The sequence below is a fragment of the Aeoliella straminimaris genome (assembly GCF_024054565.1).
Lineage (GTDB): Bacteria > Planctomycetota > Planctomycetia > Pirellulales > Lacipirellulaceae > Aeoliella > Aeoliella straminimaris.
The window spans coordinates 57,672-115,342 of the sequence record NZ_JAMXLR010000091.1 but is presented as its reverse complement, the minus strand read 5'-3'; the positions used below and the strand labels follow the sequence as shown (position 1 = coordinate 115,342).

General features: G+C 60.9%; 43 protein-coding genes (2 of these 43 cut by a window edge). 16 read left to right on the top strand and 27 right to left on the bottom strand.

Going from position 1 to position 57,671, the window contains the following annotated elements; genetic code table 11:
* The 5 genes from NG895_RS25745 to NG895_RS25725 form a co-directional block, all read left to right on the top strand.
* On the top strand, positions 1 to 184 hold the final stretch of the coding sequence (locus NG895_RS25745; RefSeq protein WP_252855431.1) for a Maf family protein. Its footprint begins 446 nt before the window's first position; the window shows 184 of its 630 coding nt (coding positions 447–630); the start codon falls outside the window, past its left edge; it ends in the stop codon at positions 182 to 184.
* Positions 185 to 278: 94 nt separating this feature from the next.
* Positions 279 to 1,565 (top strand): formylglycine-generating enzyme family protein, encoded by a 1,287-nt coding sequence (locus NG895_RS25740; RefSeq protein WP_252855430.1) that lies wholly within the window; start codon positions 279 to 281, stop codon positions 1,563 to 1,565.
* A gap of 140 nt (positions 1,566 to 1,705) precedes the next feature.
* On the top strand, positions 1,706 to 2,722 hold the full coding sequence (locus NG895_RS25735; protein WP_252855429.1) for a Gfo/Idh/MocA family protein: 1,017 nt from the start codon (positions 1,706 to 1,708) through the stop codon (positions 2,720 to 2,722).
* A gap of 312 nt (positions 2,723 to 3,034) precedes the next feature.
* Positions 3,035 to 5,086 carry a transketolase gene (tkt, locus tag NG895_RS25730; RefSeq protein ID WP_252855428.1) on the top strand — a complete coding sequence of 684 codons (2,052 nt, stop codon included), beginning with the start codon at positions 3,035 to 3,037 and terminating at the stop codon, positions 5,084 to 5,086.
* Between the two features lie 107 nt (positions 5,087 to 5,193).
* On the top strand, positions 5,194 to 6,864 hold the full coding sequence (locus NG895_RS25725; protein WP_252855427.1) for a hypothetical protein: 1,671 nt from the start codon (positions 5,194 to 5,196) through the stop codon (positions 6,862 to 6,864).
* 76 nt (positions 6,865 to 6,940) lie between these two features.
* Here NG895_RS25725 and NG895_RS25720 read toward each other — a convergent pair whose 3' ends face one another.
* The 5 genes from NG895_RS25720 to NG895_RS25700 form a co-directional block, all read right to left on the bottom strand.
* Positions 6,941 to 8,218, bottom strand: a complete 1,278-nt coding sequence (locus NG895_RS25720; RefSeq protein WP_252855426.1) for an amidohydrolase family protein — start codon at positions 8,216 to 8,218, stop codon at positions 6,941 to 6,943.
* 28 nt (positions 8,219 to 8,246) lie between these two features.
* Entirely contained in the window at positions 8,247 to 10,496 is a 2,250-nt protein-coding gene (locus NG895_RS25715) for an ABC transporter permease subunit/CPBP intramembrane protease (RefSeq protein WP_252855425.1), read from the bottom strand.
* On the bottom strand, positions 10,493 to 11,278 hold the full coding sequence (locus tag NG895_RS25710) for an ABC transporter ATP-binding protein (RefSeq protein WP_252855449.1): 786 nt from the start codon (positions 11,276 to 11,278) through the stop codon (positions 10,493 to 10,495). The genes NG895_RS25715 and NG895_RS25710 overlap by 4 nt, the downstream gene beginning before the upstream one ends.
* Positions 11,279 to 11,432: 154 nt before the next feature.
* Positions 11,433 to 12,593, bottom strand: a complete 1,161-nt coding sequence (gene mqnC / locus NG895_RS25705; RefSeq protein ID WP_252855424.1) for a cyclic dehypoxanthinyl futalosine synthase — start codon at positions 12,591 to 12,593, stop codon at positions 11,433 to 11,435.
* Positions 12,574 to 13,419, bottom strand: coding sequence for a menaquinone biosynthetic enzyme MqnA/MqnD family protein (locus tag NG895_RS25700; protein ID WP_252855423.1), 846 nt, complete (start codon positions 13,417 to 13,419; stop codon positions 12,574 to 12,576). Before NG895_RS25700 ends, mqnC begins: the two co-directional genes overlap by 20 nt.
* Positions 13,420 to 13,573: 154 nt before the next feature.
* Between NG895_RS25700 and NG895_RS25695 the strand changes: the two genes are divergently transcribed.
* A complete protein-coding gene (locus NG895_RS25695; RefSeq protein WP_252855422.1) occupies positions 13,574 to 14,377 on the top strand; it encodes a hypothetical protein in 804 nt (267 codons plus the stop codon).
* Positions 14,378 to 14,389: 12 nt separating this feature from the next.
* On the opposite strand, the gene NG895_RS25690 is transcribed toward NG895_RS25695, so the two are convergent.
* From NG895_RS25690 to NG895_RS25665, 6 genes are all read right to left on the bottom strand, one after another.
* Entirely contained in the window at positions 14,390 to 16,207 is a 1,818-nt protein-coding gene (locus NG895_RS25690) for a putative ABC transporter permease subunit (protein ID WP_252855421.1), read from the bottom strand.
* Positions 16,204 to 17,007 carry an ABC transporter ATP-binding protein gene (locus NG895_RS25685; RefSeq protein WP_252855420.1) on the bottom strand — a complete coding sequence of 268 codons (804 nt, stop codon included), beginning with the start codon at positions 17,005 to 17,007 and terminating at the stop codon, positions 16,204 to 16,206. Before NG895_RS25685 ends, NG895_RS25690 begins: the two co-directional genes overlap by 4 nt.
* Before the next feature lie 50 nt (positions 17,008 to 17,057).
* A complete protein-coding gene (locus NG895_RS25680) occupies positions 17,058 to 17,930 on the bottom strand; it encodes a hypothetical protein (protein WP_252855419.1) in 873 nt (290 codons plus the stop codon).
* A 750-nt stretch (positions 17,931 to 18,680) separates the two neighbouring features.
* Positions 18,681 to 19,967 carry a 3-phosphoshikimate 1-carboxyvinyltransferase gene (aroA, locus tag NG895_RS25675; RefSeq protein ID WP_252855418.1) on the bottom strand — a complete coding sequence of 429 codons (1,287 nt, stop codon included), beginning with the start codon at positions 19,965 to 19,967 and terminating at the stop codon, positions 18,681 to 18,683.
* 23 nt (positions 19,968 to 19,990) lie between these two features.
* Positions 19,991 to 21,232 carry an outer membrane protein assembly factor BamB family protein gene (locus NG895_RS25670; RefSeq protein WP_252855417.1) on the bottom strand — a complete coding sequence of 414 codons (1,242 nt, stop codon included), beginning with the start codon at positions 21,230 to 21,232 and terminating at the stop codon, positions 19,991 to 19,993.
* Positions 21,233 to 21,283: 51 nt separating this feature from the next.
* Positions 21,284 to 22,405: a hypothetical protein gene (locus NG895_RS25665; RefSeq protein WP_252855416.1), complete on the bottom strand. Its 1,122-nt coding sequence runs from the start codon at positions 22,403 to 22,405 to the stop codon at positions 21,284 to 21,286.
* A 154-nt stretch (positions 22,406 to 22,559) separates the two neighbouring features.
* Here NG895_RS25665 and NG895_RS25660 point away from each other — a divergent pair, with 154 nt between their 5' ends.
* A complete protein-coding gene (locus NG895_RS25660) occupies positions 22,560 to 24,794 on the top strand; it encodes an FdhF/YdeP family oxidoreductase (RefSeq protein WP_252855415.1) in 2,235 nt (744 codons plus the stop codon).
* A gap of 25 nt (positions 24,795 to 24,819) precedes the next feature.
* Here NG895_RS25660 and NG895_RS25655 read toward each other — a convergent pair whose 3' ends face one another.
* The 3 genes from NG895_RS25655 to NG895_RS25645 form a co-directional block, all read right to left on the bottom strand.
* Positions 24,820 to 26,865 carry a preprotein translocase subunit SecA gene (locus NG895_RS25655; RefSeq protein WP_252855414.1) on the bottom strand — a complete coding sequence of 682 codons (2,046 nt, stop codon included), beginning with the start codon at positions 26,863 to 26,865 and terminating at the stop codon, positions 24,820 to 24,822.
* Positions 26,866 to 27,046: 181 nt separating this feature from the next.
* A complete protein-coding gene (locus NG895_RS25650; RefSeq protein ID WP_252855413.1) occupies positions 27,047 to 28,033 on the bottom strand; it encodes a hypothetical protein in 987 nt (328 codons plus the stop codon).
* Between the two features lie 196 nt (positions 28,034 to 28,229).
* Positions 28,230 to 28,745 (bottom strand): hypothetical protein, encoded by a 516-nt coding sequence (locus NG895_RS25645; RefSeq protein WP_252855412.1) that lies wholly within the window; start codon positions 28,743 to 28,745, stop codon positions 28,230 to 28,232.
* 161 nt (positions 28,746 to 28,906) lie between these two features.
* Between NG895_RS25645 and queG the strand changes: the two genes are divergently transcribed.
* Positions 28,907 to 30,049, top strand: a complete 1,143-nt coding sequence (gene queG / locus NG895_RS25640; protein ID WP_252855411.1) for a tRNA epoxyqueuosine(34) reductase QueG — start codon at positions 28,907 to 28,909, stop codon at positions 30,047 to 30,049.
* Between the two features lie 32 nt (positions 30,050 to 30,081).
* Positions 30,082 to 31,152, top strand: coding sequence for a tRNA dihydrouridine synthase (locus NG895_RS25635; RefSeq protein ID WP_252855410.1), 1,071 nt, complete (start codon positions 30,082 to 30,084; stop codon positions 31,150 to 31,152).
* Positions 31,153 to 31,177: 25 nt separating this feature from the next.
* On the opposite strand, the gene NG895_RS25630 is transcribed toward NG895_RS25635, so the two are convergent.
* The 6 genes from NG895_RS25630 to NG895_RS25605 form a co-directional block, all read right to left on the bottom strand.
* Positions 31,178 to 35,026, bottom strand: coding sequence for a hypothetical protein (locus NG895_RS25630; RefSeq protein WP_252855409.1), 3,849 nt, complete (start codon positions 35,024 to 35,026; stop codon positions 31,178 to 31,180).
* Between the two features lie 207 nt (positions 35,027 to 35,233).
* Positions 35,234 to 36,610, bottom strand: coding sequence for a GntP family permease (locus tag NG895_RS25625; protein ID WP_252855408.1), 1,377 nt, complete (start codon positions 36,608 to 36,610; stop codon positions 35,234 to 35,236).
* Between the two features lie 51 nt (positions 36,611 to 36,661).
* Positions 36,662 to 37,852: a sulfatase-like hydrolase/transferase gene (locus NG895_RS25620; protein WP_252855407.1), complete on the bottom strand. Its 1,191-nt coding sequence runs from the start codon at positions 37,850 to 37,852 to the stop codon at positions 36,662 to 36,664.
* 39 nt (positions 37,853 to 37,891) lie between these two features.
* The gene (locus NG895_RS25615) at positions 37,892 to 38,704 is read right to left on the bottom strand and encodes a WecB/TagA/CpsF family glycosyltransferase (protein ID WP_252855406.1); all 813 of its coding nucleotides are present in this window, start codon (positions 38,702 to 38,704) and stop codon (positions 37,892 to 37,894) included.
* Entirely contained in the window at positions 38,701 to 40,113 is a 1,413-nt protein-coding gene (locus NG895_RS25610) for an O-antigen ligase family protein (RefSeq protein ID WP_252855405.1), read from the bottom strand. The genes NG895_RS25615 and NG895_RS25610 overlap by 4 nt, the downstream gene beginning before the upstream one ends.
* A gap of 112 nt (positions 40,114 to 40,225) precedes the next feature.
* Entirely contained in the window at positions 40,226 to 41,725 is a 1,500-nt protein-coding gene (locus NG895_RS25605; RefSeq protein ID WP_252855404.1) for a GumC family protein, read from the bottom strand.
* 313 nt (positions 41,726 to 42,038) lie between these two features.
* On the opposite strand from NG895_RS25605, the gene NG895_RS25600 reads away from it, so the two are divergent.
* The 6 genes from NG895_RS25600 (at position 42,039) to NG895_RS25575 (ending at position 48,503) form a co-directional block, all read left to right on the top strand.
* Positions 42,039 to 43,178, top strand: a complete 1,140-nt coding sequence (locus tag NG895_RS25600) for a GNAT family N-acetyltransferase (protein WP_252855403.1) — start codon at positions 42,039 to 42,041, stop codon at positions 43,176 to 43,178.
* A 19-nt stretch (positions 43,179 to 43,197) separates the two neighbouring features.
* Positions 43,198 to 44,079 (top strand): polysaccharide deacetylase family protein, encoded by an 882-nt coding sequence (locus NG895_RS25595; protein ID WP_252855402.1) that lies wholly within the window; start codon positions 43,198 to 43,200, stop codon positions 44,077 to 44,079.
* A complete protein-coding gene (locus NG895_RS25590; protein WP_252855401.1) occupies positions 44,079 to 45,626 on the top strand; it encodes a lipopolysaccharide biosynthesis protein in 1,548 nt (515 codons plus the stop codon). The genes NG895_RS25595 and NG895_RS25590 overlap by 1 nt, the downstream gene beginning before the upstream one ends.
* Positions 45,627 to 45,648: 22 nt before the next feature.
* Positions 45,649 to 46,815: a glycosyltransferase gene (locus NG895_RS25585; protein ID WP_252855400.1), complete on the top strand. Its 1,167-nt coding sequence runs from the start codon at positions 45,649 to 45,651 to the stop codon at positions 46,813 to 46,815.
* A 110-nt stretch (positions 46,816 to 46,925) separates the two neighbouring features.
* Positions 46,926 to 47,534 carry a lysophospholipid acyltransferase family protein gene (locus NG895_RS25580; RefSeq protein ID WP_252855399.1) on the top strand — a complete coding sequence of 203 codons (609 nt, stop codon included), beginning with the start codon at positions 46,926 to 46,928 and terminating at the stop codon, positions 47,532 to 47,534.
* Between the two features lie 24 nt (positions 47,535 to 47,558).
* Positions 47,559 to 48,503 carry a phosphatidate cytidylyltransferase gene (locus tag NG895_RS25575; protein ID WP_252855398.1) on the top strand — a complete coding sequence of 315 codons (945 nt, stop codon included), beginning with the start codon at positions 47,559 to 47,561 and terminating at the stop codon, positions 48,501 to 48,503.
* A gap of 194 nt (positions 48,504 to 48,697) precedes the next feature.
* Here NG895_RS25575 and NG895_RS25570 read toward each other — a convergent pair whose 3' ends face one another.
* The 4 genes from NG895_RS25570 to NG895_RS25555 form a co-directional block, all read right to left on the bottom strand.
* Positions 48,698 to 49,693, bottom strand: coding sequence for a hypothetical protein (locus NG895_RS25570; RefSeq protein WP_252855397.1), 996 nt, complete (start codon positions 49,691 to 49,693; stop codon positions 48,698 to 48,700).
* 349 nt (positions 49,694 to 50,042) lie between these two features.
* Complete coding sequence (locus NG895_RS25565) at positions 50,043 to 50,666, bottom strand: hypothetical protein (RefSeq protein WP_252855396.1); 624 nt, start codon at positions 50,664 to 50,666, stop codon at positions 50,043 to 50,045.
* A 31-nt stretch (positions 50,667 to 50,697) separates the two neighbouring features.
* Positions 50,698 to 52,182: a TMEM43 family protein gene (locus tag NG895_RS25560; RefSeq protein ID WP_252855395.1), complete on the bottom strand. Its 1,485-nt coding sequence runs from the start codon at positions 52,180 to 52,182 to the stop codon at positions 50,698 to 50,700.
* 101 nt (positions 52,183 to 52,283) lie between these two features.
* Positions 52,284 to 53,780: a mechanosensitive ion channel family protein gene (locus NG895_RS25555; protein WP_252855394.1), complete on the bottom strand. Its 1,497-nt coding sequence runs from the start codon at positions 53,778 to 53,780 to the stop codon at positions 52,284 to 52,286.
* Positions 53,781 to 54,089: 309 nt separating this feature from the next.
* Here NG895_RS25555 and NG895_RS25550 point away from each other — a divergent pair, with 309 nt between their 5' ends.
* The gene (locus NG895_RS25550; RefSeq protein ID WP_252855393.1) at positions 54,090 to 55,586 is read left to right on the top strand and encodes an alpha-L-fucosidase; all 1,497 of its coding nucleotides are present in this window, start codon (positions 54,090 to 54,092) and stop codon (positions 55,584 to 55,586) included.
* A gap of 47 nt (positions 55,587 to 55,633) precedes the next feature.
* Here NG895_RS25550 and NG895_RS25545 read toward each other — a convergent pair whose 3' ends face one another.
* The 3 genes from NG895_RS25545 to NG895_RS25535 all read right to left on the bottom strand — a co-directional run.
* A complete protein-coding gene (locus tag NG895_RS25545) occupies positions 55,634 to 56,431 on the bottom strand; it encodes a transglutaminase-like domain-containing protein (RefSeq protein ID WP_252855392.1) in 798 nt (265 codons plus the stop codon).
* A 99-nt stretch (positions 56,432 to 56,530) separates the two neighbouring features.
* Positions 56,531 to 57,445 carry a hypothetical protein gene (locus NG895_RS25540; protein WP_252855391.1) on the bottom strand — a complete coding sequence of 305 codons (915 nt, stop codon included), beginning with the start codon at positions 57,443 to 57,445 and terminating at the stop codon, positions 56,531 to 56,533.
* 74 nt (positions 57,446 to 57,519) lie between these two features.
* On the bottom strand, positions 57,520 to 57,671 hold the 3' portion of the coding sequence (locus tag NG895_RS25535) for a hypothetical protein (RefSeq protein WP_252855390.1). It continues 439 nt past the right edge of the window; only the last 152 of its 591 coding nucleotides appear in the window; its start codon lies beyond the right edge, outside the window — the gene reads right to left on this strand; the stop codon is at positions 57,520 to 57,522.

The window sequence follows — 57,671 nt, the reverse complement described above, 5'->3', positions numbered from 1 at the left end:
AGGCATCGAAGACTATCTGGAAACGGGAGGCTGGGAGGGCAAAGCCGGAGCTTTTGGTTATCAGGATCGATTAGGATGGATTCATATCGAAGAAGGCAGCGAATCGAACGTCGTGGGCCTGCCGATGGAGCGGGTGCAGCAATTGCTGACCGCTGCGCAGGTGTTTACGTCGCCGCGTGGCTGAACGATAATAAACGGCCCCCGGTAAAGCGCGAATCACGCGTCTGCCTTCCTTACTTTTAGCCTCGCCTATACCCCCTCCCAATCTGAGGTTCGTAATGCGTCTGTTAATGTGCCTACTCGCATCGTTCGTACTCATCGCCGCGCCAGTGCACGCCGTGGATTCGACACTTCCGCGTGGCGTGGTGAGCGAGATGCCTGCGGAAGGGCCCGCGGTCGAATGCGAGCAGGGCTACATGGTTCCCTATACCGAAACGCTGCCCGGCACGGACGTGCAGATCGAAATGGTGCCGGTGCCCGGTGGCGTGTTCACGTTTGGCAGTTCGACCGAAGACGATGAGCGTGGCGAGCTCGAGCTGGACGCCGTGCAGGTGGAACTGCCACCGTTCTGGATCGCCAAGCATGAGCTGACCTGGGAAGCGTATTGGCCGTACATGAAGCTGAACGACGATTTCGTGAAGTTGCAGTCGATCAAGAACCGTTTGAGCAGCACCAACGCCGCCGAAGCTGCGGCTGTGAAGAAGGCGGTCGAGAACTCGCCAGCCATCGCCGAGGCCATCGAGCAGGAGGTGACCTACGTCGACGGAGTCACGGCGCCTACGCCGCTGTACGATCCGGGGACCACCTACGAGTTTGGCGAAGATCCCAAGTTGCCAGCCGCCACGATGACCCCCTACGCCGCCAAGCAATTCACCAAGTGGCTGGGCAAGACCACCGGAATGCAATATCGCCTGCCGACCGAAGCCGAGTGGGAGTACGCCGCCCGGGCCGGTTCGACCGGTGCCTACCCTGAAGGGGTGACGGCCGACAACCTCGACGAGTACGCCTGGTACGACGACAGTTCCGACTGGACCACACACGAAGTCGGCCAGTTGAAGGCGAACGCCTGGGGACTGCACGACATGCTGGGCAACGTCGCCGAGTTGGTGATCGATGAGTACGACGAGGACCTCGAGCGCCCCGAGGCGGATGTCCTGTCATGGCAGCAGGCCGTGAATTGGGCCACCTCCAACGAAGCACGCGTGTGTCGCGGCGGCTTCTACGACTCGACGGCCGAAGATTGTCGCGTGACCTCCCGCTTTTATTCCGACGATTCGATGTGGAAAGCGGGCGATCCCAACTCGCCGCTCAGTCCATGGTGGTACACCGACTACCCCACGACCGGGGTGGGAATGCGGATCGTTCGCTCGCTGAAGCCCCTGCCGCCGGAGATTCTCGCCCGGTTTTGGGAATTCGAGTCGGACGAAATCAGGCAGGATGTCGAAAGCCGCATTGCGGGCGGTAAAGGACGTGGAAAGCTGGGGCCAGCCAACCCGAACCTCACCAAGGCTCAGCAGGAGCTGGAGAGCGACGAGGTGAAATCGCTGCTAGATGGTGGGCAATAGCCGCTGGCAGTTCTCCCATGCCGAGATTCGGTTATCCGATTCTAAACGGTTGGCTGGTGGAGTATACTTTCAGGACTACCGAAGGGAACGTGTACTCGGTAGCTGATGGTTTTTCTTATCACACAACGTGAGGATAGGCGTTGAAACTTCGGCTTGGTGTCATCGGACTTGGCAACCACTGGGCTAGCCGGCATATGCCTGCGCTGCGGGCGCTGAGCGACCGCTTCGAAGTACGTGCCGTTTGCGATCCGGTGTCGCACCGTGCCCAGCAGTTGGCCATGCAGCTCAAAGCCCGCTCGGTCGATAGTTTCCGCGAGGTTGCCTTTGCCGAGGACGTCGACGCCGTTTTGCTGCTCTCGGCTCGCTGGTTTGGCTCGCTGCCGATCGTGGCCGCCTGCGAAGCAGGCAAGGCCGTGTACTGTGGGGCCTCGCTTGAACTGAACGCCCAGGAGGCAGCTACCCTTCGCGAACAGGTTCGCGAAGCGGGTATCGCCTTCATGGCCGAGTTCCCTTGCCGGCTGGCCCCGGCCACGCTCCGTCTGCAGGAACTGATGGCCACGAAACTGGGGCCGCCGCGGATGCTGTTCTGCAACCATCGCCACACTGCCGATCGGGGGAATGGTGCCCATGGACTGAACGGCACGCTGAGCGACGTGAACATGTCGCAGACGGTCGAAATGGTCGACTGGTGCCGCTACCTGGTAGGGACCGAGCCCCAATCGGTGATGGGGCTGACACACCCCAGCGGCAACGGCGAATCGGCCCAGGATTATCTGCTGATGGTGCTCGACTTCGAAAAGCCCCACAATGCCCGAAGCCGGCCGCAGGCACAAATTGCTTGTGGCAGCTATGTACACAATGCCTGGTCCGAGGCTACCGCCTTCCGTCGACCGGCTGATCTGCAGGTGGTTTGCGAACGCGGCATCGCTTTCGTCGATCTGCCTTCGTCGCTGGTATGGTTCGACTCTGCCGGCCAACACATGGAGTCACTCGATTCGGAACGCCCTGTAGGCGAGCAGCTGCTACTGCACTTTCATCGCCAGGTGGCCAGTTTGCTGCTTAAGACAGCCAGCCTGGAAGACGCTTATCGCGCCATGTCCATCGTGATCGCCGCGCAGCAAAGCCACGGGGAAGGTCGGCGCATCGCTTGCGGCTAGCGCACAATCGTCATTCGTCAATGGCCAAGTGGTCTGGTTTTCCGCACGCCATATTCCAACTTTGCCGAGAAGATGCCGCAGCTTCCCTCGACGCGTCCAACGCAGTTGGCCGTTTAACTGGCGCCGCCCTCGATGGTTGTTGGCAAGCGAGGTGGTCCGCCGCGGCTTGCCGGCTGACTCAGGTACTCGACATTGCAAACGAGCAACCCAACATCGCACCTGGTGGGCCCTTCGTTGACACTCTGCAGGCGGTAGCGATAGACTACTCGCAAAGCTTTTCCAGGCCATCACTTAGCCCCCGTTCTTGTGACAATGTCCACTGCTACGCAAAGCATCGAACAACTCGCCATCAACACCATCCGCACCCTGAGCATGGACGCCGTACAGGCGGCCAATAGCGGTCACCCGGGGACGCCCATGGCCCTGGCGCCGATTGCCTACGAGGTGTGGGCGAATCACATGCGGTACGACCCCGCCGCACCGCAGTGGCCCAACCGCGACCGCTACGTGCTGTCGTGTGGCCATGCCTCGATGCTGCTGTATTCGATGATCCACCTGTCAGGCATCCGTCACATCGACCACGCTGGCAAGGTCGTCGACGAGCCCTCGCTGCCGCTGGATCAGTTGAAGCAGTTTCGCCAGTTCGGCAGCCGCACGCCCGGCCATCCCGAGGTGAAACACACCGCTGGCGTCGAAACTACTACCGGTCCACTGGGGCAGGGTTGTGCCAACAGCGTGGGCATGGCGATGGCCCAGAAGTGGCTTGCCTCGAAGTACAACCAGCCGGGCTTCGATCTATTCGACTACAACATTTATGTGCAGTGCAGCGACGGCGACCTGATGGAAGGCGTGTGTTGCGAAGCGGCATCGCTGGCCGGGCACCTGAAGCTCGACAATCTGTGCTGGATTTACGACGACAACAACATCACGATCGAAGGCGACACCAGCCTGGCTTTCAGTGAGGACGTTGCCACCCGGTTCGAGGGCCTCGGCTGGACCGTACGTCGGGTGGATGACGCCAACGACCTGAAGGCGCTCGCCTCGGCGATCGAGGGCTTCAAGAAAACGACCGATGGTCCCACGATGATCATCGTCAAAAGCGTAATCGGCTATGGCGCACCCACCAAAGCCGGCACGCACGGCGCCCACGGTGCACCACTGGGCGACGAAGAAATCGCCGCCACCAAGAAGGTTTACGGTTGGCCCGAAGACGAGAAGTTTCTGGTGCCCGATGGCGTCAAGGAACATTTCGATGCCACCATGGGACAGCGGGGAAGCGACGCCCACGAAAAGTGGGAAACGCTGTTCGCGCAGTATGCCGAAAAACACGGCGAACTGGCCACCGAGCTCAAGCAGATTTGGAGCGGCGAGCTGCCCGAGGGTTGGGACAAGGACCTGCCAGTTTTCGAAGCCGACGCGAAGGGCCTGGCCACGCGCAAATCGTCCGGCGAAGCACTAAATGCACTCGCCAAGAACATTCCCTGGATGCTGGGGGGCTCTGCCGACTTGGCTCCTTCGACATTAACGCTGATCAAAGGCGAAGAGGATTTCGAGGCGGGCAACCGCGGCGGTCGCAACCTGCACTTCGGCATTCGCGAACACGCCATGGCCGCCGCCGGAAACGGCATGGCGCTGGCCGGCTTGAAGGCCTACGTGGCCACGTTTTTCGTATTCAGCGACTACCTGCGGCCGTCGATGCGGCTCAGTTCGATCATGCATCTGCCGCTGGTGTACGTGTTCACCCACGATTCGATTGGAGTGGGCGAAGATGGTCCGACGCACCAGCCCGTTGAGCAATTGGCCGCCGCCCGGGCGATCCCGCATCTGATTGTCCTGCGGCCGGGCGATGCCAACGAGTGCGTCCAGTCGTGGAAAACGGCCATCGAGCAAACCGAGCATCCGGTGGCCCTGGTGCTCACCCGCCAGAACTTGCCCACGCTGTGTCGAGATAAGTACGCCTCGGCCGAGGGCGTGGCGAAGGGAGCCTACGTGCTGGCCGACGCCAAGGGCGGCAAGCCGGACGTGATTCTGCTGGCTTCCGGCAGCGAGTTGTCCCTGGCCGTCGAGGCCTACGAGAAGCTCACCGCCGACAGCGTGGCCGTGCGGGTGGTCAGTATGCCATCGATGGAACTGTTCGAGGCCCAGGACGAGTCGTACCGCGAAAGTGTCCTGCCGGCGGCCGTCACCAAGCGGGTGGCCATCGAAGCGGGCATCCGACAGGGCTGGGACCGGTATTTAGGCATTTCAGGCAAGTTCATTGGCATGGACGATTTCGGCGCCTCGGCCCCATACCAGGCCGTGTACGAAGATCGCGGCATCACGACCGATGCTTTAGTAGATGCCGTAAAAGTCGCGCTGGCCTGATCGACAAAGATCGCGCAAGATGGAAGGGGGCTCGGACCGCGGCACCACCAGTGGCGCCGTTGACTGAGCCGGTTATCCCGTCACCTTCAGCCCGAAGGATTCCACCTATGCTCGCGCGTCGGAAATTTGCTGCCCTCCGGCCGTTGGTCGTCTGCTTGTTGCTGTGCCTCTGCGGTTCGGTCCTGGCGGAGACGGTATACGATGCCCTGCCACGCAACACGTTAGTGGCGGTGCGGATCTCTCAACTCGAGCAACTCGACCAACTGGTTCAGCCGTTGGCCGCCACGTTCGGTGTCGATATGCCGGCCGTGGGCGACATTGCTGCCAGCATCGATGGCGTGGATGTCGGGGGCGACGTCGCCGTCGGGTTATTGCAACTCGGCTCTAGGTCTTACACTCCGTTCGTGTTGCTGCCGGTGAGCGACTACAAGTCGTTCGTGCTGGCCGGCGATGGCGATGCTGGCCTGGAGTACACGCCTCTTACGCTGGCCGGGGAGGAACTAGTCGCCTCGCAACGGGGACGCTGGGCTCTGGTCGCGAATCCCCAGAAAGACAAGAATCAATTCGGGCGGATCGACGTCGCTACCGCAACCAGAATTGCCAACCAGGCCAGCAGCGATAGCCTGGTGACGCTAGCCATTACTCCGCAGGGCGTGTCCGAACTGCGTTCGATCGCTGGTTCTCGCTCCGAAGCGCCGTATCGCACCGCCAGCAGGCGGAGGTCGCTGGCGAACCGAAAAATGAACTGGACCAGTTTGAGCGACTGGGAACAGCGCCTCACGCTGTACAAGGCACCGCTCGTGCAGTTGTGCGACAAGTGTGACCTGATCGTCATGTCAGCAGACGTCGACCAACAACAAAGTGTGCAGCTGGCTATCCACCTGATACCGAAAGAGCCGCAATCCATCGCGGAAACGCGTCTCACACTGCCGGCTGCGGAAGTTGCAGGACAGCGGCACTTCGCGATTGCGGAAGGACCGTGGAATTCGCCCTGGGTGCAAATGGGCGTGCAGATGTATGTCGAACACTTTGCGACCCGCTCGGATGACGTGGGCATCTCGTACCTTTCACCGAGCGAATTCAACAATCTGCGCAAATCGCTGCTGCGGACCAGCGATATGATTCACAGTGCACGGGCGCTGGCCATCACGCCGCAGCAGGGCCAGCCATCGATGTGCAACACCGCCTTGCTGGTAGAAGTAACCAACGCGGAAGAGTTTCTGGCCGCCGTGGATGATACCATGACCGAGTGGAACGAATTGGTCAACAATTCGCGACACACCAACGACTTTGTATTCGAAAGCAAAGCCATCACCGTGGCCGATCGCCAGGGCAAACGTTATTCGGTCGACCTGCCCAGCGCGTTTCGCGAAGAGGACGTACCCGAAGTACGCGAGGCCATGCACAAGATGTACGGACGCAACGGTGTGCTAGTGGCCGACGTGCTACCGGTGGACGAGACGCACGTGCTGGTAAGCGATCTGACCGACGATCTGCGAGATCGCCTGCTGAGCGACATCCGTCAGACCGAGTTTCAGCCTGTTGAGAACCCGGCAGGCTGGACGTTCGTACTCGATCCGGCCGCACTGCAGGACTGGCAAAATCAAGTCTACGAACAGGTTATCGGCGAGAACGCGATTGGCTGGAAGCCCAAGAGACTGGAATGCCAGAACAAGGTGGTGGTCGAGGTCTCGACGCAAAGCCCCAAGCTCACCATTCGCAGCACGATCCCCACCGACGTGGTGCAAGCGGTCGGCAAGCTGTTCCGCGACAAATAAACCGCCCGCGCAGGCACGCCGGGTGGTGCACGAGATTCGAGGGGGTACTCCTCGACCGGGACTTCGAGCCCTACGCCTAGCAGTCGGTGTCGACTATTTCACCCCCCAACCAAGTTTGGCAGGGAGGAGTCGTGTCGCTGAACACTGCGTTCAGGATGTCTGCATGTGAGTCGGGCACGCCGTCGGGGATGGGTACGGCCGTCATGTCGGCGTAGCGACCGGACGAAATTGCACCCACCAAGTGGCCAAGCCCCATGGCGTGAGCCGCGGCCAAGGTGCCCATTTCCAGGATCACTTCAGCCGGCACCCGCGGATGGCGAGCGGCCGCGATCCGCATCTCGTTCAACACGCTGAGGTCGGGGTTCGAGGCCAGGCTATCCGTGCCCAGAGCCACCCGCACGCCGAGCGACAGGGCAATTTCCAGCGGATAGGGATCGTGCTGGAAGTAGTTATGAGTGCGTGGACAATATACCAGCGACATCGAATCGCGGTGACGAGCCAGGAAGGCCAGTTCTTTGCGTTCCAGATAGTTTCCGTGGATCACCAGGGCCTTGCTGGCGCGGGTGAGGATGCGGAGATAATCCAGCGGCACCGAACCACGGGGCACCGCCCAGGGGTCCCACATGCTTCGCTCTTCCAGAATCTCCTGGAAACCGCCGGCACCGGTCGTCAGAAAGTCGAGTTCTTCTTTCGACTCGGCCAGGTGGAAAGCAACCGGCATTTCCCATTCGGCGGCGGTGTTCACCAAGTTCCGCAACAAGGGAGGCGAAACCGTGTACGGAGCGTGAGGGGCGACGCCTTCCATCGGCATGCCATCGAGTAGCGGCGCGCCGTCGGCCTTCGACCGCTTGAGCTTCTTCACCAAGCCTGAGTGGGCCGAAGGAGCCCGGGCTTGCGAGAAACCAATCACTTCGTGAAATCTGAGCGAACGTGGACCACACTCGTTGCTGGGCAGTTCCAGCGGATCGTAGGTGGCGATGTCGCCCAGCGTGGTGACGCCATGGCGAATGGAGTGCATGGCACCGTTGGCCACGGCGCTGAGCTTCTTCTTGGGTGTGGTGCGTTCGTTGACGACCATTCGGACCCAGTCTGACATCGGCGTGCCAGGCTTACCGATTCGCTTTTTGCGGTCGGACAGGTCCAGATGCGTGTGGGCGTTCACCATGCCAGGGAACAGCGCCACGTCGCCCAGATCGGTGAGCGGCACGCCGGTAGGCGGCTTGGTACCGACTTGCTTGACTTTTCCCGCTTCGATGTGCACCACGCCATCGAACAGGGGAGGCGCCGCCACAGGGAACACGACACGAGCGCGAACTGCGGTAGAAGTCTGCTCGATTACAGAATGACGGATCATTTACGCTACTTGCCTTTGGAATCGGACTTTACAGGCGCGTCTGCTCGGCAGCCGCAGCCTTGGGCAGGGGCGAACTGGCATCATCCTTCGAGCCGTACGTTTCCGCCGAGGTGTACATCGAGGGTCCGACTTGCCAAAGGAGAGCAATCGCCGCCAGCCCACACAGGATCACCACCGGGGTGGTGAACCCGAGACGCACCGCTTCAGCGGATGAGGGTCGAAACACCCACTCCGCCCGGGGCAAGTCTGCCAGGGAGTCGGCGAAACTCGTTCGCAACAACTGCAATCCGTTGTAACTCATATGAAAAGCGACACAAGGCGTAATTTGCCGGGATTTTACCGCAATATAGCCCAGCAGTAATCCGAGAAATGCGGCGCAAACTGTTTGCTGCAAAGCAGTTGGGTGTGCCAGCCCGAAGAAAACCGCAGATCCAACTATTGCCCAGCCCGGACTGAGCCGCTCGCGGAGACCCGAAAGCACAAACCCCCGAAACGCTAGTTCTTCACAAATGGCCGGCAATACCGCCATGAGCAGCAGCACCATCCCCAAGGGCAGCGTGGCGTCGGAGCCGAGCTTTTCCGCTAGTTCTGCCAGGCCGGGGGGAAGCGGCAGGATGGGATCGAGCAGTTCGATCAGCGCGGTACCAATCGGCTGCATGACTACCGCCAGGGCAATGCCGGTGAGCACACTGAGCCAGGGAATCCGCTCGGCCAGCAAGAACGTTCGCCGCATCGAGCTGACAGCCAGCAGCCCCATCAACAGAGTCGGCAATAGGATGCACGACTGGCTGACGAGAATCATCTTCACGAACCCACTTGGCTGCGTGATGTCGAACGAGATCGATTGAGCAATGAACTGCGACAGGAAGATCAGCGCTATCAGCAAAGCCGCCGCTCCCAGGGTAGGCGTCGGCGGACGGTGAGCGTAGGCCCAGCGTGCCCAGGTCAGCAGGTCGAAGTTCTCGGTATCGCGGAACAATACCGACTCTTGATTGAATTGGCTCACGGCCCAACGCACGGCCACCGCGCAGCAACCCAGCGTTACCAGCGCCACCGGCAGCACGTACGTGGCGGCCAGCGCCAGTTTGCTTTCCATGGCGGCCTGCATCAACAGCACCATGCCGCTGATCGGCACCAGGCTGGTGGGCAGGTTGAGTTCGATGCCCGGCAGCAGCGGCAACATCATCAACGGCATGCATACCAGGAACAACGGCATCAGGTAGTACTGCCCCTCTTTCGTGCTACGGGCAAGCGACGCGAGCGCCAGGCTCGTGGCGCTGAACATCACGGCCATCGGCAGCAGGGCAATCAGCAGCCAGGCGATGGAGGTCAGCGAAGGGGCCGTGAGAGGATCCTGCCCTGGTCCGGTAATGGCGTTGAGTTGCTTGATAATCAGCTGCCCTGTAATGGCCATGCTGGCCAGGTTGCACAAGGCGCTGCCGATGCTGAAGGTGATGACCGTCAGCAGCTTGCCGCCGACGATCTCGCCACGCTGGGCCGGGCTGGTCAGCAGCGTTTCGAGCGTGCCTCGTTCCTTCTCGCCCGCACACAGGTCGACGGCCGGATAGAAGGCGCCGGTCAGGGCACACACGAACACAATGAAGGGGAGCAACTTCGACCAGAACGCCGCTTGCCGCCCGCCGGCTGGCGCGATGTTCTGCGATTCGACATGGAAGGGGCGGGTGATCTCAATCGGAATGCGGCCGGCAATCAGGTTGTTCCGTACGATCCGCGACTGCCAGCGGTCGAGCAACACTTGCACCCGCGAGTTGGCCAACTGCGATTCGTCGCGGGTATCGTAATAGACAATGGGGTTGGGCGGATTGGGCAGGGCCTGGCGTCCTTCGGCCTCCGACTCCTCGCGCATCGCCTGGCGAATGGTCGCCAGCCGCTCGGCGAAGCCGGGTGGAAAATAGACGACCAGATCGGTCATCCCCTGCTTCATCCCTTGCTTCTGTTTTTCGAGATTTTCGGCTGAGCCGACAACGCTGATTACATTGATTCGCTCGGACAGGCCAGGTTGCTGGAACAGGTCCTCGGCAAAGCGGCCATCGTCCAATAATGCTGGCACGTCTTCCAAGTCGGCCAGTTGTTCGTACCCGACCACCGACACCGTGGCCGTGTTCTGGCGGACGAACTGGCTGAGGCGGCTGAAGGCGATACCCATCATCGGGTAGATCAACAGCGGCAGAATGCCAATGACAAACAGTGTACGGCGATCGCGCAACTGATCGCGCATTTCCCGCCGCCAGACCAGTTTGATGTTGTCCCAATTCAACTCGCTACCTCCACTTCGGCGGCCTGAGCTGCCTCGGCCAACCGCTTCTCCTCTCGGCCGATCAGATCGAGGAACACGTCTTCAAAGTCCTCGCTCTGATACTCGGCCCGTAGTTGTTCGAGTGACCCTTCGGCCAGGATTCGACCGCGGTGCATAATGGCGATGCGTGTGCAGAGCCGCTCGACTTCGCGCATGATGTGCGACGAGAAAATGATGCATTTGCCCTGGTCTCGCAATTCGCGAACCGTATCGAGCAGCGACCTGGCCACCAGCACGTCCAGGCCATTGGTGGCTTCGTCGAAGATCAGCACCGGCGGATCATGCACCATGGCACGGGCGATGGCGACTTTTTGCTTCATGCCGGTCGACATCTTGCCCCCCAAGACGTCGCGAATTTCGTTCATGGCCAGGCGATCGAATAGTCGCTCCATTCGCTCGCGGAGCAATTGTGGTTCGATGTGATGCAACTGGCCGAAGTATTCCACCATCTCCCAGGCGGTCATACGGTCGTACATCGCGGCGCTGGCCGAGATGTAGCCAATCTGATGTCGTACCAACTCGGGCTGGGTTTCGCAGTCGAAACCGTTGATGCGGGCGTAGCCCGAGGTCGGCTTGAGCAGCGTGGCCAGGATCCGCAGCGCGGTGGTCTTACCGGCGCCGTTGGGGCCCAGCAGCCCGAACACCTCGCCTTCCTCGGCTCGAAAGGTGAGGTCGGCTACCGCTACTCGGGGACCGAGCTTCAGGTCGTCGTATACCTTGGCGAGGCCATTGGCTTCGATCATGAGAGCAGCAGCTGGGGGTTGAAAGTCGAAGCAGTAAACAGCCGGTAGGGCGTGCATCCCTGGAGTGATGGCGATGGCCATTCACCGACTCCGGCCTAGGGCAGCCAATGGTCCTATCACAAGCTAGTGAATAGGAATACTGCCCCACGTCAACTTACCTTACAATCGGCAAGTCGGTCGAGCCGATTGTGCCGGTTGGGGTGATCGACTCGATTTCGTCGTCGATCAGCTCGTAGAACACGTTTCTTTGACGGGGCTCGTAGCCCAATTCGTGGATCGCGCTGCGGATATCGTCAAGCGTTAAAAAGTGCACGGTACCCGCTTCGGCCACCACGTTCTCCTCGATCATCAGGCTGCCCATGTCGTTGGCGCCATAGAGTAGGGCCAGCTGACCGATTTCGAGTCCCTGGGTCACCCAACTCGACTGGATGTTGGCGAAGTTGTCGAGGTACAGCCGGCTGACTGCGTTGGTACGCAGGTAGTCGAACGAGCCGACGGTCGGCGTGTCGGCCATGTCGGTGTTTTCGGGCTGGAAAGTCCAGCAAATGTAGGCCGTGAATCCGCCGGTCTCGTCTTGCAACTGGCGCAGTCGCTCCAGGTGCTCGATCCGCTCGGCCAGGGTCTCGATGTGGCCAAACATCATGGTCGCCGTGCTGCGGCCGCCCATGCGATGCCACACGCGATTGACGTCCAGCCAGTCGTCGGTCAGCACCTTGCCACGGGTGATCTCTTTGCGGACGCGATCAACCAGGATCTCGGCGCCGCCGCCGGGCAAGCTGCCGAGGCCCGCATCGCGGAGCCGCGAAAGCACCGTCTCGGTATCCAGCTTCGACATTTTGGTGAAGTGGTAGATCTCCGGCGGACTGAAACCGTGCACATTGACCTGCGGAAACTTCTCCTTGATGGCCCGCAGCATGTCCTCGTACCATTCGAGCTTCAGCTCGTGATGCAGACCGCCTTGCAGCAGGATTTGATCGCCACCAATGGCAACGGTTTCTTCCACCTTTTCGAGAATCTGGTCGTACGACAGCACGTAACCTTCGGAGGATTTTGGGCCGCGATAAAAGGCACAGAAGTCGCAAATGGCCGTGCAGACGTTGCTGTAGTTAATGTTGCGATCGATGTTGTACGTGCGGTACGGCTCGGGATGCAGTCGCCGGGTCACGGCATCGGCCGCGCGGCCCAGCGCCGCCAGGTCGCTGCACTCCAGCAACTGCAGACCTTCTTCGAACGAAAGCCGGTCGCCGGCAATCGCCTTCTCCATGATTTCGTAGTCGGACTTGCTGGCCGACGCGTCAGTGGGTTGAGCAATCATCGTAAGTGGGCGGTAGGTTCAAGGAAGGAAGGGAAGCATCAATCAAGCCTAGCTCTCGGCAGTGCTTGGCATAGAGCTCGACGCCCGATCGTTCGCGGCTGCTCAGGGTGAAATGCAGGTAGCGAGTCAGGTAGTCGCGTACCAGCGTGGGTTCGAGTGACAGTGTGGCGGATTCGCTGTCCACGATCGACTCGACAGCCGCCACGCCTGCATCGCGAACCGCGTCCAGCACTCTGCCCAACTGCTCAGCATCGACCGGCAGGTCGGGCCTCGCCACCCAGGCGGCAAACACAAAGGGCAACTCGGTCCACCGGCACCATCGATCGCCCAAGTCCCACACCTCGGCAAACTGGTCGTCGGGCGTTTGCATAGCCCGGTCGCCGATCAGCAACACCGCATCGGCCTGGGCGTCGTCAATCGAGTCGCCAATTGGCAGTTGTACCAACTGGGGACGCACATGGTGCAACTTGGCGAGCAGCACCTGGGATAGGGCAGCACTCGTACGGGAGCCTTCATCGAGTGCCAGGCAGCAGACCTCTGCCGGTGGCCGGCGGAAATACAGCTTGACGCTCAGCACAGGCCCCCGGCAGGCCACGCAGGCCGATGAAACCAATTGGTACTGGGGGTTACGCAGGTACTCGACGATGGGCACCAGGGCCACGTCGAGCCGTCCAGCAGCCAGATCGTCCGCCAGTCGGCTCGGCAGATCGTAGCGGACCTCTGCCCCCGGCACGGCCGTGGGCAGACCATGCACCAGCGGCTTGGAGTTCAGGTACGAAACGGCCCCAATCCGCAGGGCTTCGCCGGTGGTCGATGCAAGGTCCATAGGGGAAGTATAGCCGGCAACCAGCCAATCGTCAGCGGCGGTCCAGCACGGGATGGGATGAAGCTCGGAAATCTCCCATTTCGGCAAACACGACTTGCGGATTCTGTGTAACAATGCCGGCGCCGTCCTGGTTTGCCCACGTGAGGAGCCACATATGCTTCGCCTGATAGTCATGTTTTGCACCACCACTGTGCTCGCCTCCATCGCCGTGGCGGAGGAACCGCCACGCAGGCTGCTGTTGATGTTCGATGCCCCCGAGGCAGTGCAGGCCGTGGCGGTGGACGATAAGGCCTTTTACGCCATTGCCAACAGTGCCATCGGCAAATACGACAAGCAGTCGGGCGAAAAGCTTGAAAGCTGGCAAGCAAGCGACGAAGCGCCGGTAAAGCACCTGAACTCCGGCGTCGTGGTCGACGGCAAGCTGTACTGCGCCCATTCGAACTTTCCCAAGCATCCAAACACCAGTTCGGTGGAGATCTTCGACGCCGAGACCCTCGAGCACGTCGGCAATCACAGCTTCGGCATCTACGAGGGATCGCTAACCGTGGTCGACTGGCATGACAATGCCTGGTGGTGCGTGTTCGCCCACTATTCGAAGAAGGTGAACAACGACCCCCGCTCGCTGCCGCACATCTACACGTCGCTGGTCAAGTTCGATCGCCAGTGGCGACGTCTCGCCGGCTGGGTATTCCCGCAGCAGGTGCTCGACCGATTCGCCCCGCATAGTTGCTCGGGTGGTGGCTGGGGCGACGACGGCATGCTGTACTGCACGGGCCACGACCGCGGCGAAATCTATCAACTGCAGCTGCCCGCCGCTGGCAGCGAGCTGCGCCTGCTCAAGACGTTCAAGCTGCCCATCACCGGCCAGGGAATCTCGCTGGACCACCAGGAGTCGGGCGTGGTCTACGGCATCGATCGCCCGAATCGGCAAGTTATGAAGTGCCGCCTGGGGGGCTGAGGGGCTTATCCTTCAGCTAAGCTCCAACCGCCGAAAGGCCTTCAGCCCCATGCTCAGCGGGACCACCGTCGCCACCGTGGCGATCAGGATCGCGGCGACCGTGCCGTACAGCAGCCAATGCCGCCATTGATCGGGATGCATGAAGGTCTCGCTCAATTTGCCCCGTCCGGCAATCAGATAGAAGTGGCAGGGCAGGGCAGTGCAGACCACGATCAGGATGATGTACAAGGCGCTCAGCACTAGGTTGAGCGTGCCCCCAAAGCCGGCGGCGATCTTCGAAGGAGACGACTCCCGAAAATCGGGCATCATGGCCCCCAGTCCGACCGCAATCGAGGCCAAGCCAACACACAACAACAGGCACGTAAACTGGTGTACCGCCACGACCAGCAGATCGATGCGGAGCATCAGATCGCTGGCCAGGATGAGCGCCGCGCATGGCAGCCAGGAACCGAGCGCCGCGAAGATGAACTTGCTCCACAAAATCGTTTCTCGCGGCAACGGCAACAAGCCAAGCACCCAGAACCGTTGCCCTTCGAGGCTGATCATCGGAAAAATGAACCGGGTGGTGAATGTCGAAAGGATCAGGCCCACCACGGCCAGGTTCAGGAAGCTCACCATGTTGACCCAGGTGATGTTTCCCAGGTCGTTGCCCTGGGAACGAAATCGATCGAGGTTCAAGAAGTAGAGCCCCAGCAGCCCAAAGAAAATCAAAAACTGCGACCACTGTATCGGATCGCGACGCAAGAGACGCCAGTCTTTGACCAGCAGCAGCTTGACCGGCTTGGGGAAACTGAAGAGCATTCGCTCCAGTAGCAGATCGAACCAGGCGACCTTGATTTTGCGCCGCTGCCGGGGCGCGCACTCGACGGTGCTGTACGCTTCGCGAAGCCACGCCTTGCCCGCGTTGACGACCATCAAATGGCAGATCAACGCATTCATGATCAACACCGCCAGGTACATGCAACTCTGCACGATAGGCAGGTCGAATCCGGTGGTCTCGGCCGATGGCGGCAACGTTCTGCCTGCTTCGAGCAAGCCGTTGCTGAGCCAAGAGCTGGGCAGCCATTCCTGCTGTGTAAATTGGAAACGGTGCAGTGTCTGCTGAAACCACTCGTTGCCAAACAATTCAATCTGGGGGCCGTTCACCGTGGCCCAGATTGCTCGACCAGCCACCACTACCGACGCCATCGCCACGGATGCGACAATCGCCAGCTTCAGCTTGGGAAATTTTGCCACCAGCAACAGGCAGAACACGGCCCCTAGGCTGCACGGTATGTAGACAAAAGAGACAATCATCGGCGCCATCAGCGCGTAGTAGTACCACGGCGCCCCCACCACGATGCCATAGGCCAGCATCATGGGACTTGCCAACAGAAAGAATCCCCAGCAACTGTAGGCCAGCGCTTCCTGGAACTTGTGCAGCACGATTCGCGCGTCGCGGGCTGGCATGGTCATTAGCAGCCGGCTCTCGGGTGAGCGAAACAGGGTGCCGTACAGAATGATGCCCGACGAGAATACAAGCATCAGATTGAGTGATGCGAAGAACAGATGAAACACCAACTTGAACGTCTGGGCGTGATACGGATCGCCCGCGCCGCCGACATGGTGCTTTACGAAGTAAAACCCCGTTTGGAACAGCACGAACAGCCCGCTCCAGAATAGTAGGCTCAGGGCGACGATCAGGGTGGATCGCAGGCGCGCAGTGCGATAAAGCTGCCCCATGAACGCGCGGGCAAAACGCAGCCGCATGCGCCAAAACAGTTGCGCCTCGGCCTCCTCCGAAACAGAGTGCCGGTGTAAGGTCAGTCCGGTGGAACTGTCGGAACTCATGGCGACTTCGCGTCTTCTCCCAGGGCGGCGTGGGAATCGCCGGCGGGGGGGACTTCGCTGGAACTGTCCTCGGTGTTCATCAAATGCAGGTAGAGAGACTCGAGCGATGGTTGGCGGTCGGGGTGGGCCTGCCGCAGTTCGTCCACGGTACCCGTGAACAGCAACTTGCTTTGCCGCATCACCCCAATTCGATCGGCAATCTCTTCAGCAGCAGCCAGCGTGTGTGTCGACATAAAGACGCAGAGCCCTTTGCTGACCTCTTCCCGCAACAGGTCCTTCACCAGGCGAATACTCTGCGGATCGAGTCCCACCATCGGCTCGTCCACCACCAGCACCTGGGGATTGTGCAACATCGCAGCGGCGAACACGGTGCGCTGCTTCATGCCATGCGAGTAGCTCTCGCACAGGTCATCGACGAAGCTGGCCAGGCCAAACCTTCCGACCTCGCGATCGATCAGCACCTTGGCTTGCCGCGCATCGTAGCCATACATGCCGGCGATGAATTCGAGAAACTCGCGCCCGGAGAGCTTGTCGTACAGGTAAGGCTGATCAGGCACGTAGCCCAGGACGCTGACGGCTTCGCGGGTAGCTTCTACAATGTCGTAGCCGCCGACCAGCACGGCCCCGTCTTGCGGCCGTAGGAGCCCCACCAACATTTTGATGGTGGTGGTCTTGCCCGCCCCGTTGTGGCCCAACAAGGCAAACAACTCGCCGGTCCTCAATTCGAGGTTCAGGTCATCGACTGCCCGCTTCGCACCATAGTTGCGCCCGACAGCTTTAAACTCGACAATAGCGGCCATCAAGCGGATATAAGGGATCAGACGGGGTTGCAGTACGACTAGCGGAAGTCTCAGTGGGAGGTGGCAGCCGCTTCGGCACGTTCTTTAGGGCTTAACGTAGCGTATTCGTCGAGTTGCAACAATTCGGGGGCAATTTCCGCCGTAGCGGATTCCGATTCGCGATCGAAGCGAAGCAGTACGTCCATAAGGTTGATTTCCTGCCGCACGACGTACCCTTCTTCGTCCACCCACACAACGGACCGGCGACGATCTTCGGACGAAACCCCGGTGGTGTCGGTCGAACGGAACTCGATTTTGCGTGTATTGCAGAGTTCGCCATTCATCAGCAGAGCTTCCTCGCCGACTACCTCGGCTTCGATCACTTCGATCGCGCCCTGAGGACCGCCAAACGGATTGTAGACCTCTTTCTGCCACTTGCGGCCAGTGTAAACCTGCAGCAATTTGGCGTCTGGCGTTAGTTTGCCCCCCAACTGGGCGTGCTCGGGCCAGGGGTAATCGAGGCGGTGAACCACTTCACCATACTGCAATCGCAGTCGAATCTTGCCTTCGTCCACGGTGCCCTTCATCAAAATGGCGGAGGGCAGGTCGTTAACCGTCACGTTAGTCTCGAACACCGAGAGATTTCCCAGCGAATCGAGCGTCGTGCGGGATCGCATGTCCAGTTCTAGCGGACCGATGTTATCGATAACCGTCGACATCCAGCGGGGAGCCATGCGGGCGAGCGGCACATTGTCGAGCTTTACGCGGCTGTGCAGTTCGGTGCTGCCTTCGGCGCCCGGCACGGCCTGGCTCACTGCCCAGCCGATATGTTCATCGCCCACGAGTACACGCCAGCAGACTGGCTGGTTGCAGTTCATCCCCGTACGGGGTGGCTCGCCGCGGAAGAATGGAGGGAGAATCTTGGAGCTGACCAACCAGCTCATGGTGGCACCCCATAACAACACCACCACGCAGGTATAAACCTTATTTCCCAAAGCACGGCCTCCAGAATTTTCACACCTAGCTCAAGCACTTGGTGTTCGCAGTCTAATCGATTTTCTCTTTGCTTACGAGCAACTAGCATCAAAAACCCGCCCCTTCATTCCAAGGGAGGCCTCCGCAAGATTTCGTGCTTCCGAAGTTTAGCTTGCCGTCGGCAATGCAGGAGCGAGGTACTCGCAATCGCCTCCCAGACCCCCAAAAGGAGGGGGGTCGGGACAAAGTTTGCCGCGCTAACAATCGGTCCCAAAATCGACGTAACACTCAGAAGCAAAACAACTTGCGAATTGCTACGTTCAGGGAAGGCATTGCTTAAACAAAGTTGCCGCGTTTGCATTTCGAGTCCTTGCAGGGTACCGTAGGGATCTCTTTTAGTTGACGTACGGCGACGCATCTCTCAAACATGCAGGAGGTTTTCATGCCCAATTCCACCTACTTTGTGCAGGAATGCCCAACGTGTGGTCGGAAACTACAGGTTCGGGTGGAGTACCTCGGAAGACGGGTGGTATGTCAGCATTGTAGTGCGCGATTCGAGGCCTGTGATCACACGAGCGACGATCTGCACGAGGATGCAGGGTCCGCAATTTTGAAGCGGGCCGATGAACTGATTCGCCAGAGCGGTATCAGTCTGGCGCGTGCGGCTTCTACCAGCCAGATCGGTTCTGATAACTAAGAAACGCTGATTCTCAGCTTACTCAGGCGGTGCCTGCTGCCCGGCATAGATCCTGGAAGTAGTTCGGATAGGTCTTTGCCGTGCAGTGGGGATCGAGTATCTCCACACCGGGCACCCGCAGCCCTACCAATGCGAGGCTCATCGCCATGCGGTGATCGTCGTAGGTCTCTATCACGGCTGATCTTAGCTGTTGCGGCGTGATCCTCAGTCCGTCTTCCAGCTCTTCGACGTTGGCCCCCAGCTTGCGCAATTCAGTTGCCAGGGCGCTAATGCGATCGGTTTCCTTATGGCGATTGTGAGCCACGCCCGTGATTTCAGTTGGTCCCTCTGCGAAGAGGGCCACTGCCGCGATGGTCTGCACCATGTCGCTCACCGCGTTCATGTCGGCAGTGATGCCGCGCAGTTTTCCGCCGGTGACGCAGATACTGTCCGCTTGGCGATCGACTTTGCACCCCATCTGTTCCAACAAATCCACCACGGCAACGTCGCCCTGCAGGCTGCTGGTGGAGAGTCCGCTGACCGTGGCCGACCCACCGACAATGGCTGCGGCGGCCCAGAAGTAACTGGCTGCCGAGGCGTCTGGCTCGATGGCATACTGACGGGCCTCGTACGCCGTGCCGCCTGGGGCGCGAAACAGGCCGAGATCTTCTGCCGCGTGGATGGAAACTCCGAACGCTTTCATCACTTCGAGCGTCATCTTCACGTAGGGCTGTGAAACAAGCTGCCCGTCGATGATGATCTCCACCGCGCCCGCTGCCGCCGGCATCGACATCAGCAGTCCGCTGAGATACTGACTGGAAATGTTGCCACGCACGGTGGCTTTACCGCCTGGCAGGCCAGTGCCTCGTACAACAACCGGCGGGCAGCCACCAGGCGATTCGCAGGTCGCGTCGACCCCCAACTGCACCAGGGCGTCAACCAAGTCGCCAATTGGCCGCTCCCGCATCCTCGGCACACCATCCAGCCGATAGGTGCCACGGCCCAGCGATACCAGCGCAGTAAGAAAGCGAATGGTGGTGCCGCTGTTGCCAATGAACAGTTCGGCCGCTTCAGCAGGGACGTTACCGCCCGCTCCTTCTAACGTGAGCGTGGTCCCCTGGTTCGACTCCTGCACTGCAATGCCGAGTCGGTTCAGCGAATCGATCATCACCCGCGTGTCGTCACTCACTAGCGCGCCGGTCAATTCCGACGTGCCCCGCGCCAGCGCGGCGCAGACGAGAGCTCGGTTGGTAATACTCTTGGACCCGGGCGGAGTAACGGTGGCTTGTAGCGGTGCAGAGGACGGCGTAATGGTGATGGAGTCGGTCATTAATGATGCTTGATTCTCGGCAGCTATTCAGCGGCAATTTTCCAGACGTAATCGTGGCTCCGCAAGTATAGAGCGCCATCGGCCATAGCTGGTGAACCAAAGGTCGCCTGATCCTTGCCCAACGAGCATTTGTTGAGCACCTTGCCTTCGGCCAGGTCGACGATGATCACTTCGCCGGCGTCGCTTAGAGCGTACAACCGATCACCCGCAGCAACTGGCGTCGCCCAGAACCGCCCCCCCAGTCGTCGCTTCCTCCAAACGGCTTCCTGATCCTCGGGCGAAACGCAATTCAGCACTCCGGCACTGCTCAACACCAGCAGCCCCGCGGAACTGACGATGGGGCTGGCGTTTCCGCATTTCAGGCTCGAGTCCTTCCACAACTGGCGCTCCCCCGTATGATCGGCTGAAGTGGCGATGGCCGATAGCCCCCCGCCCGTGGGCACGTAAACGACACCGTCTCCGCCTGCGGCCGAAGGTATGGAGCTACACCCCATTCCATACTTCCACAGCAACCGCCCATTATCGGCGGCGTGGGCCACCAACCCTTCGCGCGACTGAAACAACACTGCCGGCACCGGCTTGCCTTCGACCATTACGTCCATGGCCACCGGCGAGGCCCAATTGGCCGACGCGGGCCGTTCGATGGACCACCGTTCTTCGCCCGTTTTGCAGTCGAACGCCGCGGCGAAGGAGTTTGCCTGACAATCGCACTGCACAACGACCACGTCGCCAGCCACGACAGGCGAGGAAGCCATGCCGACATCGTTGCCCAGGCCGGGATGATCGAGCACCAGGCCACGGAACCACTGCATGTTGCCATCCAAATCGAAGCAGGCAAGATCGTTGGACGAATAGAACGCAAACACCCGCTCGCCATCGGTGGCCGGCGTGGGGGCCGCGTTCGCAGAACTGGGATGGCACAGCGTGCGGCCGGTGGCCCAGAACTGTCGGTGCCAAAGCTGCTCGCCCGACTCGTCGTCGATCGCTACGACATGCAGGCGATCGCGATTTACGCCGCTCGAGGACGTGATCAGCACCCGTCCTCCCGTTACCACGGGCCCGCTGACTCCACGCCCGGGAAGCTTCGTTTGCCAGGCCACGTTCTCGCCCGACTCGATGTCGAATGTGTCGGGCAGCTTTGCGTCGGTTGCTGCGTAGCTGCTGCCATCCGGTCCGCGGAACGCCCGCCAATCGCTAGCGAGCGTCGGGGAGATCGCGGCAACCAACAGCAAGCCTATTGCCACCAGTGCATATTTGTTTTTCATATGGATTCTGCTATTGCCAAGTTGATTGGTTGATCGGATGAAATCCAGAGCTCACTCGTTGTTTGTCACGTTCTCGAACTGGAGGCCACCTCCCAGTGGCTCACAAATGCGTAGCTGGAAATTCCAGTCTTGTGCCCAGGCTTCCTTCTGCTCATTTTGGCACACCTTCAGTAGCAACGTGTTCCTTCCCTTCTTCAGCGTGACATCGGCAACGTACTGATCGACTTCGCCACCGGCATGGTACACCTCATTGTCCGCCACTTGGTTGCCATTCACCCACAGCTTTGTGGCGTTGGGCGAGGAATAGCGGACCTGGGCGGTCTGCGATTCGTCCACGTCGATTTCGGCATAAGCATAAGTCACGGCGCCTTTTTCAGGACCGATGGCTTCGTTCACATCCACCTGGCCCAATTCCTTGTCGGTGGTTACCAAGTCGGTCTTCCAGGTGGCTTCGCCTTCTTTGCCATCGTAAGTAGCCGCAAAATCCACCTGCTCCTCCGGCGGGTAGGCGACATCGAAGCCGGCTTGGCCGCGATTGTCGAACACGCCAATCATCCGCCATGCGGTCACGAAGCCCATATGTTTGGCCAGGTCGACCTCCACGCCGGCTTCTTTCAACGCTCTTTTGCAGGTCTGAATCTGCTCCAGATTGCGTGCCGCCTCGAACAGCTTGCGGTACTGGGCCACCGCTTCGTCGCCTTCGGCCGATTCGGCAGCTGCGATGCCGGCCGCAATCGCGTCGTAGCGCATTTCGAGGCTGGGGTCGTCGACCATGCTGGCCAGCATCTCGTGCGCCTTGTCGGCATCGATCTGCTCCAGCAACTCATAAGAGGTGCGGCGGGCCCGGGGAGCGGCTGAGGTGTCGGCTAGCAGATCAATGAGTTCAGCTCGCGGTAGCTCGCCGCCGGAGTCGAGGGTTTGCTCCGCCACCTGATCGATGGCGGTGCGAATCCAGTTTTCCACCGCGGGATTGCTGTCGTTCATACCCCGCAGCATGGTGGGAATATCGTCGGGCGATGCGGCTACGAGCGCCTTCCAGGCCTCGCGAACCTGGTTGCTTGTTGCCTGGGTGGGCGAAGCGGTCCGCACCACGGAAATGGCCTCGTCGAGCGACGCGGCTTGCACGCCTGCTTGGAGAGCCATCGTCAGACCAACCACCAAAATTAATCGCATACAATTGCCCCTTTGGCGCACAATTACACGGCCAAACTCGGTTAACATGGGATCCCCAAACGTAGTATGTTAGGAGTGGCGAGTGAAACCGCCCAATTTAACGCATACATTGGGCGAAATACAAACCATAACTCTCTGGCGGACTTGGGAGCATATGAAAAAGGTCAAAACGGGTGGTGGCTGGCCGGCAATCGTCTACTCTTTGCGCAAAGCTCGTGAAGCGGGCGGCCTGTGGAAGTTCTGGAAGGCAATGCGGTCCCGCAACGCCTGCAAGACCTGTGCGTTGGGCATGGGCGGGCAGCGGGGTGGCATGGTAAACGAAATCGGTAGCTTCCCGGAAGTCTGCAAGAAATCGATGCAAGCCATGGTGGCCGACATGCAGGGGGCCATCCAACCGGAATTCTTCGAGCGGTATTCGGTCAGTCACCTCAAAGGGTTCACGCCTCGTGAACTGGAATCATGCGGCCGCCTGGTCGATCCATTGCTGTACAGCGCAGAGACCGGTCGATACCACACTATTACCTGGGATCAGGCGTATAACCACATCGCCGACAAGTTGGCCTCGCTGGCGGCGGATGAGACGTTCTGGTACTTCAGTGGCCGCAGCAGCAACGAAGCGGGCTTTTTGCTGCAGTTGTTCGCGCGGGTCTACGGCACCAACAACGTGAACAACTGCAGCTACTACTGCCACCAGGCGAGCGGAGTAGGGCTGTCGAGCGTCACCGGCAGTGGTACGGCGACCATCGTGCTGGAGGACCTCGACAAGGCAGACCTGGTGTTCGTCATTGGAGGCAACCCGGCATCAAATCATCCGCGGCTTATCGAAAAGCTGATGCATTTGCGTCGTCGCGGTGGCAAAGTGATCGTTGTCAATCCGATCGTCGAGACCGGCATGGTGAATTTCAGTGTGCCGAGCAACCTGATGAGCCTGCTGTTCGGCACGGAGATTGCCAGCCAGTACGTTCAGCCCCACATCGGCGGCGACCTGGCCATGTTGTATGGCATCGCCAAACGAGTGCTGGAGCTGGACGCGCACGACCAAGCATTCCTGGACGAACACTGCGAGCAATGGCCCGAGTTGCGACAGCAACTCGAGTCGCTCAGCTGGGACGAAATCGTCGCCAAGAGCGGTGTGGCCGAGAGTGACATCTTCCAGATGGCCAACACGTACGCGGAGGCTAAGAATGTGGTATTCAGTTGGACGATGGGCATCACGCATCACGCCCATGGAGTGGAGAATGTACAGGCCATCGCCAACCTGGCCCTGATGCGGGCGATGGTCGGACGGCCCGGCGCCGGCTTGCTTCCCATCCGCGGCCATTCGAACGTGCAGGGCATTGGCTCGATGGGAGTGACCCCCAAGCTGAAAGACGCCATCTTCGAGCGACTCCAGCAGCACTTCGGCGTCGAGCTGCCCACCACTCGAGGGCGCGACACGATGGACTGCATGGAGGGCGCGGCTTCCGGCGAACTGAAGCTTGGTCTCTGCCTGGGCGGTAACTTGTATGGCTCGAATCCCGACGCGGCGTTCGCCGAGCAGGCGCTCAACAACCTCGACCTGGTGGTGTACCTCAGCACCACACTCAACACGGGACACGCCTTTGGCACCGCCCGCGAAACAATCGTCTTGCCTGTTTTGGCCCGCGACGAAGAGCCGCAGCCCACCACGCAGGAGTCGATGTTCAACTACGTCCGCCTGAGCGACGGTGGCCCCCGGCGACTCGAAGGCCCAGTGAGCGAAGTGGAAGTGATTGCAACGATCGCACGCAAGACGCTCGAGCGACGCAACGCTCAGGCGACTTCGGCCATCGACTGGCAAAGCATGCAGGACACCGGCCGCATCCGCCAGGCCATCGCCAAGATTATTCCGGGCTTCGAGGCGATTGAGAACATTCAGCAGACCAAAGAGGAGTTTCAAATCGGCGGTCGCACATTCCACCAACCAAAGTTCGCGACAACGTCGGGCCGGGCGAATCTGCACGTGCACTCACTGCCCGAACTGCAAGGCGAGGCGTCCGAGCAGCTGCGTGTGATGACCATTCGCAGCGAGGGGCAATTCAACACGGTGGTCTACGAAGACTACGACCTCTACCGCGGCATCGAACGCCGCGACGTGATCCTGCTACACCCCGACGACCTGGCGGCACGCGGCTTGACGGACGGCCAGCTGGTGAAAGTCGCCGGGCCGGCAGGAACGATGAACGGGGTTCGAGCCACGGCTTTTACTGAAATTCGCGCCGGCAACGGGGCGATGTACTATCCGGAAGCCAATGCCCTGGTGAGCCGGCAACTCGATCCCAAGAGCAAGACCCCCGCGTTCAAATGTGTGCTGGTGACCGTGACGGCCGACGTCCCTTTGGCCGATCCGCGGGTGGCGGTGCATATCTGAGCACGGCGCCGTCTGACTGCTTCGGTTAACCAGCGGTATCGAGATACGGGTCCTGGCTCATCTGCCGCTGCATCTTTTGGCGTTCTTTTTCGAAGTACAGCATTACCTTGCGATCGCGGAAGTGCTTGCGCTCGACTTTGTGCTGTGCGCGGTAGAAAGTGGATTCGTAACCGTTGAGCTTGCCAGACGACTTCTCGCCGGTGGCGACCAGTGCCTTGTACTTCTTGGGGCCCAACCCCATCAACAGGATTTCGTCGTCCAGCGATAGGAACTGGCGATAGGTACCAGGGTCGCCCTGGCGGCCGCAACGGCCAATCAACTGGCGGTCGATGCGTTGCGACTCGTGCAGTTCGGTGCATACGACATGCAGCCCGCCGCGCTCTTCGACGCCAGGTCCTAGTTTGATGTCGGTACCGCGGCCTGCCATGTTGGTGGCCACGGTGATTTTGCCAATTTCACCGGCATGGGCGACGATCTCGGCCTCCATGGCGACGTGGCGGGCATTGAGCACGGTATGCTCCAGTCCGCGAGCTTCCAGCAGGCGAGAAACGATTTCGCTCTTGTCGATCGACCGGGTACCTACCAGCACGGGTCGCCCCTTTTCGTGCTCGGCCGCCACGTCTTCGACAATGGCAACCCACTTCTGCTCGGCTGTGCCGTACACCTCGGTATCGAGTTGTTTGCGGATAGGCGGGCGGTTCGTCGGGATGGGCACCACGTGCACCTTGTAGATCTTCCGCAGCTCGCGCGCGCTAGTACTGGCCGTACCCGTCATGCCCGTCAGGCGTTCGTAGCGGAGGAACAGATCTTGAATGGTAATGCGTGCCGCCTGGTTCGTCTCGAAGGTCACTTCGACCCCTTCCTGGGCTTCCACGGCCTGGTGGATACCGGCCCGCCACTTACGACCTTCGGCCATACGGCCGGTGAACTCGTCGACGATCACGATTTCGCCATCGCGAACCACGTAGTGGCGGTCGAGAATCATCTCACGTTTTACTTTGATCGCCCGCTCGATGTACTCGTAGATGGTCGACAGCGGCAATTTGTCGGTGGCTGCAGGTTTGGGCAACTCGCGGACCAACCGGCGGCCATCCAGTTCCAGGTCGACCCGCCGTTCTTTGTGGTCATATTCGTAGTGCACGTCTTCTTCGAATCGGGGCGCCATTTCGGCCGCCCAACTGTACGCCTCCGAGGCGATTTTCTCATCTTCGCCAGGCAAAGCACTGATGATCAGCGGTGTCCGGGCCTCGTCGATGAGAATGCTATCCGCCTCGTCGACCAGCATGTATTGCAGGTCGCGTTGCACGGGTTTTTCGCTCGACACGGACTCACCGCCCAACATTTCGCCGAACAGGTCACGATTTCCTTCGTCGATGCGTCGCTTCAGCAACCGGTCGCGCAGGAAGTCGAAGCCCATCTCGTTGGCCGTGCCGTAGGTCACGTCGCAGGCGTAGGCTTTTCGGCGATCGTTCTGTGGCTGCTGGCCTTGAATCACCCCTACGGACATGCCAAGCGCTTCGTACAGCGGCCGCATCCAGTCGGCGTCGCGTTTGGCCAGGTAGTCGTTCACAGTGGCCAGGTGAGCTCCCTTGCCCTCGAGCGCCGCCAGATACATCGGCAGCGTCGCGGTCAGGGTTTTGCCTTCGCCCGTCTGCATCTCAGCGATCGAGCGATGGTGCACCGCCGCTCCGCCCAACAGTTGCACGTCGAAATGGCGCATGCCCAGCTTCCGTCGCCCGGCTTCGCGAACCAAGGCGAAGGCCTCGACCAGCAGTCGGTCCAGCGACTCGCCACTGCGTGCCCGATACCGTAGCGAGAGACTTTCCTTCCGCAGGTCGAAGTCACTCAGGCCGGTGAGTTCGGGCTCGCGAGCGGCAATGGCCGGCACGTACCCCGCCCATCGGGCCAGCAGTCGCCCCGTGGGGCTGCCAGCCACCACTTGGAAGTTGCGAGTGATACCTTGAGGGATGGTCGCCACGGCCAATGCAGAGAGTGGGTCAAACTGTAGTTGCGAGAACGGTATAGTGTACACCACAGTCGGCCGGCGGCTCAGGGCAACATCGGTGGCCATCGACTGGGTGGAATAACAGTAGCATTCGCTGCAACTGGACCTCGATGCACTGCCGAGGCAGGATGCAGAAGTCGAGCATGGGGGATGTTTGAACCGATTCCCTTGGCTCCCACACAGTCGGTGGCGCTGTGTGAGGGTGCTTGCCTTTTCGGTCACTCAGTGCAATCCACGCGAGCAGCTGCTAGCCCGGTGTGACACGAATGGTGGGGATGCCCGGCTGGGAGAATCCACCCTCCGACTGCCCTCGGCTGGTGCCTCGAGGGACAAACGCATCGCTGGCTGGAGCGGTGGGAGTCGCAGGCTCGAACGACGAGGGGACGTAGCCAGGTGGTGGAATGACGATGGGATCGCCCTGGACGCCGCCAGCCATGCCAACCTGGTAGCTGGTCGTGTTGATGGTGCCAGGCACCACTTCCTCGCGAATCATCTCTTCGGCACCAGGTATACGTGCTCGCGGTGCGGTCAGCGGCTGAGCCACCGATGGCTGAGGTGCGGACTCGTTGATCAAGGCAGGCGCTTGTGCGGGAACTGCCGGATCGCGGAACAAGCCCGAGGCATTGCCGCCGGTGGACACCGGGTTCAGCGTCACCTGGGGAGAGGAGCTGGGAGCGGGGGGCCAGTTGTTAATCACCGGCGCCGTGGAAGGGGGCTGATTATCGCGAAACACCGTGGGCGTGGGCGTCACCAGGCCAGGGTTGGCTGCCACAGCCATCGACGGGGCATTGGCGGCAACGGGCTGCGAAGCCGCCACGGCGGGCGCAGCGGGCTGCACCGGCGGCGGGGTGAACCGCATGGAGCCTTCGTCGCTGGGAATCTGTACCGCCGACTCGTTGCTGGCCAGAGCCCCAGAAGCGAGCGGAGCCCCCTCGACAAGCGACCCATCGCCCCGAATGGGCGTGATGTCGTCCGACGGGGGCAGGGCCCCCAGTGGCTGCAGCGGCTGCGTGGCGCCAGGCATGGCCGGGGCCATTTGTCCTGGATAGTAGGGGGTCGCAGTGCCCTGCGCAGGAATTCTGGACGCCGGAGCCGGTACGCGATCGGCCGACAAGAAGGGGTTGGAAATAGAGGTTTGCTGCGAACTACGACAGCCTGCGGTGGCCATCGTGCCCATCAGTGCAATCACCATCACGCGCCATGCGGTGACGCTGAACACTTTGCTGCTAGCCATCGGCAGCATCCTTTCTGCCATATGCTTCGATCAGATTTCGCGAGTGAAGAGTATGAACTTCAGGCTCAATTCCTTTTGAGCCGGACCTCGCGGAGCGCCGAGCGGATGTTCCATCTCCGCAGAACTTCTCACGAGGTGAGCGGAGCATCGCGAAAACGTCGCATGCTGTCCAGAGCGATTTGCTGGCTATTGAGTGCTAGCGACCAGCTTCGGCCAGCGATGAATCGACCACGTATGGATTCACCACGACCAGCGGCTTCGGAGCAGCAGGTGCCGAGACCGTCTCGTCGGACTCTTTGGTCTGCTGGGCCGGCGGGTTGCTGGTCGGCACGTACGGGTTTTCGATGGTTACGGGCTCTGCAGCACAGCAAATTTCGGGAGTGCGGAAATTAGGCGGATAGGCGAATGGCGAGTGGCCGTAGGTTCGCGGTACGGGCCGGCTGTAATACACGGGGGGATGGGCTGCAAAGTAAGGCACACGGTAGTCGCTGTAGAAGTCGAGCCCGTTGTACAGGGCGCCGACGCCGCCCCAGCCGTAGCCAATGCCGTAGCCGCCCACGTAGGCAGGGCCACCGAATCCGCGTCCTCCGAAGCCGTGGCCACGATGGCCCGAGCCACCGCCAGCAGAAGCGTAGCCATCGGCGAAGGAAGTGGTACCAAGCCCAATCGCAAGGGCAAACGTAAGAGCAGTGAGTGTAAGGCGGGCGTGCATGGTGGGAAATCTCTCTGTTAAGCGCGGGATAAGCATTGAGTCGTTTGCGAGACCTAATTCCACGCTAATCAGGCCGCCGACCGATGGCAACCAAATTCGCCCATAGGTCCAAATTCCACCCGGTTTTGGGCACTAGGCTGCCAGCGGGTAGAATTGCGGAGATGGATAGTGCCGATTGTACCGATTGGATCAAGCAGCGAGCCGCAGAGATTGGCTTCTCCTCGGTGGGTATTGCGCCCGCTGTGACGGCCACCGGCACCACGCACCTCGACCAGTGGCTCGAAGCGGGCTACGGCGGCACCATGCAGTGGTTGGCCAATCGCCGCGACGCCTACGACCATCCGCAGAGCGTGCTCGATGGCGTCCGCAGCCTGGTGATGCTCACGATCGATTACCGCACGTCGGCACCGGCCACGATACCCGCAGGCAGTGGCCGAGTCTCGCGCTACGCGTGGGGTGTTGAGGACTACCACGACGTGATTCACGGCTGGCTCAAACAGCTGGCGCGCGACGTGACCCGGCAGTTCCCCGAAACCCGCGTCCGCGGCGTGATCGATACCGCTCCGCTGCTCGAGCGAGAATTTGCCCAACTGGCTGGCCTCGGCTGGATTGGCAAGCACACGCTGTTGCTCAATCGCTCGCAGGGCAGTTGGTTCTTCCTCGCGGCCTTGCTGACGGACCTGCAACTCAATTATGACGAGACGCCAATCAAGGACTACTGCGGCACCTGCACGGCCTGCCTGGACGTGTGCCCCACCGATGCGTTTCCCCAGCCGCATGTGCTCGACGCGTCGCGGTGCATCAGCTACCTGACCATCGAGCACCGCGATGCGATCCCGTTGGAACTCCGCGATGGCATGGGCGAGTGGCTGTTTGGCTGCGACCTGTGCCAGGAAGTCTGTCCGTGGAACAATCGCTCGCCCCAAGCCAGCGAGCCGCGGTTCGCCCCCCGCGACGACACGAACCCGGTAGAGCTGGCGGAACTGTTCGAATTGGACGATGAAGCATTTCGGGCGAGGTTTCGCCGCACTCCGCTATGGCGCCCGAAGCGGCGTGGCATCCTCCGCAACGCGGCCATCGTGCTGGGCAATCATCCGTCGGAATCCGCGCTGCCCGCTTTGGTGCGAGGCCTGAACGATGCCGAACCCTTGGTCCGTGGCGCGGCAGCGTGGGCCTTGGGTAAGTACGACACCGCCGGCCGGGAAGCTCTGCGCGATCGTTTGGCGGTAGAGTCGGACCCGGAAGTGCAGGGCGAGATCCAACGGGCCCTCGGTTCGCCGGACTTGGGCCCCGCTGTCGGTTGACCTTTATGGCAATCGCGGGAGAAAATAGCAGCATGTCCGAAACACTTCCCCAACTCCGCATTGGTCCCATCGAGCTGGACTTCCCTGTTGTGCAGGCTGCACTGAGCGGGTATAGCGACTCGCCGATGCGGGTGATCGCCCGCCGCATGGGTGCCCCGTACACCATTTGCGAGGTGATGCTCGACCAATTCTTGGTAAACTTCAAACAGCGGAAGCGGACGAGCCACTTTCTGCATATCGCCGACGAGGAACATCCCGTGGGGGGCCAACTGATGGGCGCCGAGCCCGAACAGTTCGGCCCCGCGGCCCTGAAACTGGTGGAAGCCGGTTTCAACGTCATCGATATCAACTTCGGCTGCCCCGTGAAGAAGGTGCTGGGACGCTGTCGGGGCGGTTTCCATCTGAGCCAGCCTGAGGTGGCGCTCGAGATCGTCGAGCGAGTTCGCCAGGCGGTGCCGGACGACATACCGGTCACCGTGAAAATGCGACGGGGCATCGACGACACGCCCGAGAGCCGCGAGCAGTTCTTTGCTATCTTCGATGGTGCGTACGCTCGAGGCGCGGCGGCCATCACTGTGCATGGCCGCACTGTGATGCAGCGTTACAACGGTCCCTCGCGGTGGGATTTCCTCCGTGAGCTGAAGTCACACGCCGGCAAACGGGTGCTGCTGGGCAGCGGCGATCTATTTACCGCGCAAGCGTGCCTGGACATGATCCGCTGCACGGGGGTCGATGGGGTGACCGTGGCCCGTGGAGCGATTGGTAATCCGTGGGTGTTCGACCAGGCGCGGGCCTTGGCACGCGGCGAAGCATTGCCAGACCCGCCCAGCCTTTTCGAGCAGCGCGACGTGATTGCCGAGCACTTTCGCCTGGCCGAAGAGACCTACGGCCCCGATCGTTGTGTGCCGACCATGCGAAAGTTCTCTATCAAGTATTCACAACTGCATCCACGGCAAGAAGAGGTGCGCAAGGACTTCTGTACGGTCAAGCAACCCGGGGCGTGGCGCGAAGTTCTTCAGCGCTGGTACGCCACCGACGACGCGGGGGTGCATCCTGCGATCGACGAACCGGCGCCAGTCATGGAACCTGCCGGCGTGAGTTAGATGAGTCGCGACTGACTTCAGTAAACTAGAAGCGGAACCAGTTCTTGACACGGTCGCTGATGCGAGGCGTCGATTCCGATTCCGTGGGAGTCGCTTCGGCTGGTGCAAGTGATTCGGCCGCGGGGGTCTCGATTTCTGGCAGGTGTTCGAGGATGAACCGCGACCAATAGGAGTCGAGTACGTCCAGGCATTCAGCGTACTCGCGGGCCTCGAGGGCTCGACGAGCGCTTTTGACGTGCTGCACCAGGGCCAGCACTTTCTGGCTCGACTCTTCCTCATAGACGTCCAGCGGATACACCAGCGTGTGTAACTGCAGGTCGTCGATCCACACTTCGCCGGTGCCGGTCATTTCGATGCGAATCCGAATCTCGCCACGTGAATTGAGCGAGAGATTTTCGACACCAAACTGGTACCTATTCCACTCCTTAGCACGGCTGTTTTGCTTGAGCAGCTCCGCCGTGAGCGGGATGAAAGAACGGCGGCCAGCGTCCTCGACAATCAAATTCAGCCTGGAATCGTCCGAGAGCTCAACGACCTTCACTTGAGCCGAGAGCTCGATTTGGCCTGTGCTGGGCGTGCGGAAGGGCAGCGTGACGATGCTGGATGTCTCCCCGGCGCTCTGCAGTACTGCAGCTCTACTGCCGTCGACGCCAGGCGAAGCAGTCCTTACGCCTTCAGCACCTTGCCAACCGGAGGCCAGACCGTCGGCGTCAGTCTCTTCGAACGATGGATTCGCGATCGCTTCGTAGGTTGGCAGCGAAACCGGTTTCAGGTCGCGGCTCTCCAACTGCTTGCACCGCGCGGCGAGTGCCTTCTCGACCGATGGATCCAGTTCGACACGAACGCTGCTGGCCTTCACCTGGTTGGACTGGAACTCGATGGCCTGCGTTTCGTAAGGGGCCAGTTTCAAGCTCCACGCGTGAGTGCCCGGCGAGAACAATGCGGCGGGCGCGTTGTCGGCATCGGCGGTCAAACGGAGGCCAGTCGTGCGCTCGGCAACATTCAGAGTGACGGTGGCCGCCACCGGCCAGGGCGAGTCGTTGGTGGCCATGGCCACCGCGGCATCGGCCGACCGATACACCCGAGCCACCACTGGTTGTTCGACGCTTGCACTCTGGTTCTCGGCGCTGCTGGCCGGCAGCCTGGTGAGCAACCTCAGCATCGTCCGCCGGCGATTGTCGGCCAGGCTGCCCGGTCCGAGGGGCCCGCCAATTATCAGCGATCCGGCTCCATCCTGATGCAGGGCGGCTGCCACCGGCATGCCAATTCCCGCGCCCAGGTGGTCGAATGCGATCGGCGTGTACAACGAGTGTGGTGTCACGAAGTCGGACGCCAGCGGTTGCGATACGGGTGAGGTCAGATGCCATACGGCCACCCCACCCGGTTGGCTGCTCGCCGGCATCGCGACCCGCTCGTTCAGTTCCAGCGAACGAGCCGCATCGGCGAGCGCGAGCCCGGTGGTTTGGTGCCACACACTGGGAAGCTCTACCCCGGGACTGTTTCGCAGTGTGGCCACATCGAGCCCGCGTTCGAGGTACAGGTCGTCAAGGCTCCTCTCTCCGATAAGTTCGGGCCGCACATCCAGCTCGCGCATTTCGAGCAGTTGGCTGGTCTCCACCCACAGCCGCGCGTTGGGGCGGGCCGCACCGACCACCTTTGCCAGTTGATTGATGACCGCGGTCACTTCGGCTGCACGTTGAGCATTCCACACCCGCCTGGCGTTGGCATCAGCCAGCATCTTCTGAGGTTTCTCTCGCCAGACGTCAAGCAGCTTGTCATTCGCACCAGCCGCTTGGGCCACCTGTGCCAGTCGATCACGGCTCAGGCCATACATCGAAGGGGGGCAGGCGACGTAGCTGTCGGCCGAAAAATCGATGGCCAGCCCGGCGAATGCGGCATGGTCCGCACACTGCTGCGCGAGGCGTTGGGCGATGGCCTGGACTTCGGCCGCCACGTCGGGATGCGCCAGGCGATAGTGATAGGGCTGCACTTGCGGCAGCTCCGGCAACACGACGCTGCGGAACCGCCCCGCCAGATCGATCCACACGGGATACTCATCCAGCGAGCGATACTTCTTCGCGCGGATATTGGCTTCGATCGCTGGCAGGCTGGCGTTGAGCCTCAACGACGGTACCAACCGGAGCCCGCGGCGTGAGAAAATGCGGAGCATCAACTCCGTCGGATTGATTGCCGGCAGGTCGGTGCCACCGGTCAGCAGTCGGCTGGTGTCGAGCACCGGTAATGACTGGCCATCTCCCAGATCGAACGCGGCGCTGCCACCGTCCATCACGCCGACGACGGCCCCGTTGTATCCCGATAGTTCGAGCAACGCAGCAGTCCGCTCGGCGAGTTGGTAAAACGTCTGCAGATCGTCGACTGGCATCCGACCATCGGAATTTGGCACCCGGACACCCGTTCGATCAACCAAAGCTTCCCAATCAAACGAAGCGGCCACCATCCGGCCGCGATCCGCGATCGTGGGGGGCTGCCCGGTGCCTCGTTCGGCGACGCGAAGCCGAATGCGGCCATATCGTCCGGTGGCGTCCTCGCGGACGTTTTCGATCACCACCACAGGCGACCGCGTCCGAGGCCAGAACAGGTAGCGGCAGTTCTCCGTGGCGGAATCATCCTTGCTAGCCAGTTGCTGGTCGACCACCACACCACGGCCCGGACCATTGGGAACCAGCTTGCCGGCCGAGTTGTATTCGTAGATTCGAATGGCCAGTTGCTGATCGAACCCCGTGGGCAGTTCCACTTCCACGATGTGCGGCTTGCCTGGCTGCGCGGCGGGCAGGGGATAGGCCTGCCAGGTGGGGCGTTCGTGCCGACTGGCCGACAGCTCCACAAGCGTGTGTCCCGACATGCTGGCGGTGCGTGCCTCTTCGCTCCCCAAGGGGCCACTGCCCAGGTTGGTGAGCCGATCGAGCCGTGTCCATTCCGACAAGCGGCTATACCACTTGGGGTTGGCCGGGTCGATCTCCACGGTGGTACGCCAACCGCCGTCGGCGTAGTGTTCGGAAGTAGACTGGCCGAGTACGACTACCTGAAAAGTCCGTTCGGCCAGCTTTGTGCCGGTGGCCGTTTCCCAGAACCGCACCCGGTTGCCCGGTGGGGTGCTGGCGGTGAGCTTAATGGAGTACACGCCATCGACCATAGGAAGCGGCACCTCCACCGGCACGCCGGCATGTCCCTCGGTGGGCAGGGAAACTCGCTTGGTGTGCTCCCACTCTCGCTGGTTGCCGCGTCCGCGAAAGAGTTCGGCGGACAGGTCGATCGAGCCTCCTGCTTCCAGGTCTGCGAGCGCGGGCTCGACTTGCATTCGCAGCGTCTCGCCTGGCTGGCACACCAGCGAATCACGCTGCAAATCGACGCGTAATGCATCGGCGGTCACTCGGTGCACCACTAGCGTGGTGGCCAGTTCGCTGGGTCCACTGGTGAGGGTGGTGCGTCGTGATTCGCGCATCAACTCGGTGAGTGGAATCTCAACCAAGCTTGGTTGCTGGTCGTCTTCGGCACGCAGTTCGACTTGCAGTGTGCTCGCCAGTGGCGCTTGCACCGTAATGTCGAACCCATCAAAAGTGCGCGGACGAGGCTGCGAGACCAGCACTTGGCCCCCGTCGAGCCAGATGCTTCCGGGGGTGTCGCGTTCGCGCCCCAGCAATTGCACGTCGGCAAGCCGTCCGCCCAGCACTGAGAGTCGACCCGCCCACCGCACCGGGGCAGCGCTGGCCCAAACCACGCGGAGACGCATGGTTGGCGTGGAGCCCTCGGGTGGCGCAGCGGTGAGTGGCGTTTGGACGAACAGCGTCGCCAAAAACACAACTAAGGCCCACCAGCCGTGGGGCGTCGAATTCAATTTCTTATTAGTCAGCACGGGACATCCTTGTCCGCGTCGGCGACAGCATAGCGCTCTAACTTGGCGGGCGGAGTGTACTTGCGCATTGCAGATAGCACCAGAGCGATTCGCCGCTAGCTCAACGCCAATCGCTCGACCAGGCGCCAGTTCAGTCAAACCCCGACCAGCCACATCCGGCGGGCCAACAAAACTCACCCTCCGTCGCCTAGTCTCTCCAGCTTGACGCTATTGTGCCACGGCCGGTGCAACGCCAGGCCATATGGACGCTAGCAACACCGTGGTGGCCATACCGGCGACACCCATCAGCGCCGTGAGGGGAACCCAAGTGGTCATACCTTCTTCTTCGGTCAGGTGCCCCATGCGGCAAAAGAGCCAAAATCCGCTATCGTTCAACCAACTGGTAATCATCGCCCCCGAGCCAATGGCCGTACAGAAGTAGACCGGGTGCAGGGCAATTTCGGTTCCCTGCAGCATGGCTCCCACCATGCTGCTGCCCGTGACCAGTGCGATAGTGGTGGACCCTTGCGCACACTTGATAAGCGAAGTCATGAAGAACGCAATCCACAGCATCACGAATCCGGCCGACGACGTATGGCTTTCGAAAAGTCCCTGAATCGCCGGGCCGACGTCGGCCTGTTTCAGCATACCGCCGAACGCTCCGCCCGCCGCGGTGATCAACACGATGCTCCCGGCACTAACGACGGAATGTTCCACCAATTGGGCGACATCCTGGCGACGAGGCCGCCGGACCACGCAATACACCGCCAGGGCGGCAAACAGCGCCATCAGCAGGGCGACGTTCTTATCCGCTAGCAGTCTCAGCACGGAAGGCAACCAACCAGGCAATTCGTCCAAACGCTCGCCCAAGACCGCTGGCAACGAGATAAACAGGATGGGAATCAGGATAGGCAGCATCGACACTAAGAGCCCTGGTCTGCCAGCAGACTTCTCGGGATCGACGTCCGGCAGATCGTCATCGATTTCGATCTCACGCGTCATCCGGCGGTCGCGCCAGGCAGCAAACGCCAATCCGGTGAGGGTCATCGGCACCGCAACCACTCCGCCAACCAGCATCAGCAGGCCAACGTCGACACCAATGTTGTCGGCCATCAGCAGCGGCCCCGGCGTGGGCGGCACCATGGTGTGCGTCACCGCGCCACCGGCGCCGATGGCCAGCAGGTAACGCAGATAGCACCGGCCTGTGCGGCGATACATCGATCTGGCCAGCGGGAAGAGCAAATAGAACACGGTGTCGAAAAACACCGGCACCGACAGGACAAACCCACTGGCCGCCATTGCTCCGGCACCACGCGACTCGCCAAACAGCTTGAGAGACGCTTCCACGATACGGTCGGCCGCGCCACTGGCGACCAGTAAGCTGCCAATTATCGCCGCCAGCACGATGGCAATGCCAATGCCAGCCGTGGTATTGCCAAGCGCGGCAGCCACACTGGCAACATTATCGGCTGGTTCGCCCGGCGTAAGCAGGCTGACGGTGAGCGCAGCGATAATCAATCCTAGAAATGCATTGAGGCGCAGCCACAAGATGGTGACCAGGACGACAACAACGCCAATGGCGAGAATCCAGAGCGGATGGAGCATGCGAGTCGATAGAAAAGAGGAGGGGAGAGGAGGGGGGCGTGACGACTGGCGTCAGCCATCGGGCGTGGCGTGCAGATCGACCTCCGGCAATTCGAGGGTCTGCCAGGGCTGTCCCTCGGCAACGGCCGCATCTATGGACCTGCTGAGTTCGGCGAACGCTTCCAGCTCGGTTGGGCACAGCGAGGCCACATCGTTGGCCTGCCAGGAATCGTCGGGTTGGACGTACAGTTCGCTGGTTTCGCCATCGGCGGCTGCCACCCAGGTCCAGTCGTCCGTTTCGAGGTAGCGCGACCCGTCTGAGGTGCCCGCCGCCACACGGCGATGGGGAAGCTCCAGCGTCTGGCCATTGGCAAGTTGAATAATTAGCTCAGCAAAGTTGGAAGTTTGCACAAGTTCCGCGCTCCGTCGCAACGGTGCAATCTGCGGACTGCGGACCAGCAGCGGTACTTGAAACAACTCGCGATACGCCGGGCCAGCGAGCCCCAAGGTGCCATGTTCGCCGAGCGCGTAGCCACGTGCGCCAGCCAGCAGGAACGTCACGGGCACTTCGGGCCAGAGTTCCGCCAGCAATCCGTCGAGCGCCCCCAACGAACGATCGAGCGCCATTACCTGGGCTGAGTAGCGACAACCGGCCAGGAAGGCCTCGTCGGCGCCCAACTCGCCCGCGGAGGTTTCCCCTTGGGCGGGCTCGATGGACAAGGGGATTTCCGGGTCGTCTTGGTCGCGCAGGCCTTCAGCGAAATCAACAGGGGCATCCCACGGCCCGGTCAGCCCTCGCAAGTGAATCCACAACAGCCGCGGTTGTTCGTATTCTGCCGACCACTCTCCCAAGATGGTGGCAGCCGCTTCGATGGTGAGTCCCATCGACGTGTCGAACACCTCGGCGGCTGGTTTGGTGTGGTCATGCTCCAACAGGGTGACCTGCTCGAACGCCTCGCAGTGAGGCTGAACGGCCACCTTGGCATCGTCGGTCACCAGGTGGCACAGGTAGCCCTGGGCAACAAGGCCCGCGATAAGCGATTGGGTACTGCTATCGGCCGCGGGTTGCTTGGGCCGCCCCGTCCACAGGGCGTTATAGACATCGTCCAGATCGGTCGATTCGCCCAAAACACGATCAAACAGCAGAGACTCGCTGGCAAGTTGGTCGAGCGCCGGCGTTTCGTAAGCCGTGTTGCCATACGCCCCTAGGGCTCGGGCGCGCAGTCCGTCGACGATCAATACAATTAATACTCGGCTTGTCATGCAAGCGAGTATAAAGTGCCGCCGAGGCAGACGAAAGGTTTAGCACACTCTAGCGTGGGTTGCCCGCGCCACGCCACTCGCGCCACGCCACTCGCGCCATACCAACCGCGGAAACACCACGGCGTCCGTGGCGTAGCGACGTACCAGTCGCCGGGGTTCGGTGACCAACCGGTGAAACCACTCGAGGCCCAACCGCTGCAGCCAGACCGGCGAGCGTTTCTTCTCGCCTGCCAGGAAGTCGATGGTCGCCCCGGCACAAAGCGCCACTTTGGCAGCGATCTGGTCTTGATGCCTGGCAACCCACAATTCCTGCTTGGGAGCCCCCAGGCCTACCACCAGCAAGTCAGGCTCAGCGGCGCCCACCGCATCGAGGGCTGCCTGGTTGGCCATAGGATCGAGCTCGAAGCCGAGTGGCGGACAGTGTGTACCGACGATTTCCACGCCAGGATACTGGCTGACGATATTGGCCGCAGCTTGCTCGGCCACGCCCGGACCGGCTCCCAGCAGAAAGATACGCAGCGGTCGCTCGCCCTCGGCCGCGGCTGCCAGAACGCTAGGCACCAGGTCGCTGCCGGCCACTCGTTCGGGCAGCCAACGTCCCAACAGCCGTGCGGCGCCAATAATGGGAGCACCATCGGCCAGTACCATCGAGGCCGTGGCATACGACTTCTGCAATTCGATGTTGTGGGACATCTGCACGGCATGGTCGACGTTGGGCGTCACCACGTACCGGCAGGCTTCGCCGCGCCCCCCGCGGCACCACGCCATGACTCGATTGGTCGCGCCTTGGAGCGTGACGCAGTCGATCTTCATGCCGAACAGCGATACATGCGAAACGGTAGCTGGCTTCATGGAGAGTGCAACAACTTGGATGAAGTGGGAAGCAAAGAGGCGGAATTCGCAGGCACTGTGGCCCCTGCGTGGCGAGTGGCTTGCTCGGCCGTAGCCACGGCCAGGCCCACCACCAGGAACAACAGCACCTGGTCCTGGAAAATCAGGCTCAGGTCGTGGAACAGGGCGGACGGCAGGTATACGGCCACCACGGCCAGCAGCAGTCGTCCCATCTGTTGCGTGGCGAGTGATTGTCCTCGCCCAAAAGCCATCCGCACACCGATGGCGATCCAACCGCTGAGCATCGCGATGAACGCCACGACGCCAATCAAACCGGTTTCGGTCCACAGCCCCAGAAAGGTGTTGTGGTGGTGCAGTCCCCGAATCGACTCGAGCTCGAACGACTGCGAGCGATCGGTCAGGTAGGGAAGTTTTTGATCGTAGAACCGACCGAATCCAACGCCAAACAAGGGGTTGTCGCGAATCATGTGGTACGACACATACGCAAACGCCTCGCGCTGTTGCACCGAATGGTGCGACACGGCGCCTGAGTCTTCGCGGTTCAAATTCAACACCAACGACCAAAGGCAAACGGCCATTACTCCGCCCACAACCATGGTCCCCACGGCCACTGGTAGCCGCAGATGCCGAGGCGTCTCGGCCACCAGCATTACGAATCCGCTAAGCGCCAGGCCCATCCATACGCTTCGTGTGAACGTGAACAGGATGGCCATGGTCATCAGCCCCATGGCGGCCAGCAGAGCCAACTGCCAGCCACGACTTACCCGCGGACGCAAGGTCCAGGCGGCCCACAGCGAGATGGCCAGGTAGTTGCCCAGGCTCACCGAGTTGAGCGCCGGACCGCGTGCCCGACCAAAGTGCGTCCCGAGTTCCGGGTCGGCAATGTACTTGGGATACACAGCCCACCACGCCCCCACCAATTCGGCACAGGCAGTCAGGGCCAGGTAGGTGCCCAGCACGGCCAGCAAGGCCAACACCACCGTGGTGGTGCGATTCGACAGCGGAGTCAGCCGCACGGCCAGGTACAGCATCGCCGGCAGCCAGAAGGCAAACAACAGGCGGAAGTAGGGCGAAGTGGGCAGTTGGACACCCGAGCCGACGTTGCTGGCAATGCAACTAACGGTAAGCCACCCCAGCAGAGCGATAATTGCCCAGTCGACTGTCAGCGGCCCGCGCCAGGTGATGCGTCCCTGCCAGGCTCGAATCGCCACGACCGCCATGAGCATCAACAGCAAGAGGCGATCGATCGTCAGCGGCAGCGGACCAAGGTGCAGGTTCCAGAAGTCATGACCAAATACATAGCCAACTGCAACAGTCGCCACCGCCACGCCCACTGGCGAAAGCCAACGGAACACTATAACACTCCACACCAGGAGCACGGCGGCGGCGACGAGCAGTACGACGGGCATGACTGGTAAAATTGAATTACAGCGGCGGGGCGGAGCCCCGGGGCCGGTGGAAACCGATCCTTCAAACCTAGCTCACAAATTCGGCAGGGGAGCAATCAACTAGCTGCCCGGCTCAACGGTGGGCGTCGAAGCCCGTCGCAATGGCGTCCGCCAGTGTTGCCGATGCGGGGGCTGGACGGTTGAATCCAAAGGCCGCTTGGCCACCTTCGGGCTGGGCCGGCGTGGCCACATCGTCGGGAACCGCGTTGAGTTGCTCGTCGGTCTGCCGTTGCGGCCCGTACTTCACGAATACCAGGCCGAAGCCTAACAACATGCCAAACAAGCCACCCGCGGCCACGATGGTCGCACGTCCGGGACCAACCGGCTTGAGTCCACTCTCCACGTCATCGATCCGCGACAACACGCTAGCCGACTGAGCTCCCGCCAGGTGCACTTCGGCGTCGGCCAAGCGGTTGCGAGCGGCGTCGACCAGTTGAGTCTGGTTGTCTACGGCCGCCACCAGCTTGGCGTAGGCCGCGCGGTGCCGAGCCAGGTTTTTCTGCGATTCGTGGTTCTTGGCCAGACGAGCCTGTAAGGTTTCGGCCCGCTGTTGGCCAAGCTCCAATTCAATCTCCAGTCCGCTGATGGCGGTGCCCAGTTCGCTGTGCAACCGCTCACGCACTTGGGTTTCGGCTTCCTTGGCAGCCAACACATACGGATGCTCGGGGGCCAATTTGCCCAGCAATCGGGCCGTCTTCAATTGGGCTTCGATCAGCCCTTGCTTCAAGCGATCGACGGCCGGCTGCGAGGTCAGCAACGATGCCGGAGTAGCAACAAACTTGGCGGGATCGCCCTGGGCTTCGCGGAGCACGGCCAACAGCTTCTCGCTGCGGGCACGCTCGGCTTCGTTGGCTCGGATTTCGGCCAAAATCGCCACGTTATTCTGCGAGGATTCGCTTGCTCCGCCGATGGGGTTGGTCAAGTTTCGCAGGTCGACCAAATCGGCCCCCACGCTGGTTTCGAACTTGGTGAGCTTGGCGATGTCCTTGTCCAACTCGGTTTCGGCTTGATCGACACCCTGGTCCAACTCGGCAATCATGCTGTCGGCCTGCTTCTGGCGAATCTCCTTGGTGCGAACCTCCAGGGCCTCGGCCAGGCTGGTGGTCAGTGCCGCGGCACGCTCGGGACTCTTATCCAGCACGCCCAGGTAAAAGACTTCGGTCTTGCCAAACTCGGCGCCACCGGGCGGGGTCATCACCATGGCGTCGCGGAAATCGGCCACATCTTGCGGCGTGGGCCACTGGCTCTTGGCACGCCACGACTTCGCCGGGCCGACCTTCTGCAGGGTCTCGGTGACGACGGTCTTACTGCGAGCCAGTTCCAGCAGTGTTTCCTGCACGGTCTTCATTTCCGACAGATCGGAGAATTTGCCCAGGCGGCCGCCGCCGAGGCTTGCCGCTTCGGGACGGATCAACAGACCTTGGGTGGCCTTCCACTTCCGCGGCATGACCAGCGAATAGCAACCGGCCAGCACGGCTGTGGCAATCATCGGCGTGATCCACAGCCAGCGGTGGCGGATAACCATTTGGAACAGGTCGCGGGGCGAAAGACTCTGGACAGCGGGGCGTTGCATTGTGGGTTCTCTGCGAGGCAGGGAAATCGTGAAGAGGACGCGAAACCATCAAAGGCAATCACCGTGCCACGTCCGCAACGCAGCGCCGAACCGCCAAAAACCAGAGCAATTCTGCGATTGGGCCCTTCAAGCCCAGTTGGACGCTGTAGCAATTGGGCAACGTGTGGTTTTTTCGCCACATACGCAGCGGCCGTGCATCTGGCACATCCGGAAACCCGAGAGACTGGATTTGAAACGGCCAGGGGCTAAGCCAAACTTCTCTACCGGCTATAGAAATCAGAGTCCCTTCGACTCAAATCGGGAAGTAAACACGTTGAACCTTCAAATACAAGTGATGGACCGCCTCGAAGAAGTCGAGGCCCTGCGCGCCGCGTGGAACCGGCTGGACCAGGGCGTTGTGTTTCGCTCGCTGGATTGGGTCACAACCTGGTGGCAGCACTATCAGCGCTCGCGCCGCGAACGACTGCATGTGGTGGTTGTTCGCGACGTCAGTCGCCCCATCGATTCGCAGGTATTGGCCATCGCCCCATGGTATGCCGAGGCAACCCGTGCCCGTGGCACCGTGCTGCGTTGGCTGGGGAGCGGCGAGGTTTGCAGCGACCATCTCACCGTGCTATGCGATGGCGAAGAACAACGCCGCGTTGCGAAATGCCTGGCCTCGTATCTGGCAGAGGCGGACGACTGGAACCGCTTGGAACTCGACGCCATCGACGACCAAGACACCATGATGCAGTTGGTGGCCGACGAACTGCAGGACCACGACTGTCGACTAATGCGGCGGCCGGAAGGGCAGTACTGGGCGATCGATCTGCCTGCTACCTGGGATGAATTTCTGGCCATGCAGTCGAAATCGCACCGCAAACAGCTGCGCCGCACCGACAGTCGGGTACTGGCCTCCGGCCTGGCGACCTGGCACACCGTGACCAACACCGAGGAACTGAACTCCGCCTGGCCGATGTTCGTCGAGCTGCACCAGCGGCGCCGGAACAGCCTGGGCGAGCGGGGCTGCTTTGCGTCGCCCAGGTTTGCATCGTTCCACGCGGCCGTGGCTCACAAACTGTTGGCCAACGACCAATTGCGACTCGGTTGGGTTGAGATGGACGGAGAGCCCCTGGCCGTGGAGTACCACTTCGCCAGCCCCCAGACCATTTACGCGTATCAGGCTGGGCTGGATCCCGATCGTGTCGACCAAAATCCAGGCCGTTTATCCTGCATCTCGGCGATCAAGCAAGCCATCGAAGGCGGCCATAAGACTTTCGACTTGCTCCGCGGCGACGAGACCTACAAGGCCCACTGGCGCGCTAAGCCCAGCCATACCTACCGGCTGCGGGTGCTGGCCCGCTCGCATTCGTCGAACTGGCTGGCTCAGACAGCCGATCTGGCCGAGACGATGGCCGGCGCGGTCAAAGCAAGCTTGCGCCCGTTGGTCTCGCCAACTCCCACAACGCACTAATGGAACCTGCCCCGAACCGATGAACCTCGCCCGGCGAATGTTGCTCAGCACCTATTTCCACGCCACCATTCCATGGCGGTTGGCGATGGACCGAGTGCGTCGTTTTCGCAGCAACGAGCCGGTGCAGATCCTGTTCTATCACCGTGTGGCCGACAACCACCCGAATCCGTGGACCATCGGCCATCGTGCTTTCGAAGAACAGATCAACTGGCTCGCTCGTCGGTTCGACGTGGTTTCACTAACCGAAGCCCAACGGCGCATAATCCACGGCAAGAACCGTCGGCCCACGGCCGTCATTACGTTCGACGATGGCTACGCGGACAACATGCACTTTGCGTTGCCGCTGCTGATCCGCCGCAATCTGCCGTTCACCTACTTTGTGACCACCGGCAACGTCTATAGCGGCGAACCTTTTCCTCATGACGTGAAGCGAGGCGAACCACTCGCGCCCAACACCGAGGGCGACATTCGCGAACTCGCCATGCAGGGTGTGGAGATTGGCGCGCACACGCGCACCCATGCCGACCTGGCCAGGCTGGAAGGGCAGCAACTGATCGATGAAATCGCCGGTTCGAAAAAGGACCTCGAGAGCATGACAGGCCGCGAGGTGCAATACTTCGCCTTTCCCTACGGGCAGCCTCGCAACCTGTCGCCCGAGGGCTTTCGAGTCGCACTCGAAGCGGGCTTCTCCGGTGTCTGCTCGGCGTACGGGGGATACAACTTCCCGGGCGGCGATCCCTTTCACCTGGAGCGGTTCCACGCCGATCCCGATTTCCTGCGGTTCCGCCATTGGCTCAGCGTCGACGGTGTGAAGCAAATCCGCACGCCCTCGTTCGACCCCGAACTGCCGGAGTCCGACCGATCCATCTACTGCGCCCCCGCGGAAGTGGAGACGCACTGATGGCTGAGAATACCACCAAACATCATTCGCCGGTCCGCCCCGATACACTGCTGGCCAGCGTGACGGTGCTGCTGATCGTGAATTTGGTGCAGCGGAGCATCGGCTTCGGCCGGGGATTACTGTTCGGGCGTTGGCTCGATCCCGATTCACTGGGCCAATGGGACATGGCATATTGCTTTCTGCTGTTGGCAGCGCCCGTGGCCGTACTGGGACTGCCCGGTTCGTTTGGGCGTTACCTGGAGCGTTTCCGCCGCCGGGGTCAATTAGGGACCTTCTTGAAACGCACCACGCTGGGCACGGTCTCGTGCGCCGCGATTGCATTTCTGGTTCTGGTGATTGGCCGCCGGGAGTTTGCCTACCGTGTGTTCGGCGACGCTTCGCAGCAATACCTGATGCTGCTGGTGGCCTGTGTGCTGGTGGCCGTGATACTTCACCACTTCCTCGAAGCGGTGTTCGCCGGCCTGCGGGTGTTTCGCATCGTCTCGGCAATGCAATTCGCTCAAAGCATGCTGTTCGCTGCCATCTCATTGGTGCTGCTTGTCACCTGGCGGTGCGACGCCTGGAGTATCGTTACCGGCTACGGCGTCGCGTGTTTGCTGTCCGCGATTGGCGTGCTGCTCTGGTCGCGGCGCCGCAATTGGTCGACCGAACCAGCTACCGCGGCCGAATCGCATCGAGCGTTTTGGCCGCCCTTGATGCAATTCGCCGTGTGGGTATGGGTCACCAACCTGTTGAGCAACCTGTTTTCGGTGATCGATCGCTACATGCTGGTGCACTATAGCGGGTTGTCGGCCGACGAATCGCTGGCCCTGGTGGGCAACTACCACGCCAGCCTGATGGTGCCGATGATTCTGGTGTCCGTCGCCAATCTGCTGGTCGGCGCGATGACCCCCCACTTGAGTCACGACTGGGAGGTGGGCGACCGCCGGAGCGTCTCACATCGACTGAATCTCACGCTCAAGCTCGGCTTTCTGGGCATGTTCGCCACCGGCATAGGCGTGTTGTCATTTACGCCTACCCTGTTCCACGTTGCCTTCGAGGGCAAGTACGACGCGGGGTTGTTCGTGTTGCCCTGGACCCTGATCTCGTGCGTGTGGTTCAGCATGCTTCTGATATCGCAGACCTATGTCTGGTGTGCCGAGAAAACACGCCACGCGACGCTGCCGCTGGCCATCGGTTTAGGCGGCAACATCATCCTGAACCTGCTGTTGCTGCCCCGTTTGGGACTGCAGGGAGCGGTAATGGCTACGGCCCTGTCTACTCTGTTGGCGCTGCTGACGCAGCTCTTAGTGAATCATCGGCTCGGCATGCAACTCGATCGCGGCACCCTGATGCTGGTGGCGATCCCGTTTGCACTTTCCCAAGGCCTGTCGACCGCCATCCCATGGGGCGGGCTGATCACCCTTGCCGTGGTGGCCACGCCTTGGGTGTTTACCTCGCGAGAACGATCCGAGATCTTCAACCTCGTACGCGAGCGGGCGGGTCGCTGGATACCTGGAATCAAACCCAATCTTGCTGGCGAAGGATATTCGATTGATGGCCGCTGAAAAACATCCCGCTAATAAGCCCATGCGAGTTATGTTCCTGGTTACCTCCATGCCAGTGGGCGGGGCAGAGACGCTACTGGTGAACTTGGTCCGCCGGCTGGATCGCCGGCGCGTCGAACCGGAGCTATGCTGCTTGAAAGAGTGCGGACCGCTGGGCGAGCAACTGACCGGGCAGGTTCCCGTGCACGCGGGATTGATCCGCCACAAGTTCGATCTAGCCGTGCTGTGGCGGCTGCGGCGTTTGTTACGCAGGCGAAACATCGATGCGGTGGTGACCGTTGGCGCCGGCGACAAGATGTTCTGGGGGCGACTCGCCGCCCGGTTGGCCCGCGTGCCGGTCGTCTGTTCGGCGTTGCACAGCACCGGATGGCCCGATGGAGTCGGTCGCCTCAACCGGATGCTTACCTCCATCACCGATGCGTTCATCGCCGTGGCGCGTCCGCATGGCGAGTACCTGATCGAGCATGAGGGGTTCCCAGCCAACAAAGTGGTGGTCATCCCCAACGGTGTCGATACCAACCGATTCACCCCCGGGGGCGACGACTTTCACCTTCGCGAACAGCTTGGCATTGGGCCCGCTGCGCCGGTGGCCGTGATTGTGGCTGCGTTGCGTCCTGAGAAAAACCACAAGATGTTTCTCGAAGTGGCCCGCCGCGTCCGTCGTGATCTTTGCCATACACATTTCCTGGTGGTGGGCGACGGCCCCGAGCGGGCGCAACTCGTCCGTCTGGCCACCGAGTTCGACATTGCTCCGTACGTCCATTTTCTGGGCACCCGCAGCGATATTCCCAATCTGTTAAATCTGGCGGATGTCAATGTGCTGGTTTCGCACAACGAGGCAAATCCCGTCTCCATTCTCGAAGCCATGAGCACAGGTACACCCACCGTGGCCACCGACGTTGGTTCGGTGGGCGAGTCGGTCCTCGACGGCGAGACCGGATTTCTCGTGCCCGCCGGCGATATCGACCAGGCGACAAGCCGCGTGGTCCAACTGCTGACCGACCCCATCCTGCGAGCCGAACAAGGCAACACGGCCCGCCAGTTAGTGTGCGAACGCTGGTCGCTGGACGTGATGGTTGGTGGCTACGAGGACCTACTGACGGGCTTGCTGGAGCGAAAGACCGGCCGTCGCATCGCCCCAGTCGGACCTGCCCCCGAGGCCGAAAGTGTGGAACCGGCCATGGTTTAGGCCCCCGCCACGCCGGAATTTCTGCCACTCGCGGTGGTCGCCGGGCCTGAGCATAATGTAGTGGCTACCTCGGACCCACCTAACTTACGTGATTTAGCTCATCGCCCGGCATGATTACCGAAGCCATCCTCACGACGACCGCCCGGCTGCTCAGCGGCGCCAGCGTGCGATGGGTCGATAGCCAGCCCGACACCTGCCAGCGGGTCTATTTCGCTAATCACACCAGCCACCTGGATGTAGTGCTGGTGTGGTCGGCCCTGCCGCAAGACGTGCGGCGGCTAACCCGGCCAGCAGCGGCCAAGGACTACTGGAGCCGTGGGTGGATCCGGCCGCACATCGCCAAGGTGTACAACGCCATGTTGATCGACCGCAAGGAGATCAAAGTCCACCAAAGCCCCGTGGACATCATGCTCCGCGAAATCGGTCAAACTTACTCGGTCATTATCTTCCCCGAAGGTGGCCGATCGAGCGGCGAAACGGTGGGAGACTTCAAGAGCGGGTTGTACTACTTGGCCAAGAAGCGTCCGGACCTGGAATTGATTCCCGTTTACATCGACAATATGAATCGCATCCTGCCGCGAGGCGAGTTCCTGCCGGTGCCGCTGCTTTCCAGCATCACGTTCGGGCCGCCCTTGTGGCTCGAGGCGGGAGAAACCAAGAACGAGTTCCTCGAGCGGGCTCGAAACGCCGTATTGAAGCTTCGCGAACGCGAACGCTAAAGGCCCTACCCCCAGCCCCCACCCATGACCGCCATTCAACTCAACTGGGCACTCGCCGGCACTATCGTGGCGCTACTTAGCGTGGCCACGGTCGTGGGGCAGTTGCTTGCGCGGCAACCGCAGTTGGGACTCAACCCCGCGGCGGTGAACGCCTTCAACGGGCGACTGCGGGCGTGGTGGATTATTTGCTGCCTGCTTTCGGTGGCGTTCCTGAGCCGCAACCTCACGATCTTGCTGTTCTTCCTCATCAGCTTCTGGGCACTCCGCGAGTTCATCACGCTCACCCCCACCCGGCATGGCGATCACCGCGCGCTGTTCTGGGTGTTCTTCTTGTTCACTCCGCTGCACTACCTGTTAGTATGGCTGAATCGCTACGACATCTACAGCATCCTGATCCCGGTGTACGGGTTCCTGTTTATCCCGCTACGGATCGCCATTGCTGGTGACACCAAACGCTTTCTGGAACGAGTGGCCAAGATTCAGTCCGGACTGTTAGTGTGTGTCTACTGCCTCGGATTCGCACCCGCCATTCTCGACCTCGATCCCGACAATTACGCCAAGTGCTCGCGGCTGCTGTTCTTCCTGGTGTTCATGTCGCTGGTCAGCGAGGCGCTGCATTTCGTGTGGGACCGCCTATACGGCCGAAATGTCATCTCGCCCAATATCAATGGCACCCGCACCTGGGAGGGCATGCTGGGCGGTGCCGCTAGTGCGGCGCTAGTGGGCATGACCTATCAACTGGCCTTCCAGCCGTTCAATCAACTATGGCACACAGCCCTGGTGAGCATGCTGATTGCCGTGATGGGCTTTGCCGGCGCCATGACCATGTCGGCCATCAAACGCGACCGCGGCGTGAAGGACTTTGGCACGCTGGTCGAGGGCCACGGCGGCGTGCTCGATCGTATCGACGCCATTTGTTTCGCTGCACCGGTATTCTACCACGTGGCCAAGATGTTACTGGTGGCCTGAGCAACAACCTTCGGCAACTGCCATTTGGCAATCCGTCGCGGACGAACGCTGCTGGAAGCCGATCCGCGTCGAATTAGCAACTAACCATTGCCCAGCGCCCAATAAAAAAGCCGAACGCACTGGTATCTGGTCGCTGGTGCGATCTCCGCACGACAACCAGAAGCCAGCACGTTCGGCTCTGCGGTTCCCGTTTCCTACCGCCAGTAAGTCTTCTTCTCGCGATTGGCCGGTGGGGCGTCGGAGTAGTGCGAGCCCTCGCCCGCCGGACGGCGGACGACCGTGCCGTTGTGCTGACCGGCCACTTTGGAATAGGCCGACTCGTAGTTCGTCGACGAGGCCGGAGTTAAGTTCGTGGAAGGGGGTGTCGGAGTGGCGGGCGGCTGGTTGCTGGCGAGCATGTTCTCGCCACCAGCCGATTCGCCCGGCAGGATGGGCCGACCTTGCTTCACCCAGTCGAGCCACTGATTCTGCAGTGCGAACAGGTTGTCCTGTCCATAGTGCTCTTTCACGGCCCGGGGCCAGTTCTCATCGCTCATGCCGTCGGCCAGGAACTCCAGGAAGGCCGCTTTGCCGCGCTGGCCAATCAGGTACCGTGTGAGCGAATGTCCCTGGGCATACAGCGGCAGCACCTCGGGCGGGTACTCCTTCATGTCGAACATCTGACGAAAGGGAATTCCCTTGCCCGTCTTCAGGAAGCGAATCAGCAAGTGTTCCTGCTTGGCAATCTCGCTGCGGTGTTCCACCGTGGTGCAGGCCCCTTCGTCGGCCCAGCGGGGCAGGGGTTGGCGGAAGTGGCAGGCGAAGATCGTATGCGTGATTTCGTGCGGCAACACCGAATCGAGCACTCGCTCGCGGGAGCCGGTAATCGTCATGTTCCAATCGAACACCTCACCGCGATCAAACACGAAGGTGGTCACTCCGCCAGCCCCCAGTTGCGGGGCCACGTCCGCCTTGATGGGGCAGGGGCGCGACCAGGCGGGCATCTCCTTGCCAATCCACTCGATGGAAAGCTCGCGGCGCCAGTGCTCGGCCATCTCGCCAATTTCCTTGGCAAGTTGTGGCGTAGGAGCGTTGACCACAAAGTTCGTGGTGGTATAACGTGCGGCATCGGCAACCGATGCCAAAAGTCCAAAGACAATAGCGGCGAAGACGACCGGCAGCGCGGCCGACAACTTCGTGCGAGCTTCCATGCTGCACTCCAGGTTCGCGGAGGGAAGAATCGGGGCGACAACGAGCACAGTGCTAGCGTCGGTCGAGCATCCTTTCGACGCCGGGCAACGTACCACAGACCGCTCTTCCGCGACCAGAGCGATTTTCGACATGGATCTTCCACGATTCTCGCCTGTGATGTCGTCCCGACGTCACTGCCATCACGAGTTCCCAAGTGTGCTGACGCGCCCAACATAACGGCATCCAGCAACCCGTGCACGCATTTTGGACTGTTTCGCTAGAAAAAATCTGGCAACACCCGGCGGTGGTCACTCGACTGCCAAAATCGCATTCGGCTGGCCGAAAAAGGGGAACGATATTCCGCCGCGACTAGCGATGCTGCTGCCAAGCCTGGATCTCAGCGGCGAGCCATTCGCGTTCCGCCCAACGGAGGAACGGTCCAATCTCGAAGCGCTCGGCGCCGCGCTCGATGGTCAAACGCTGGTGCAGGCCCTCGTGCGTGAGCGTGACCGGCCCCAATTCGCGGATGCAGGCCTCGAGTTGCCTTCGCTTCCCGAACATTCGCAAACTGGTCTCATGGGAATTGCCATAGTACATGGCCTGAATCGCTGGAGCTCTGGACATCGGCAGGTTTCCCGAGTCGCAGCGGAGGCTATGTCGACCAAGCACCAGCGTTTCGGGCACGGCGGGAGAGAATTGGCGTTTGAAACAGCAGACGAGGAACACCTCACCCAGGCTGGCGAGGGCAAGCCACAACACGAATCCCCAGCCCTCGGACGCACTTAAACCTCCGCTAATAATGTGCCACAGAGCAAATGCCGCACCTACCAGAAGCCCAATCGACCACACTCCCAATACGATACCCAGCATGACCAACGAATAGTACCGCCAGATTCCATCGCGAGGTGGCTGCAAACAATAAGTCGTTCCCTCCGAGTCCTCGATCTTCTCAATCGTCGATCCAGGCGGTGGCTGTTGGCTGCCCTGCTGCATCTCATCGATCCTGCGAACTCTGTCCACTTCACTACACTGGCACCAATTCGCCCGTCTCCACGCCTACGACGATCTCGCGTACGTCTCCCTTCGAGAGCCCCAGCCGCCCCGCCATCGCCTTGAGCGCCGATTGCTCGCGCATCGACAGCGTGCCGTCTGCCATGGCCAGGCAGACCAAGAGCACGAAGTCGTTGCGATCGGCAGCCTGCGTGGGGGTGGGATCTTCTTTGGCTTGGGCGAACAGTTGCTTCATGCGATCGGCATCGATGCCGTTCTTTTCGGCCCACTTTACCAGGAATTTGTTCTCATGCTTGCTCAGACCGCCTTCGAGGGCCAACTTTGCCAGGTTGCTGAAGGTCTGTTCGGCCAGTCCTGCAGACATACCTGGCCCATCGATGTCGAAACCATCATCGGCGTGCGTCTGTTGGTACTGGGACAAGGCGTTCTCCACGTTCTTCTTGGCCGACTTCTTGCTCCTCAGAAGATACACGATGCCCGCCACCACCAAGGCCACCGGCAACGCCAGGACGATCGGATGATGCACCAGGGCCGAAGTGACCATCACCAGCAGCGACAGCGTCAATCCAACCGCCAAACTGATCAGAAACACCCCCCAACCGACCACCTGGCCAAGTACCGGGATGCGGTAGAGCAAGCTGGCGAAAAAGCCAATGAAGATCATCACACCAATCACCACGGCCGCGGTACCACCCAGCCGAGTGAACCACTTCACCTTGCTGAAATAGCCCTTGAGCGTAGCGAGAGCTGTCTCGCGGTCGCCATTCACCAGATGGTGTAGCACGCCGTCGTTCTGGATAAAGTCCGATAGAAAGCTCTTGCTGATGTCGTATTGCTTGCCGCGGGCCACATGGCCCTCGAGCATGCCAAAGTACGAAGCGGTCGGGGCGTTGGGAATGCCGGTGTACTGGAGCCGTTCGTCGCCTAGCTGCGGGTTGCCTGGTGAGCCGCGGCCTTTGAAGAAATACTCGCCAGCGAGTCGAAGCTGCTGCTGCCTGCCCGCTTCGACCAGTTGCAGCCTTCTCGCCGGAATGGCCTGCTTGGCATCGACCAGGTGAATGTCCGCGGCGGCGATCTCCAAGCTTCCCAACTGATACTTGGGGGGATACAACGTGTCGCTGCGGAGTGTCTGCCGAATGCCGCTATTACGCGAGTTGCTTTCGACACTCGAATGCCAGTCCAGGTCCCAGGTGGTGTGGCCGTCGCTGTCTTTGTCCTCGTCCCAGGAGTAGATCATCGCACTGCGGTTAACGCGATGAAAACCGACAAACTTCTCGACGTAGTGACCGACAATCGGAATCTGCGTGTCGAGCTCGTCGGTCATCGCAAACGGCCGACCAACCGGCGCGTCGCCCGCGGGCGCGACCTGGGCATCCTTGGCCGCCTGATAGAAGTTGAATCGACCCTCGTTCTCCCACAACGCCAACACGCCCACTACGACGAGCGCCGGCCCGAAGAGCAGCGCAGCAAAAGGGTTATTTTTCTTGTTCCTCGCCACGTGCGACAGGCCCCCAACAAGTGCATTGATTCACAGCAACCTCCAACAAACTAACATAGCATTCGTCGCCGGCCGACCGATATTGGGGGGGAGCAGTGTCCTCACTTGGACGAGTTCGCGTGTTCGTAAACGTGGATATCGGTCTGCGGATAAGGAATGCTAATGCCCGCCTGATCGAAACGTTGCTTGACCTGCCTGGTGACGTCGGTTTTTACGGTCCACCAGTCGCTGGTCTTCGCCCACGGTCGGCAGACGATGTTCACCGACGAGTCGGCCAGTTCGTGCATCACCACGGCCGGTTCAGGATCGTCCAGCACCAATTCGTGACTCTCGACCACTTCGCGAATAATCTGCTCAGCTTGCTCGAAGTCGTCGTCGTAGCCGACGCCAAACTCCATGTCGACCCGGCGTTGGTCGTTGGCCGTGATGTTGGTGATCACATTGCCCCAGATTTCATTATTGGGCACGTGAATCGTCTGGTTGTCGAAGGTCTTGAAGGTGGTCGAGACCAGATTCATGGCATCAACGACGCCGGTAACGCCCCCAGCGGAAACGACGTCGCCCACATCAAAGGGACGGTTGGCCAGGATCATCAATCCACTGGCAAAGTTGCTCAGCGTGCCTTGCAGTGCAAAACCGACGATGAAACCAGCGGCGCCGATAGCAGCCAGGATCGGCGTGATGTCGACTTCCAACGCGGTCAGAGCAATGGCCAAACCGACCAGCATCACCACGTTTTTGATGGTCCGCGAGATCATTTTTTCCGCCAGCTGCGACATGTGCACCTTGCGCTCTAGCAGCCAGTTGGTCACCTTGGCCACAATACTGGCAACTATGTAACTGGTCAGCAGAATCAGCAGGAACTTGAGGATGTTCCAGCCCCAGCGTTGGCCCCCTTCTTTACTCGCCAGCCAACCGGTCACGGCGGCCCACGCGGCGCTAGCGTCTTCGGTATCGAGATCGATACCCGATACAGCCGTCATGTACTTCCGATACTCCTCCACGTCGCCACCTTTGGCCTCCAGCGAAGTGAGCACGACCTCGAGCCGGTCCGATAAGCCGGCGCGCTCGTCCTGCAAACCGCTCACCTTGTTTAAGAGTTCTTGCTTCAAATCGCCTGCCGAGTCGGCAGATGGCTCCGCATCGGCTTCGTCTTCCTCTGCTGCGTCCGCTTCACCACTTTCGTCGATGCCCAGGCTCTCTTCGGCGTCTTCAGTCAGCTCACGCTCGGTCTGTTCCGATTCCTCGGCCGCCTTCTCGTGCACCTTCGTGGCTTCTTGCACAGCTGCCTGCTCGTCGCCCTCGCCGTTCAGGGCAGCGTTCGTTTTCTTCACTCCAAGCTGGGCTGCGGAAATCTGGCCCGCTTTCTTTCTCAGGAGCTCAAACCAGGCCTCGGCTTCGACCTCCAGTTCTGCTTTGGTAAGCGGTTTGACCAGTACCTGCAGTTGCTTGAGCGGTATCGCCGTGTCGGCAGTCGTGGTGGGTTTGGGCTGCGGCTTGTCGTTGCTGGTTTCCTCTTGGGCCAGAGACGAACTACCGGCGAACAACAAGAGGAATGTCAAAAGGAACAGATTGCGAAGATTTGAATTCACAGCCATGGTCTGCCTCACTCCCTTTCTGCAACGACGCCTGCGTTTTGCGATGTTCGAGTCGAAGCTGGAACCATCGCCAGTCGACCATCGCCACGAAGAAACCTGTTTCCCCCACCAGTTTAGTGCGGTACGGAGCAGGGACAACCCTGTCGAAAGCGGCTCTAATCGCTCAGACATCGCGAAAATCGGAACTGGCACTCACGTCTTGCACCTTCGTAGCAATCCGCAGACGAGTTAGGCTACCATAGAAGCAGCGATCTACGTCTTTCAATCTGCTACACGAACACTTTCCCCGCAACGAGAGGGAATCTTAGCATGCTCAGGCGAGTCTCCATCGGTTTGCTGTTGACATTCACTTGCGTCGTATCACAATCTTCCGTCGCCCAGGAACACTACGAACCCACGTGGGAATCTCTCGCTCGGCACCAACCGGCGCCCGAGTGGTTTCGCGACGCCAAGTTTGGCATCTATTTCCATTGGGGCGTCTACTCGGTGCCCGCGTACGGCAACGAGTGGTATCCGCGGAACATGCACAACCAGGATGGCGACGTCTATCGCCACCACGTCGAGAAGTATGGCGATCCGGCCGAGTATCCCTACGACCGATTTGTGCCGCAGTTTACGGCCGAGCACTTCGACGCCGACGATTGGGTAGAACTGTTCCACAAGGCGGGCGCTCGCTTTGTCGGCCCTGTTGCGGAACATCACGACGGCTTCGCCATGTGGGATAGCAGCGTGACACCATGGAATGCGAAGGACCGCGGCCCGAAGCAAGACATCATGGGCGACATCGCCAAAGCCGCCCGCCAGCGCGACATGAAAGTTGTGGCTACGTTTCATCACGCTCGCAACAACTTGTGGCTGAAACATCGATCGAATGGCAGGCTCGGTTGGATCGGACACTACTCCGATGTGAAAGAGCACTTTCCTCAGTTGCTGGACGATCCAGAACGGGCCGTGCTGTACGGCTACATGCCGCGCGAGGATTTCCTCGACATGTGGGTGGCGAAGCTCGACGAAGTGATCGATCAGTACAGCCCTGATCTCATCTGGTTCGACTCCTGGCTGGATGAGATCCCCGACCGCGAGAAGATGCAGTTTCTGGCCCACTACTTCAACCACGCCGCAGACAAGGGCCAGCAGGTTGTCGTGACCTACAAGCAGCACGACCTGCCGCAGGACATTGGTGTGCTCGATCTCGAAAAGGGAGGCATGGGCGAGCTTACCGACTTCGCCTGGCTCACGGACGACACCATCAGCTATGGCAGCTGGTGCTATACCGACAACCTGCGGATCAAAGAACCCAAGATCGTGCTGCACAGTCTTATCGACATCGTCAGCAAGAATGGGCAGTTGTTGCTAAATGTCTCTCCCAAGGCCGATGGCACCATTCCCGACGACCAACGTCAGGTGCTGCTGGCCATCGGCGGGTGGCTCGAGCGTTTTGGTGAGGCGATTTACGAAACGCGGCCGTTCGTCACGTACGGGCACGGTCCCACCACCACCGGCAAAGGCCACTTCGGCGGCATCGCCACCGACAAGGGCTACACGGCGGCCGACATTCGCTACACCCGCCAGGACAATTCGGTATATGCGCTCCAGCTCGGATGGCCCGGCGCTGGTACCCAGGTGGTGCTCGAAGCATTTGGCAAGGGCAAACCGGCGGCCGACATGAAAGTTGCCGAGATCACGCTACTGGGCAGCGAAAGCAAGCTTCAGTGGCAGCGCACTGACGAAGGCATTGTCATCACCGCGCCGGGCGAAGCGTCTGACAAGATGGCCGTGGTGTACAAGCTGCAATTGGCCAAGTAGTGGTCAGCCTGCGGCGCACCATCTGCAACCCGGCTACCGCGATGCCGTCAATGCGGCGGACCTGGCAATCGATCGACGCTCACGTACATCGACAGCAGTTCGACTGGGTCGCCAAACTGGGTGTAGATGGCCACGTCCGTGGCGTCGCGACCATAGGCCACGGCCACCCGTCCGCCGGCCAGGGAGTCCTGTGTCGGATCGAACGTGTACCAACGTCCGCCGACGTAGGCCTCGAACCAGGCATGCAGATCCATCGGCATCAGGCCTTCCAGATAGCCGACCACCATCCGTGCCGGGATGCTGAGGGCCCGACATAGCGCTATCCCCAGGTGCGCCATGTCGCGACACACCGCCTGCGGCTGCTGGTTCACTTCCGCTGCGCTGATAATGGCCTGCCCCGCGCCGGGGGCATACTGCAATGTGTTGCGGATGTAATCGACGATGGCCATGCATTGGTTGTAGCCCGGCAAGAAGCCAGCCGTGATCGTGGCGGCCATTTGGCTGAAGCGGTCCGACTCGCAGTATCGACTCGGCAACAAGAAGGGCAGGGCCGAATCGGGCAGGCATTGCACTTCGACGAACGGCGCGCCGGGCGCTGCATCCGCCGCGTCGGCAACCTCGATGACGGCCGTGGTGTGGATTGCGAACCACCCGACAGGACTCACCAGCCGCTGGCACAGATTGCCAAACTGGTCGGTAAACTCCACGACCGGCACGCTGGGATTCAGCATGTAGTCTTCCCGCGCCACCCATTGTTGCGTGCCGCTTCGGGGCCGCAGCATCAACAGAAACGGCGTGGGCACCGGAATATCGAACTCCAGCGAACAACTGGCTTGTAACCACATGGAGTGGACCGATGACTTTGAGAGGGTGGCAGAGAAGCCTGTTGCAGGCATTGTAGTCTATTGCCGAGTGGCGCGGGGCAACGAAACCCCCAACACCGCCTATCGCGAATGAGAGTGGAAGTAGCCGCGATTCGTCTCCCGGTCGAAGACGGCATATACACCCCGGTCTTCCTCCGACCAGCGGTAGTGAAGGCCACGGCGGATCGTGACCCGCGACTTGGCTGGATCCGCATCGCTGGGGCCTACGTCACTGCGAATGCGGTGGAAGGTCACCGGCTCGGTGATCTCGACCAGCTGGACGCCAGAGGAATTCGATTCCAGCGAACCGATGCCACTATCGACCCAGGCACGAAACGCCTGTTCGCTGGTCGTAAACTCACAAGCGATGGAGACCGTAGGCATCACCGAATAGCTAACATCCGTGGCGTCTGCGGGCAGGTGCATAGGGGCTTCTGAGGCCGCGACGTGCTCGACCGTGCGGGGGCTGTTGTCGCGTGCGCTCCAGGCAGTCATCGCGGCGACCAAAGCCACCGCCGAGGTGAGGCCCAACAACTCGCGCAGCGAAACGCCCTTGCGCGAGGCACCGTCCGGAAACAGCACCCTGTTCTGCAAACGCCGCGACCAGGTTTGATTGAGTCGCGCCATCGAGATCAGCCCCACGCCAATAGCGAGTAGTGTGCCAATCAGGATCAGCAGTTGCATGTCTGGAATGGTCAAATCCGCCGCAATCTGAAACATTCCGCTGACGGTGGCCATCATCAACATCCCACCAAATAAGTACAACAGGATGGCCGTGCTGCTTGCCGCCGAAGCCACCGCGCGAAACGTGCCACGATACTGCTGCACCGCCATTGCAGCCCCCAACGGCACGACGAGAAAGCTGCCGAAACCAGCAAACGGATTCGGCGGAGCGAGCAACGCCCCCAGCCCGAACGAGAGCCAGCACAGCCCGATCAGGATCACCAGCACCGAACAGGCGATCAGTCGTTTCGGGGGGGTGGAGGAGTTGTCCATTCAATGCACCTGCTGTTTGCGATGATCCGAAGCTCAAGACAACTTCGGGCGCTAACGCTGCGGGTTCTCTCAAATTACCAGTATGCGGCTTCCTGGTATACCACGCCATCTTCAATGCTGTACCAGATGGTGAATCCGGCTCCGTTGGCGGCCTGTGGACTCATGTAAACGGCAGGATTTGTCAGTGGCGGCCAGTCGGCGGGGTCGTCATCCACGCCAGGTGGCG

Bases quoted from the DNA above. Each gene is read 5' to 3' on its own strand.
- NG895_RS25635 (WP_252855410.1), top strand. From the start codon at position 30,082: ATGTCCGAAACACTTCCCCAACTCCGCATTGGTCCCATCGAGCTGGAC.
- NG895_RS25555 (WP_252855394.1), bottom strand. From the start codon at position 53,780: ATGGCTGTGAATTCAAATCTTCGCAATCTGTTCCTTTTGACATTCCTC.
- NG895_RS25570 (WP_252855397.1), bottom strand. From the start codon at position 49,693: ATGGAAGCTCGCACGAAGTTGTCGGCCGCGCTGCCGGTCGTCTTCGCC.
- NG895_RS25545 (WP_252855392.1), bottom strand. From the start codon at position 56,431: ATGTGGTTACAAGCCAGTTGTTCGCTGGAGTTCGATATTCCGGTGCCC.
- NG895_RS25680 (WP_252855419.1), bottom strand. From the start codon at position 17,930: ATGAGCTGGTTGGTCAGCTCCAAGATTCTCCCTCCATTCTTCCGCGGC.
- NG895_RS25650 (WP_252855413.1), bottom strand. From the start codon at position 28,033: ATGGCTAGCAGCAAAGTGTTCAGCGTCACCGCATGGCGCGTGATGGTG.
- NG895_RS25580 (WP_252855399.1), top strand. From the start codon at position 46,926: ATGATTACCGAAGCCATCCTCACGACGACCGCCCGGCTGCTCAGCGGC.
- NG895_RS25550 (WP_252855393.1), top strand. From the start codon at position 54,090: ATGCTCAGGCGAGTCTCCATCGGTTTGCTGTTGACATTCACTTGCGTC.
- NG895_RS25585 (WP_252855400.1), top strand. From the start codon at position 45,649: ATGCGAGTTATGTTCCTGGTTACCTCCATGCCAGTGGGCGGGGCAGAG.
- NG895_RS25655 (WP_252855414.1), bottom strand. From the start codon at position 26,865: ATGGCCACCGATGTTGCCCTGAGCCGCCGGCCGACTGTGGTGTACACT.
- mqnC (WP_252855424.1), bottom strand. From the start codon at position 12,593: ATGATTGCTCAACCCACTGACGCGTCGGCCAGCAAGTCCGACTACGAA.
- NG895_RS25685 (WP_252855420.1), bottom strand. From the start codon at position 17,007: ATGGCCGCTATTGTCGAGTTTAAAGCTGTCGGGCGCAACTATGGTGCG.
- NG895_RS25615 (WP_252855406.1), bottom strand. From the start codon at position 38,704: ATGAAGCCAGCTACCGTTTCGCATGTATCGCTGTTCGGCATGAAGATC.
- NG895_RS25605 (WP_252855404.1), bottom strand. From the start codon at position 41,725: ATGCAACGCCCCGCTGTCCAGAGTCTTTCGCCCCGCGACCTGTTCCAA.
- NG895_RS25575 (WP_252855398.1), top strand. From the start codon at position 47,559: ATGACCGCCATTCAACTCAACTGGGCACTCGCCGGCACTATCGTGGCG.
- NG895_RS25590 (WP_252855401.1), top strand. From the start codon at position 44,079: ATGGCTGAGAATACCACCAAACATCATTCGCCGGTCCGCCCCGATACA.
- NG895_RS25695 (WP_252855422.1), top strand. From the start codon at position 13,574: ATGCTTCGCCTGATAGTCATGTTTTGCACCACCACTGTGCTCGCCTCC.
- NG895_RS25610 (WP_252855405.1), bottom strand. From the start codon at position 40,113: ATGCCCGTCGTACTGCTCGTCGCCGCCGCCGTGCTCCTGGTGTGGAGT.
- NG895_RS25700 (WP_252855423.1), bottom strand. From the start codon at position 13,419: ATGGACCTTGCATCGACCACCGGCGAAGCCCTGCGGATTGGGGCCGTT.
- NG895_RS25720 (WP_252855426.1), bottom strand. From the start codon at position 8,218: ATGATCCGTCATTCTGTAATCGAGCAGACTTCTACCGCAGTTCGCGCT.
- aroA (WP_252855418.1), bottom strand. From the start codon at position 19,967: ATGACCGACTCCATCACCATTACGCCGTCCTCTGCACCGCTACAAGCC.
- NG895_RS25595 (WP_252855402.1), top strand. From the start codon at position 43,198: ATGAACCTCGCCCGGCGAATGTTGCTCAGCACCTATTTCCACGCCACC.
- NG895_RS25645 (WP_252855412.1), bottom strand. From the start codon at position 28,745: ATGCACGCCCGCCTTACACTCACTGCTCTTACGTTTGCCCTTGCGATT.
- NG895_RS25670 (WP_252855417.1), bottom strand. From the start codon at position 21,232: ATGAAAAACAAATATGCACTGGTGGCAATAGGCTTGCTGTTGGTTGCC.
- tkt (WP_252855428.1), top strand. From the start codon at position 3,035: ATGTCCACTGCTACGCAAAGCATCGAACAACTCGCCATCAACACCATC.
- NG895_RS25740 (WP_252855430.1), top strand. From the start codon at position 279: ATGCGTCTGTTAATGTGCCTACTCGCATCGTTCGTACTCATCGCCGCG.
- queG (WP_252855411.1), top strand. From the start codon at position 28,907: ATGGATAGTGCCGATTGTACCGATTGGATCAAGCAGCGAGCCGCAGAG.
- NG895_RS25665 (WP_252855416.1), bottom strand. From the start codon at position 22,405: ATGCGATTAATTTTGGTGGTTGGTCTGACGATGGCTCTCCAAGCAGGC.
- NG895_RS25565 (WP_252855396.1), bottom strand. From the start codon at position 50,666: ATGCAGCAGGGCAGCCAACAGCCACCGCCTGGATCGACGATTGAGAAG.
- NG895_RS25725 (WP_252855427.1), top strand. From the start codon at position 5,194: ATGCTCGCGCGTCGGAAATTTGCTGCCCTCCGGCCGTTGGTCGTCTGC.
- NG895_RS25710 (WP_252855449.1), bottom strand. From the start codon at position 11,278: ATGATCGAAGCCAATGGCCTCGCCAAGGTATACGACGACCTGAAGCTC.
- NG895_RS25620 (WP_252855407.1), bottom strand. From the start codon at position 37,852: ATGACAAGCCGAGTATTAATTGTATTGATCGTCGACGGACTGCGCGCC.
- NG895_RS25625 (WP_252855408.1), bottom strand. From the start codon at position 36,610: ATGCTCCATCCGCTCTGGATTCTCGCCATTGGCGTTGTTGTCGTCCTG.
- NG895_RS25540 (WP_252855391.1), bottom strand. From the start codon at position 57,445: ATGGACAACTCCTCCACCCCCCCGAAACGACTGATCGCCTGTTCGGTG.
- NG895_RS25660 (WP_252855415.1), top strand. From the start codon at position 22,560: ATGAAAAAGGTCAAAACGGGTGGTGGCTGGCCGGCAATCGTCTACTCT.
- NG895_RS25690 (WP_252855421.1), bottom strand. From the start codon at position 16,207: ATGAGTTCCGACAGTTCCACCGGACTGACCTTACACCGGCACTCTGTT.